54 protein-coding genes (1 of these 54 running past the window's edge) are annotated in these 57,671 nt (G+C 42.4%); 48 read left to right on the top strand and 6 right to left on the bottom strand.

Annotated features, from left to right (window positions below):
- Nucleotides 1-178: 178 nt before the first annotated feature.
- A complete protein-coding gene (gene glmS, locus Q1X33_RS06585; RefSeq protein WP_005225960.1) occupies nucleotides 179-1,990 on the bottom strand; it encodes a glutamine--fructose-6-phosphate transaminase (isomerizing) in 1,812 nt (603 codons plus the stop codon).
- A 445-nt stretch (nucleotides 1,991-2,435) separates the two neighbouring features.
- Between glmS and Q1X33_RS06590 the strand changes: the two genes are divergently transcribed.
- From Q1X33_RS06590 to Q1X33_RS06625, 8 genes are all read left to right on the top strand, one after another.
- Entirely contained in the window at nucleotides 2,436-2,726 is a 291-nt protein-coding gene (locus tag Q1X33_RS06590; protein WP_005225961.1) for a hypothetical protein, read from the top strand.
- Nucleotides 2,727-2,757: 31 nt separating this feature from the next.
- Nucleotides 2,758-3,789, top strand: coding sequence for a signal peptide peptidase SppA (gene sppA / locus Q1X33_RS06595; protein WP_005225962.1), 1,032 nt, complete (start codon nucleotides 2,758-2,760; stop codon nucleotides 3,787-3,789).
- Nucleotides 3,790-3,791: 2 nt separating this feature from the next.
- Complete coding sequence (locus Q1X33_RS06600; RefSeq protein WP_005231319.1) at nucleotides 3,792-4,622, top strand: RDD family protein; 831 nt, start codon at nucleotides 3,792-3,794, stop codon at nucleotides 4,620-4,622.
- A gap of 37 nt (nucleotides 4,623-4,659) precedes the next feature.
- Nucleotides 4,660-5,607, top strand: a complete 948-nt coding sequence (locus Q1X33_RS06605) for a hypothetical protein (RefSeq protein ID WP_301969592.1) — start codon at nucleotides 4,660-4,662, stop codon at nucleotides 5,605-5,607.
- 119 nt (nucleotides 5,608-5,726) lie between these two features.
- On the top strand, nucleotides 5,727-7,010 hold the full coding sequence (gene tig / locus Q1X33_RS06610) for a trigger factor (RefSeq protein ID WP_005225965.1): 1,284 nt from the start codon (nucleotides 5,727-5,729) through the stop codon (nucleotides 7,008-7,010).
- Nucleotides 7,011-7,236: 226 nt separating this feature from the next.
- Complete coding sequence (gene clpX, locus Q1X33_RS06615) at nucleotides 7,237-8,481, top strand: ATP-dependent Clp protease ATP-binding subunit ClpX (RefSeq protein WP_301969593.1); 1,245 nt, start codon at nucleotides 7,237-7,239, stop codon at nucleotides 8,479-8,481.
- 69 nt (nucleotides 8,482-8,550) lie between these two features.
- A complete protein-coding gene (yihA, locus tag Q1X33_RS06620) occupies nucleotides 8,551-9,135 on the top strand; it encodes a ribosome biogenesis GTP-binding protein YihA/YsxC (protein WP_005225967.1) in 585 nt (194 codons plus the stop codon).
- 171 nt (nucleotides 9,136-9,306) lie between these two features.
- Complete coding sequence (locus Q1X33_RS06625; RefSeq protein ID WP_301969594.1) at nucleotides 9,307-10,188, top strand: helix-turn-helix transcriptional regulator; 882 nt, start codon at nucleotides 9,307-9,309, stop codon at nucleotides 10,186-10,188.
- Between the two features lie 112 nt (nucleotides 10,189-10,300).
- Here Q1X33_RS06625 and Q1X33_RS06630 read toward each other — a convergent pair whose 3' ends face one another.
- A complete protein-coding gene (locus tag Q1X33_RS06630; RefSeq protein WP_171805159.1) occupies nucleotides 10,301-10,477 on the bottom strand; it encodes an SPJ_0845 family protein in 177 nt (58 codons plus the stop codon).
- A gap of 129 nt (nucleotides 10,478-10,606) precedes the next feature.
- Between Q1X33_RS06630 and Q1X33_RS06635 the strand changes: the two genes are divergently transcribed.
- Nucleotides 10,607-11,938 (top strand): hypothetical protein, encoded by a 1,332-nt coding sequence (locus Q1X33_RS06635; protein WP_005225970.1) that lies wholly within the window; start codon nucleotides 10,607-10,609, stop codon nucleotides 11,936-11,938.
- A gap of 42 nt (nucleotides 11,939-11,980) precedes the next feature.
- Here Q1X33_RS06635 and Q1X33_RS06640 read toward each other — a convergent pair whose 3' ends face one another.
- From Q1X33_RS06640 to Q1X33_RS06650, 3 genes are read right to left on the bottom strand one after another with little or no spacing between them, the layout of a single operon-like run.
- Nucleotides 11,981-13,906: a fructose-specific PTS transporter subunit EIIC gene (locus Q1X33_RS06640; protein ID WP_010748178.1), complete on the bottom strand. Its 1,926-nt coding sequence runs from the start codon at nucleotides 13,904-13,906 to the stop codon at nucleotides 11,981-11,983.
- Between the two features lie 13 nt (nucleotides 13,907-13,919).
- A complete protein-coding gene (gene pfkB, locus Q1X33_RS06645; RefSeq protein ID WP_005225972.1) occupies nucleotides 13,920-14,837 on the bottom strand; it encodes a 1-phosphofructokinase in 918 nt (305 codons plus the stop codon).
- On the bottom strand, nucleotides 14,834-15,589 hold the full coding sequence (locus Q1X33_RS06650; RefSeq protein ID WP_005225973.1) for a DeoR/GlpR family DNA-binding transcription regulator: 756 nt from the start codon (nucleotides 15,587-15,589) through the stop codon (nucleotides 14,834-14,836). The genes pfkB and Q1X33_RS06650 overlap by 4 nt, the downstream gene beginning before the upstream one ends.
- A 205-nt stretch (nucleotides 15,590-15,794) precedes the next feature.
- Here Q1X33_RS06650 and Q1X33_RS06655 point away from each other — a divergent pair, with 205 nt between their 5' ends.
- The 27 genes from Q1X33_RS06655 to coaE all read left to right on the top strand — a co-directional run bounded on the left by Q1X33_RS06655 (nucleotide 15,795) and on the right by coaE (nucleotide 47,150).
- Nucleotides 15,795-17,261 (top strand): alpha-amylase, encoded by a 1,467-nt coding sequence (locus Q1X33_RS06655; RefSeq protein ID WP_301969595.1) that lies wholly within the window; start codon nucleotides 15,795-15,797, stop codon nucleotides 17,259-17,261.
- A 211-nt stretch (nucleotides 17,262-17,472) separates the two neighbouring features.
- Nucleotides 17,473-19,716 (top strand): DNA helicase PcrA, encoded by a 2,244-nt coding sequence (pcrA, locus tag Q1X33_RS06660; protein ID WP_005225975.1) that lies wholly within the window; start codon nucleotides 17,473-17,475, stop codon nucleotides 19,714-19,716.
- Nucleotides 19,717-19,729: 13 nt separating this feature from the next.
- Complete coding sequence (ligA, locus tag Q1X33_RS06665; protein WP_081117063.1) at nucleotides 19,730-21,760, top strand: NAD-dependent DNA ligase LigA; 2,031 nt, start codon at nucleotides 19,730-19,732, stop codon at nucleotides 21,758-21,760.
- Between the two features lie 215 nt (nucleotides 21,761-21,975).
- Nucleotides 21,976-22,281 (top strand): Asp-tRNA(Asn)/Glu-tRNA(Gln) amidotransferase subunit GatC, encoded by a 306-nt coding sequence (gene gatC, locus Q1X33_RS06670; RefSeq protein ID WP_005225977.1) that lies wholly within the window; start codon nucleotides 21,976-21,978, stop codon nucleotides 22,279-22,281.
- Nucleotides 22,281-23,753, top strand: a complete 1,473-nt coding sequence (gene gatA / locus Q1X33_RS06675; protein ID WP_005225978.1) for an Asp-tRNA(Asn)/Glu-tRNA(Gln) amidotransferase subunit GatA — start codon at nucleotides 22,281-22,283, stop codon at nucleotides 23,751-23,753. Before gatC ends, gatA begins: the two co-directional genes overlap by 1 nt.
- On the top strand, nucleotides 23,750-25,180 hold the full coding sequence (gene gatB, locus Q1X33_RS06680; RefSeq protein ID WP_005225979.1) for an Asp-tRNA(Asn)/Glu-tRNA(Gln) amidotransferase subunit GatB: 1,431 nt from the start codon (nucleotides 23,750-23,752) through the stop codon (nucleotides 25,178-25,180). The genes gatA and gatB overlap by 4 nt, the downstream gene beginning before the upstream one ends.
- Before the next feature lie 10 nt (nucleotides 25,181-25,190).
- On the top strand, nucleotides 25,191-26,225 hold the full coding sequence (locus Q1X33_RS06685; RefSeq protein ID WP_005225980.1) for a diacylglycerol kinase: 1,035 nt from the start codon (nucleotides 25,191-25,193) through the stop codon (nucleotides 26,223-26,225).
- A 370-nt stretch (nucleotides 26,226-26,595) separates the two neighbouring features.
- Nucleotides 26,596-26,895: a YlaN family protein gene (locus Q1X33_RS06690; protein WP_005225981.1), complete on the top strand. Its 300-nt coding sequence runs from the start codon at nucleotides 26,596-26,598 to the stop codon at nucleotides 26,893-26,895.
- 2 nt (nucleotides 26,896-26,897) lie between these two features.
- Entirely contained in the window at nucleotides 26,898-28,061 is a 1,164-nt protein-coding gene (locus Q1X33_RS06695; RefSeq protein WP_005225982.1) for an FtsW/RodA/SpoVE family cell cycle protein, read from the top strand.
- 22 nt (nucleotides 28,062-28,083) lie between these two features.
- On the top strand, nucleotides 28,084-31,512 hold the full coding sequence (locus Q1X33_RS06700) for a pyruvate carboxylase (RefSeq protein ID WP_005225983.1): 3,429 nt from the start codon (nucleotides 28,084-28,086) through the stop codon (nucleotides 31,510-31,512).
- Nucleotides 31,513-31,527: 15 nt separating this feature from the next.
- Nucleotides 31,528-32,658 carry a CAP-associated domain-containing protein gene (locus tag Q1X33_RS06705; RefSeq protein ID WP_005225984.1) on the top strand — a complete coding sequence of 377 codons (1,131 nt, stop codon included), beginning with the start codon at nucleotides 31,528-31,530 and terminating at the stop codon, nucleotides 32,656-32,658.
- A complete protein-coding gene (locus Q1X33_RS06710; RefSeq protein WP_005225985.1) occupies nucleotides 32,645-33,073 on the top strand; it encodes a YlbF family regulator in 429 nt (142 codons plus the stop codon). The genes Q1X33_RS06705 and Q1X33_RS06710 overlap by 14 nt, the downstream gene beginning before the upstream one ends.
- The gene (locus Q1X33_RS06715) at nucleotides 33,060-33,404 is read left to right on the top strand and encodes a YlbG family protein (protein WP_005225986.1); all 345 of its coding nucleotides are present in this window, start codon (nucleotides 33,060-33,062) and stop codon (nucleotides 33,402-33,404) included. The genes Q1X33_RS06710 and Q1X33_RS06715 overlap by 14 nt, the downstream gene beginning before the upstream one ends.
- A 100-nt stretch (nucleotides 33,405-33,504) precedes the next feature.
- A complete protein-coding gene (gene rsmD, locus Q1X33_RS06720; RefSeq protein ID WP_005225987.1) occupies nucleotides 33,505-34,059 on the top strand; it encodes a 16S rRNA (guanine(966)-N(2))-methyltransferase RsmD in 555 nt (184 codons plus the stop codon).
- A gap of 1 nt (nucleotide 34,060) precedes the next feature.
- Entirely contained in the window at nucleotides 34,061-34,555 is a 495-nt protein-coding gene (gene coaD / locus Q1X33_RS06725) for a pantetheine-phosphate adenylyltransferase (RefSeq protein WP_005231326.1), read from the top strand.
- On the top strand, nucleotides 34,545-35,597 hold the full coding sequence (locus tag Q1X33_RS06730; protein WP_270787878.1) for a SepM family pheromone-processing serine protease: 1,053 nt from the start codon (nucleotides 34,545-34,547) through the stop codon (nucleotides 35,595-35,597). The genes coaD and Q1X33_RS06730 overlap by 11 nt, the downstream gene beginning before the upstream one ends.
- A gap of 92 nt (nucleotides 35,598-35,689) precedes the next feature.
- Entirely contained in the window at nucleotides 35,690-36,103 is a 414-nt protein-coding gene (locus tag Q1X33_RS06735; RefSeq protein WP_005225990.1) for a DUF1149 family protein, read from the top strand.
- 22 nt (nucleotides 36,104-36,125) lie between these two features.
- Complete coding sequence (locus Q1X33_RS06740; RefSeq protein WP_005225991.1) at nucleotides 36,126-36,497, top strand: VOC family protein; 372 nt, start codon at nucleotides 36,126-36,128, stop codon at nucleotides 36,495-36,497.
- Nucleotides 36,498-36,662: 165 nt separating this feature from the next.
- Nucleotides 36,663-37,397, top strand: coding sequence for a metallophosphoesterase family protein (locus tag Q1X33_RS06745; protein ID WP_005231330.1), 735 nt, complete (start codon nucleotides 36,663-36,665; stop codon nucleotides 37,395-37,397).
- A 137-nt stretch (nucleotides 37,398-37,534) separates the two neighbouring features.
- Nucleotides 37,535-39,721 (top strand): Tex family protein, encoded by a 2,187-nt coding sequence (locus Q1X33_RS06750; RefSeq protein WP_005225993.1) that lies wholly within the window; start codon nucleotides 37,535-37,537, stop codon nucleotides 39,719-39,721.
- The gene (locus Q1X33_RS06755; RefSeq protein WP_005225994.1) at nucleotides 39,718-40,182 is read left to right on the top strand and encodes a SprT family protein; all 465 of its coding nucleotides are present in this window, start codon (nucleotides 39,718-39,720) and stop codon (nucleotides 40,180-40,182) included. Before Q1X33_RS06750 ends, Q1X33_RS06755 begins: the two co-directional genes overlap by 4 nt.
- Nucleotides 40,183-40,296: 114 nt before the next feature.
- Entirely contained in the window at nucleotides 40,297-41,631 is a 1,335-nt protein-coding gene (gene murC, locus Q1X33_RS06760) for a UDP-N-acetylmuramate--L-alanine ligase (protein WP_005225995.1), read from the top strand.
- 141 nt (nucleotides 41,632-41,772) lie between these two features.
- Nucleotides 41,773-42,246: a MaoC/PaaZ C-terminal domain-containing protein gene (locus Q1X33_RS06765; RefSeq protein WP_005225996.1), complete on the top strand. Its 474-nt coding sequence runs from the start codon at nucleotides 41,773-41,775 to the stop codon at nucleotides 42,244-42,246.
- Nucleotides 42,239-42,931, top strand: a complete 693-nt coding sequence (locus Q1X33_RS06770; protein WP_301969596.1) for a Bax inhibitor-1/YccA family protein — start codon at nucleotides 42,239-42,241, stop codon at nucleotides 42,929-42,931. Before Q1X33_RS06765 ends, Q1X33_RS06770 begins: the two co-directional genes overlap by 8 nt.
- A gap of 125 nt (nucleotides 42,932-43,056) precedes the next feature.
- Nucleotides 43,057-45,702 (top strand): DNA polymerase I, encoded by a 2,646-nt coding sequence (gene polA / locus Q1X33_RS06775; RefSeq protein ID WP_005225998.1) that lies wholly within the window; start codon nucleotides 43,057-43,059, stop codon nucleotides 45,700-45,702.
- A 15-nt stretch (nucleotides 45,703-45,717) separates the two neighbouring features.
- A complete protein-coding gene (mutM, locus tag Q1X33_RS06780; protein WP_005225999.1) occupies nucleotides 45,718-46,560 on the top strand; it encodes a DNA-formamidopyrimidine glycosylase in 843 nt (280 codons plus the stop codon).
- Complete coding sequence (gene coaE, locus Q1X33_RS06785; RefSeq protein ID WP_005226000.1) at nucleotides 46,557-47,150, top strand: dephospho-CoA kinase; 594 nt, start codon at nucleotides 46,557-46,559, stop codon at nucleotides 47,148-47,150. The genes mutM and coaE overlap by 4 nt, the downstream gene beginning before the upstream one ends.
- 173 nt (nucleotides 47,151-47,323) lie before the next feature.
- Here coaE and Q1X33_RS06790 read toward each other — a convergent pair whose 3' ends face one another.
- Complete coding sequence (locus Q1X33_RS06790) at nucleotides 47,324-48,103, bottom strand: ABC transporter ATP-binding protein (protein WP_005226001.1); 780 nt, start codon at nucleotides 48,101-48,103, stop codon at nucleotides 47,324-47,326.
- Between the two features lie 168 nt (nucleotides 48,104-48,271).
- Here Q1X33_RS06790 and Q1X33_RS06795 point away from each other — a divergent pair, with 168 nt between their 5' ends.
- The 12 genes from Q1X33_RS06795 to Q1X33_RS06850 all read left to right on the top strand — a co-directional run.
- Nucleotides 48,272-48,610: a hypothetical protein gene (locus Q1X33_RS06795; protein WP_016609515.1), complete on the top strand. Its 339-nt coding sequence runs from the start codon at nucleotides 48,272-48,274 to the stop codon at nucleotides 48,608-48,610.
- Between the two features lie 248 nt (nucleotides 48,611-48,858).
- The gene (locus Q1X33_RS06800) at nucleotides 48,859-49,500 is read left to right on the top strand and encodes a FusB/FusC family EF-G-binding protein (RefSeq protein ID WP_005226003.1); all 642 of its coding nucleotides are present in this window, start codon (nucleotides 48,859-48,861) and stop codon (nucleotides 49,498-49,500) included.
- Between the two features lie 203 nt (nucleotides 49,501-49,703).
- A complete protein-coding gene (gene nrdR, locus Q1X33_RS06805) occupies nucleotides 49,704-50,174 on the top strand; it encodes a transcriptional regulator NrdR (protein ID WP_005226004.1) in 471 nt (156 codons plus the stop codon).
- 13 nt (nucleotides 50,175-50,187) lie between these two features.
- Complete coding sequence (locus Q1X33_RS06810) at nucleotides 50,188-51,564, top strand: replication initiation and membrane attachment family protein (protein WP_005226005.1); 1,377 nt, start codon at nucleotides 50,188-50,190, stop codon at nucleotides 51,562-51,564.
- Complete coding sequence (gene dnaI, locus Q1X33_RS06815; protein ID WP_005226006.1) at nucleotides 51,564-52,493, top strand: primosomal protein DnaI; 930 nt, start codon at nucleotides 51,564-51,566, stop codon at nucleotides 52,491-52,493. Before Q1X33_RS06810 ends, dnaI begins: the two co-directional genes overlap by 1 nt.
- Nucleotides 52,494-52,517: 24 nt before the next feature.
- The gene (locus Q1X33_RS06820; RefSeq protein ID WP_005226007.1) at nucleotides 52,518-52,979 is read left to right on the top strand and encodes a hypothetical protein; all 462 of its coding nucleotides are present in this window, start codon (nucleotides 52,518-52,520) and stop codon (nucleotides 52,977-52,979) included.
- Nucleotides 52,980-53,074: 95 nt separating this feature from the next.
- Nucleotides 53,075-53,770 carry a tRNA (adenine(22)-N(1))-methyltransferase TrmK gene (locus tag Q1X33_RS06825; RefSeq protein ID WP_005226008.1) on the top strand — a complete coding sequence of 232 codons (696 nt, stop codon included), beginning with the start codon at nucleotides 53,075-53,077 and terminating at the stop codon, nucleotides 53,768-53,770.
- On the top strand, nucleotides 53,767-54,885 hold the full coding sequence (locus Q1X33_RS06830) for a Nif3-like dinuclear metal center hexameric protein (RefSeq protein ID WP_005226009.1): 1,119 nt from the start codon (nucleotides 53,767-53,769) through the stop codon (nucleotides 54,883-54,885). The genes Q1X33_RS06825 and Q1X33_RS06830 overlap by 4 nt, the downstream gene beginning before the upstream one ends.
- A gap of 11 nt (nucleotides 54,886-54,896) precedes the next feature.
- Nucleotides 54,897-56,129 (top strand): peptidase T, encoded by a 1,233-nt coding sequence (pepT, locus tag Q1X33_RS06835; RefSeq protein WP_005226010.1) that lies wholly within the window; start codon nucleotides 54,897-54,899, stop codon nucleotides 56,127-56,129.
- 99 nt (nucleotides 56,130-56,228) lie between these two features.
- Nucleotides 56,229-57,137, top strand: coding sequence for a diacylglycerol kinase family protein (locus Q1X33_RS06840; protein WP_301969597.1), 909 nt, complete (start codon nucleotides 56,229-56,231; stop codon nucleotides 57,135-57,137).
- A gap of 33 nt (nucleotides 57,138-57,170) precedes the next feature.
- Nucleotides 57,171-57,443, top strand: coding sequence for a DUF1294 domain-containing protein (locus tag Q1X33_RS06845; protein WP_005226012.1), 273 nt, complete (start codon nucleotides 57,171-57,173; stop codon nucleotides 57,441-57,443).
- 27 nt (nucleotides 57,444-57,470) lie between these two features.
- A protein-coding gene (locus Q1X33_RS06850) for a lysylphosphatidylglycerol synthase transmembrane domain-containing protein (protein ID WP_005231344.1) crosses the window boundary here: on the top strand, nucleotides 57,471-57,671 show its 5' portion. 831 nt of this gene lie beyond the right edge of the window; the window shows 201 of its 1,032 coding nt (coding positions 1-201); the start codon lies at nucleotides 57,471-57,473; its stop codon lies beyond the right edge, outside the window.

The raw sequence follows: 57,671 nt of genomic DNA on the forward strand, positions 1-57,671 counted from the left end.
AGATTTGATTTTACACAACTCATCAGTCCTTATTGACAAAGAGCCTTTAAAAGTCTTTTCGGATTTGTTGTGCAGTAGACAAGAAAAAAAGAACTCCTATGAACGATCGAGTCATCGAACGAGGAGTTCTTTTTATTATACAGAAGATAACCAATTCGGTTTCAATCTTTTAAAAAACTTATTCAACGGTAACGGATTTTGCTAAGTTTCTTGGTTTATCAACATCGAATCCGCGCTGTAAAGTGGCAAAGTAAGCCAGCAGCTGTGTTGGAACGACTGCCACTAAGCTGGTTACCAATGGGTGAACGTTTGGTAAAATGATTTGATCAGTCGCTTTTGCTAATTCTTGGCTAACGATCACAAGGGTATGAGCCCCACGAGATTCGACTTCTTTCAAATTGCCTCGCGTATGAGAGCCGGTCACTTCTTCCGTGATCACACCGATCACTGGTGTACCTTCTTCGATCAACGCGATGGTGCCGTGTTTTAATTCACCAGCCGCAAAGCCTTCCGCTTGGATATAAGAAATTTCTTTTAATTTCAATGCCGCTTCCATCGATACATAGTAATCATTTCCACGTCCAATGTAAAACGCATTACGGGTTTCGGAAAGGAAATCCTCAGCAAATTGACTGATAACAGCTTTTTCATCCACTAAAGCCTCCATTGCAGAAGCAACGATGCTTAGTTCATGGAAAACATCAAAGTCCAATGCTTCAGGAACAGCTTTTTCATCACCAATGGCTTTTGCTAATAACGTCATCACTGCGATCTGTGCAGTATACGCCTTTGTAGAGGCAACAGCGATTTCTGGACCAGCATGAAGCAATAAGGTATGGTTCGCTTCTCGAGAAAGAGTAGAACCAGCAACGTTGGTAATCGTCAGACTAGGAAGACCTAACTGGTTGATCGTCACTAATACTTGACGGCTATCTGCCGTTTCACCACTTTGTGATAAGAACAAGAAGAAGGGGTTTGCTGACAACAATGGCATGTTGTAGCCAAACTCACTAGATAAATGAACCTCAACAGGAATCTGTGTTAGTTTTTCTAAAATGGCTTTTGCTGCCCAGCCAGCATGATTGCTGGTACCACAAGCAATGATGTAGATCCGATCGCTAGCTAAAAGTTCGCTTTTTAACGCTGGATCGATCACTACTTCACCAGATTCTCCTTGATATTCTTGAATCAAGCGGCGCATCACAGTTGGTTGATCATCGATTTCTTTTAACATGTAGTAAGGGTATGTTCCTTTTTCGATGTCAGTCAGATCTAGTTGTGCTTCATAAGATTCACGGTACACAAGGTTTCCTTTTGGATCTTCGATTTCGATCGCATCGGCTGTTACGGTCACCATTTCGCCATCTTCGATCTCAACAAAATGAGTCGTTTGATCGAGCATTGCTAAGGCATCGCTGCAGATGACATTGAACCCATCTCCCAAACCGATCAATAAAGGACTTTTGTTTTTGGCAACATAAATGGTTTTTGGATCATTTTTTTCTACTAAGGCAAAGGCATAAGAGCCGCGAATCAAGGACAAAGCTTTTTTAAAGGCTGCTTTGGTCGTGCTGTTGTCTTGCTCCTTCAATGCTTCAATCAAATGAACAACGATTTCCGTATCTGTTTGACCTTCAAATTGGTGGTTGCTTAAATATTCTTGATGAAGCTCTTCAAAGTTTTCGATCACACCGTTATGAACCAACACGAGTGCTTGGTTTGCTGAAGTATGAGGATGAGCGTTCATTTCTGATGGCTTGCCGTGGGTCGCCCAACGGGTATGTCCGATACCGATCGTTCCTGTTACTTCAGAAGTCACTTTTTCTTCCAAGTTTTTGATTCTTCCTTGGGCTTTGATTAAGTGATCCGAAGTCCGATCAGCGACATAAAGACCTGCTGAGTCATAGCCGCGATACTCTAAGCGTTCCAATCCGTTCAAAATAATTCGTTCTGCATTTGATTTTCCTACGATTCCTACAATTCCACACATAATGATAATCCTACTTTCAAAAAATTTAGTTTGGCATTATGTATTTCTATCTGCGTAGCAAGTCTTTGTCATCACCTTACGATGAGATTTGTTCTTGCCTGTAGAGTGCAGTCCCTAGAGTCATCCGCCGAATGTTTCGATAAACTCTTTCCTCGTCATCTGTTTCCAGATCAGGCGCTATCCTTATTGGTCTATCTATCCTCCTTGTGAGATATTTTATAGAAATACAAGCAATATCATAATATTTATTCCTGTTTCTGTCAACTCAAAGTTATATAAAAATAATTGGTATAGTTATTGGTAAGGTTGATTTGAACCTGTTTAAAGGAAATCAAAACAGCTGACATAGCTTTGTCGAATAAGATTCCCAAGAAATTTCCTCATAAAGCTATGCTTTTTTTTTTAAGTTCGCTACAATAAAAAAGTAAGAAAGTGAGGGAATGAAATGCCAGAATTTGTAAATTGTATGACTTTTTCAGAGCTAAAGAAAATGGTAGCTGCGATAGAAAAAGATCCTAATGTCACAGATGAAACAAAGGTCATGTTGGATACGGGCTGGGACAGCTTGCAAGAAATTTTGCCTGGATCAGTCACCGTGGAAACCGCGCAAACATTCGAAGTCCAGGATGAACTGACAAAGGAATTTTTTGGTGGCTACGTCTTAGCTGAAAAAAGTGAGAAATTTGATGCGGTTGGAGACGAAGAAGCAGTGATCGTCATCAAAAATCTATACTAAAAATGGGAAAGGTGAAAAGTTAGGTGGGAAAATGAATAAAAGAAGATGGATCGCAGCGGCGATCGCAGCAGGGTTATTTATCTGCTCGGGGGTTTTTTCAGTAATCACAAATCGTCCAGAGCAAGAGGAAACTCAGACGCTACAAGGGTTAAATGCTTTGTTCTATGGAAGTAATGCGATCGAAGAGACAACGTTAGTTGCCGGAGATCAAGACAATCGTATTGTTCGCTTATCTTTAGAAGGAACCATCGCCAGCAGCTCCAGTGGTGGCTTATTCACAACAGAATCTTATGATCATCAGCGATTTTTAGAAGAACTACGGATGATCCAAGAAGATCCAACTATTGGGGGCATCTTGATGGAAGTCAATACCCCAGGAGGCGGCGTCTATGAAAGTGCGGAGATCGCTCGTGAGTTAGCAAAAATCAAAGAGTTAGGGATTCCAATGTATGTCAGTATGAAAAACATGGCAGCCAGTGGCGGTTATTATATCTCGGCAGGTGCTGATAAAATTTTTGCAACGGATGAAACCATTACTGGTTCAATCGGGGTGATCATGTCAGGGCTAAACTATGCTGGCTTATTCGAAAAGCTAGGGATCGAAGACAATACGTATAAAAGTGGCGCACTAAAAGATGTAGGTTCATCAACGAGAGAACCCACAGAAGCCGACAAGGAAGTCTTGCAGACCTATGTCGACAATGCCTATGGTCGGTTCGTAAAAATCGTAGCAGAAGGACGTGGCATGACAGAAGAAGCCGTTAGAAAGATCGCTGATGGCCGCATCTATGATGGGCAGCAAGCAGTGTCTGTTGGTTTAGTGGATGAAATCGGTTTTCCTGAAGATACATTAGCAGCAATGCAAGCAGATCTAGGCTTGGAAGATGCCGAGATTTTCAGCTATGATGTTTCCTCTACTGGATTTGCTTCTACTTGGTTAGGTTCAAGTTTAGCCGAACTGCAAGGGTTAAAAGAATCAAACACAGAGCGAGTGATCCAATTGATGGAAAGCCTTGGAACCAGCGATGCTCCGAAACCTCTTTATTACTATGGAGGTGAATGACTATGACAGAGAAAAACAAGTATTCCGCTGGCACATCGTCAACGGATGACAATCACACAAGTACGTCAATCGATCAAAGGGAACAGCGGGAAACCTCGACACCGTCAACCAATCATACGGATGTGCAAACTGAAGCGCAGGTTTCAGAAACAACCGAACCAGTAACTGCCAACAAAGCGATGAGGAACGCACAAGTAAATCATCCCGATGATTTTTACCAACAAGTCTTGACGTCTTTTAAGGAAGAAGAGTATACCCAAAGCGAGATCGAGGAAAAACAACAAGCCTGGCAACGGTATGAAGAACCTGAAAAACAGGCAGAAGACAAACGGTTCTTCAATGATTTTCCTAGCTACTTTTTTGCTGGGTTTTGGATTCGTTTCTTTGCTTATCTCGTTGATGTGTTGGTGATCCGAGCGATTACCCAAATAACGATCGGTAGTATCTACAATCTAGCGAATTTAACGGCAACCAATCAGCGGTTTGGCCTTTACAACATCTGTGCCTTAGCAATCTATCTAGGCTATTTTGTTCTAATGACAAAGCTAAATCATGGTCAAACGATTGGAAAAATGCTTTTTGGCATTCGAGTGGTTTCTTTTGTAGAGGAAGAACTCAGCTGGCAAACTGTGTTGATTCGCGAGCTTTGCGGACGCTACGTATTACAATTCAATCTTTTCTTTTATCTTGGTTATTTACCGATCGCCTTTAATAAAAATAAGCAGCAGGCTTCGGATTATTTTGCAGAAACCAGTGTGGTGACCATTAATCTGATCAAAGCTTTCAATAAACAAGTGGATGCCAATCACGTAATGATTGGCGCACAAAACTAACTAGCAGATCAAGCAAGTAGTAAAGGAGGGATCGAGAATGGGTGAGACGATTGCTTTCCCAGGACCAAATGAACGGCTTCGGCTGGCGGCAGAAAAAGCCTACCAGTCAAAGGAGTTTTTGCAAGCTTTTCGCCTGTACAATGAACTCTATCAAAAAAATGCCAGTTTTGAGATCAATCAATGGCTTGTTGAATGTCTGCAGCAGTTGAATGATTTTGCCAAAGCGTTAGATCTGGCGGAAGACTATTTGGATGATTATCTAAAAGAAACCGACGGGTATTTACAAATTGGTCATCTGCTGATCTTGGATGGTCAGTATTTAAAAGCTCGGCGCTGGCTTACATTAGGTAAAAAAACAAAAATTGCAAGCCGCTATCAGGAACAGTTAGCAAGTGAATTAGCAAAAGTAGAAGAAGTGCAGCAAATTTTAGGACTGGAAGATTTTCATGGGAAACGCAAGCATTTACGTGCATTAGATGAAGCCAATCAACCGGTGAGTGCAACAGAATGGCACGTTTTTACCCAAGCCATTACCAAACCACAATTTGTCACGCTGATGCATGAAACGTTAGCTTCCATCAAAAATCCATATTTACTGCCCAAATTAGTGGATGAGCTCGTGCGTCTTGAAGTGGACGAACCTTTTGAACTGATCGATTACCTTGGGAATATGCAGCAAATCGTTCCGAAAGAGTTAAAACTTTTGCAAGAAGATGCCGCTGTTAAAGCGATCCAGAAAGAGATTGACGAAACGATCGCCCAAGAAGATCCGCTTTTAGCAGAAAGCGTCTCAGCAGAGATCAATGATCATTTAGCCATCAGCTACCCATTTTTACCTGCAGAAGAGGAGGCAAAAGCATGGGTGGCAAGCTACATTGAAGATTATCGTGGGTTATTTGAAGAAAAAGAACAGCCAAAAGCAGCGAATGAAATAGAAGAACGCAAACGACACCTACGCAATATCCTACGATTGAGCATTCGCTGAAAGAAAAATTCGCAACTTTCATGGTAAAATGTTTACAATTAAACAACGTTAGTGTACTATTTAAAGGTATGCATGAAGCTATTTCATATGTAAATCAATTAATATTCGGAGGGAAATAAATGACTGCAAAATGGGAAAAAACAGGCACCAATGATGGTGTTTTGACATTTACGATCGCTCAAGCAGAAATCCAAAAAGGCTTGACGACTGCATTCAATAAAGTGAAAGGCAATCTTAACGTACCTGGCTTCCGTAAAGGGAAAGTTTCACGCCAAGTATTTAACCGTATGTACGGCGAAGAAGCGTTGTATGAAGATGCATTGAACGCTGTTCTTCCAGAAGCTTATGAAGCTGCTGTAAAAGAAGCAGGGATCGATCCTGTTGCGCAACCAAAAATCGACGTTGACAGCATGGAAAAAGGCCAAGATTGGGTTATCAAAGCGGAAGTTACTGTAAAACCTGAAGTAAAACTTGGTGATTACAAAGAATTAACAGTTGAAAAACAAGACCGTGAAGTAACAGAAGAAGACGTGGATGCACGCATCAAACGTGAACAAGAAGCACAAGCTGAATTAGTTATCAAAGAAGACGAAGCAGCTGAAAATGGCGACACAGTCGTTATCGACTTTGAAGGCTTCTTAGGAGAAGAAACATTTGAAGGCGGCAAAGGTGAAAACTACTCACTTGAACTTGGCTCAAACTCATTCATCCCTGGTTTTGAAGAACAATTAGTAGGAACAAAAGCTGGTGATAGCAAAGACGTTACCGTTACTTTCCCAGAAGATTATCAAGCAGAAGATTTAGCTGGTAAAGAAGCAGTCTTCAAAGTAACTGTTCACGAAGTAAAAGCAAAAGAACTTCCTGAATTAGATGATGAATTCGCAAAAGACGTTGATGACAGCGTTGAATCATTAGCTGAATTAAAAGAAAAATACCGTGCTGAATTGACTGAAACAAAAGAAAAAGCAGCTGAAGATGCAAAAGATGAAGCGGCGATCCGTCAAGCAGTTGAAAACGCAGAAATCGTTGAATTACCACATTCAATGGTTCATGATGAAGTACACCGTTCAATGGATGAATTCTTGAACAACATGCAACGTCAAGGAATCTCACCAGAAATGTATTATCAATTAACTGGTTCAACTGAAGCAGATCTGCACACACAATTTGAAGGTGAAGCAGAAACCCGCGTGAAAACAAACCTTGTTATTGAAGCAATCGCTAAAGCAGAAGGTTTGGAAGCAACAGAAGAAGATATCGAAAACGAAATCAAAGAACTTTCTGAAGCTTACAACATGCCAGTGGATCAAATCAAACGCGTCTTAACAGAAGACATGTTGAAACATGATATCACGATGAAGAAAGCAGTTGAACTTGTCACAGGTACTGCAAAAGAAGCGTAAGCAAAATGCTTAAAAACGGCGAACATCTAGCGGTGTTTGCCGTTTTTTCTTGGGAGTAAGAGGGGCTAGTTTAACAATTACTAACAAATGATAAGAAAACGTTAGGCAACGTAAAAAGAACTTTTTCTTTCAAAAAAGTTATGATATGATTGTTTAAGACTGCAAAGTTAGTAAACAAAATTCCACTCCTTTAAATAGGTTGGAAAATTTTCAAGGGGTGAACAGTATGTACGATAATACAAACGGTAATGAAGCTGTTCGTTGTTCTTTTTGTGGCAAAACGCAAGAAGAGGTGAAAAAGATCGTTGCAGGTCCTGGGGTCTATATCTGTAATGAATGCATCGATTTGTGTAAAGAAATCATTGATGAAGAGTTTTACGAAGAAGCAATTCGTGAATTTACCGAAGTGCCGAAACCGCAAGAACTACTGAATGTTCTCAATGAATATGTGATTGGACAAGATCGTGCGAAACGGACATTGGCTGTAGCGGTTTACAATCACTACAAACGGGTCAATGTAGAAACGACAGCAGAAGATGTAGAATTACAAAAAAGCAATATTTGCTTGATCGGACCAACAGGTTCTGGGAAAACATTTTTAGCACAAACGTTAGCACGTTCACTAAACGTGCCTTTTGCAATCGCTGATGCAACCAGTTTGACAGAAGCCGGCTATGTCGGTGAAGATGTGGAAAACATTCTTTTGAAACTGTTACAAGCTTCTGATTATAACGTAGAAATGGCAGAAAAAGGAATCATTTATATTGATGAGATCGATAAAATCGCCCGTAAGAGTGAAAATGTATCGATTACTCGTGACGTATCCGGTGAAGGCGTGCAGCAAGCATTGCTGAAGATCCTAGAAGGAACGACTGCTAGTGTACCGCCACAAGGTGGACGGAAACATCCACATCAAGAGATGATCCAAATTGATACCACCAATATTCTCTTTATCGTTGGCGGGGCGTTTGACGGAATCGAAACCATCGTTAAAAACCGTTTAGGTGAAAAAACAATTGGTTTTGGCACGAACAATAAGCGTCTTGAAGAAGGCGAAAGTGTGATGCAGCAAATCATTCCTGAAGACTTGCTTAAATTCGGTTTGATTCCTGAATTTATTGGCCGCTTGCCAGTGATGGCTGCCCTAGAGAAATTAACAGTAGATGATTTAGTGCATATTTTGACTGAACCAAAAAATGCGCTGGTCAAACAATACCAAAAGTTAATGGCATTAGATGACACTGAGCTGGAATTTGAGCCAGAGGCTTTGCGTGCCATTGCTGCGCAAGCCATTGAGCGAAATACCGGTGCTCGTGGGTTGCGTTCGATCATCGAGAATATCATGATGGATGTCATGTTCAATGTCCCTTCTGATGAGTCGATCCAAAAAGTCACCATCACGGAAGAAGCGGCAAAAGGACTTGGTGAACCAAAAATTATTTACAATGAAGAGACCAAAAAAGCAGTCTAATCGAGACCAAGTCGGATAGTTTCATTGCTATCCGGCTTTCTTTTTGAAAAAATAGAAAGGAGCGATTTGATGAAAGTACATGATGCTGAAATCGTCATCAGTGCCGTTTCTCCAGCACAATATCCAGCTACACCTTTACCGGAGATTGCCTTAGCAGGCCGCTCAAATGTCGGAAAGTCATCCTTCATCAATACATTGATCAATCGTAAAAATTTAGCCCGTACCTCATCAAAACCTGGGAAGACGCAAACGCTGAACTTTTATTTGATTGAAAATACGCTGCATTTTGTCGATGTCCCCGGCTACGGCTATGCAAAAGTATCGAAAACAGAGCGAGCGAAATGGGGGAAAATGATTGAGACATATCTTGAACAAAGAGAGCAGCTGCGTGCAGTCGTATCTCTTGTTGATTTACGTCATGCCCCCTCACAAGAAGATATTCAAATGTATGAGTTTTTGAAATACTACGAGATTCCAGTGATCGTTGTCGCCACCAAAGCAGACAAAATCCCTCGCGGGAAATGGAACAAGCATGAAAGCATGATCAAAAAAGCATTATCCTTTGATCCAGCAGATACGTTTATCCTCTTTTCTTCCATTACCAAACAAGGAAAAGAAGAAGCGTGGAAAGCGATTGAAGCAGCAATAAAATAAGTATTATTTAGGAAACCGAAGCAAGAAAGTCCTTTGCTTCGGTTTTTCTCATTTTACAGTGGAAATCAGCTGATTTAAGCTATTCTACGCAGCGTAGAGTGCTGAATTTGCTCCATTTTAGCGAAAATCTCCTTGTTATTTGTTAAACTTGTAACAAGGAGGTGTGGTCGAATGCATGAATCATTAAGTAAAAAATTAAAAGAGTATCGATCAAGACATAATTTAACACAGAAGGAATTAGCTGCGAGGTTATTTGTTTCTGATAAGGCCATTTCAAAATGGGAACGAGGAAATGGGTTGCCAGACATCGAGACATTGGTCCGTCTAGCCGATTTATTAGGCACACCAGTGGAAGAGCTATTAAAAGAAAAGAAAGAAACCTACTATTATGAATACAAAAGTGAACGGACGGTTCTGCGGCTTCCGTTAATGCACATTTTGATTCCCAATTTATTCTTATTACTGAATCAAGTGACGAGTGTTCGAGCGTTTTTTGTGCTGATGAAAGAGCTACCAACTGCCAGCGGCTGGTTTATCCTTGGTGTCAAAGCCAAAGGGATTATTGCTTTGGGGGTTGTCAGTTTAGGCTTTTTATCGATTGGTTTATTGTCCTTCGGAATGTTGGGAATTGGGACAGTCAGTATCGGTGTCATTGCAATAGGGAATCTCTGCTTTGGCTTATTAGTTGGCATTGGCAATCTTGCGATCGGTTCGATCGTTGTCGGTAATCTTGGCGTTGGCTGGCTCGCTCTAGCAAATGTCGCAATTGCTTGGATTGGGGTCGCAAATTATGGTGTAGGGAGTTTTATGGCTGTTTTGCCATCAAATTCAACCACGGAAGATTTTAACCAAGCGATTCAACAACTCTTAGTCTCAGAGATCCCTGACTCGATCAAAACCACTATCTTTGAACCAATGATTCGTTTTACAAGCTCACCGATTTTTGTGGTGATCTTCGTGGTGACGAACTTAACAACCATCTTTTTTATTCTCTGCTTGTTGACCATTGGTTTGGTGCGATTACGTCAAAGCATGTTGTATGAAGAGCTATAAGAAAACCTCTAGATGATGATTCTGATCGTTGAACTTATGTAGCTTCAGTGGATCATTTTCTATTTTGGCAAGTAAAAAAGGCAAGGGACTGACGCGTCCTTTGCCTTTTTTATTAATCTGCTTTCTTACTATCTTTAGGATGTGTTTTTTTCTCTTCATCAGATTCGTTTTTCAAGAAACGCTCAATATCGTTTTCCTGCTTTTTCTTGTCTTTGTCGTTATCGGGAAGAAAGGCAAAATCATCAAACATTTTATCTAGCGAGTCTTCTCGTTGGAATTTTAAGCCCATAGGTTCACCTCCAAGCGCCTTAAGTTTACCACGAACGGTGGTAGATTTCATCAAAAAAAAGCGAAATAGTGTTCAATCGTTTCCCCCTTTACTATAATTAAAGAAAGGGGATAGAAAAGAGGGATAGCGATGATCAAAACTGAAAAAATCTATGGCTTTCTACAATCGACCCAAATGGAAGCAGCGCAGTTGCGTTTGTTGATTGAAAATTGGTTCGCTTTGGTTCGTCTTAGCTATCAGCCGACGGAATACTACTACAATCAGCAAGCAAAGAAACCTTATGATTTGGATGAGGTCAGTCAACTGCTGCATAGCGCCCCTGAAGAAATCAATACGGAATTGATTGTGACGGACGGCCAAAATGAGTCCAGTATCCATATCATTCAAGAGGCTGTTTTGCAACGGCACCTGTTTACGAAAGACGTATTTTCCACGCAAAAACCCGTGATTTTAAGTTACTTCGATGAAACGATGCAAAGAGATGGCTTGTTCGGCTATTTGCGTTCATATGATGAGTACTTGATGCATAACGTCGAGGGAATCGAGAAAAGGCAAAATTTTCAATCGATTGCTGAAATCAACGCGTTACCGAAGCGGAAAAATTTTGAACAAGAAATCGTCATCGACTGCAATCAGTTTTCTGGTTACGACGTCTTTTACAATGGCTATACACTGACTTCTTGCTGGCGCATGTACTTTTCGGCATTCTACGCGCATATCATTCCTCAGGTGATCATTACTGATGCGCAGCAGGTGGAGCAAGTGCAGGTAAGAGACCAAGGGGTTGTGATGGTGGAATTGTATCGAGATCCTTTCCAGTGGGATCACGAATTGAATCTATCCTACCAGCGATTGTTTCGCGATCAAACTGGAATCGATCAATTGACTTGGGATAACGGGGTCGGTATTTTGAGAGAACCATATATTGAATATGCCTTTGGCGATCACTTGATCCAAACCATTCAATACCAAAACGATCGACTGCAGCCAACAACAAAACGCAGCGCGACACATTTTGTCACCAGAAGCTTCGACCTCGTGAACGAAGAGTATCAAGAGCGGCGAGTGAAAGGGTATCTGAATGCCCAAGCGTATTTTCCTTGGGTGGATCAAGAGCGGTTGCGCATGATGGATTATATCGTATTAAAGCCAGAACTAACGATAGACGATGGTGTAGAGGCTTATTCATTCTATATTCGTAGCCATCTTGAGATTGAATATTCAGAGCATCGTTTTAAAGACTATACTGCTTGCCTGCAATTTTATTTGCCTGAGACTGCTTTGAAGCACTTACCGCTAGATGCTTTGAAAGCGGCCATGCCTGATGTTCATTTTGGCTATCTGCACCGCACGCGCAAATATACATGGGTCAATCTAAAGAAGGATGGGAAAAAACTACGAGTGTATTTTATGAACACCCAAAAGCTAGTCGAGCAGCAGCTTTTTACCAATCAAGAATGAAAAAGACCCGCAAGATCACGAGGATCTTGTGGGTCTTTTCAATTAGGCTGTTTGCTCAGGTGCTTTTTTCAACAAACCGAATACGACGCCAGAAACGATCGCACCGATCAAGATGAATAGCAAGAACAAAATTGGTTTAGATAATAATAGGACAACGAAGATCCCACCATGTGGCGCCATCAATTGGATATCAAAGGCACCGACAAGTGCACCAGTCAGGGCAGAACCGACGATAAAGCTTGGGATCGCTCGCAGTGGATCTGCTGCTGCAAATGGAATCGCACCTTCTGTGACGAAGGACAGCCCCATGACGATATTTGTCAAACCTGCTTCTTTTTGGTCTTTTGTAAATTTATTTTTGAACAATAACGTTGCGACAAAGATTGCTAATGGAGGAACCATTCCGCCCGCCATTACAGATGCCATCACGACGCTACCACCTTCAGCAACGGTCGTTGCCAATGTTGCAGTACCAAAAACATAAGCGGCTTTGTTGATTGGGCCGCCTAGATCGGCTGCCATCATCGCTGCTAACAAAGCGCCAAGTAAAGCTGCGTTGGTACCACTTAAGCCAGTCAAGAAGCTGTTCAAGCCGTCGTTGATAGCTTTCATTGGCACGTTGATCAGTAACATCAAGAAGCCAGTGATCAATAGGCCGAAAACAGGGTAGAAGAGGATCGTTTTGATTCCTTCTAATGATTTTGGTAAGCCTTTGAATAATGAACGTAAGAACTTGATGACGTAACCAGCTAAGAAACCGCCGATCAAGGCACCTAAGAAACCAGCACCACCTGTATTTGCTAACGCACCTGCTGCAAAACCGACGATCAATCCAGGTCGGTCACTGATACTTGAAGCGATAAATCCAGCTAAGACAGGTAGCATAAAACCAAATGCCGCGCTACCGATTTGATTGAACCAAGAAGCTGCTTGGTTGTAGTTTCCTAATTGACTCAAGGCATCTTGAGGGACACCCATGAACTGGTCCACCATGAAGGAAATAGCGATCATGATTCCACCGGCAATAACAAATGGCAGCATATGAGAAACACCATTCATCAAATCTTTATAGATTCGTTGACCGACTGAACCATCAGCAGAAGCGTCCTCTTTATCAGAAGCTTGGCCGCTACCATGAAAAACAGGAGCAGTACCGCTCATTGCTTCATTGATTAATTGCTCGGTTTTACGGATACCATCGCTGACAGGACGGTTTACTAAATGTTTGCCGTCAAAGCGATCCATTTCTACTTTTTTATCAGCAGCTACGATTACACCAGTAGCTCGGGCGATATCAGCTTCTGTTAGACGATTTTTGATTCCTTCTGAACCATTTGTTTCGACTTTGATGTCAACACCCAGCTCTTTGGCTTTCTTTTTCAAAGCATCTTCTGCCATGTAGGTATGGGCGATTCCTGTCGGGCAAGCTGTAACTGCGACGATATAGGGACGTTCGCTAGCAGGTGCTGCTTCTTGGTTTGCCGCTTCTTCTGCTAAAGCATCGGCTTCTTGCTGTGCCTCAGCTTCTGAGAAAAGTTGCTGTACTTGATCAGCAGTCGTCGCTGTTTTTAATTTAGCAACGAAATCTGGATCGATCAACAAGCGAGATAGCGCTGCTAATGCTTGTAAATGAGTATCATTTGCTCCTTCTGGTGCTGCGATCATAAAGAAGAGGTACGTTGGTTGTCCATCTAACGCCTCATAGTCAACACCCGCATTACTTTTTGCGAATAAGACCGTCGCTTCTTTGACCGCACTGTTTTTGGCATGAGGCATTGCGATGCCGTCACCTAGCCCTGTTGATGTTTGAGCTTCTCGGGCAAGAATTCCTTCTTTGTAGACCTCGATATCTGAAATTCGCCCGACAGCATATAATTTTGCTACCATTTCATCAATGGCACCTTTTTTGTCTGTTGCTTGTAAGTCCATGATCATGGCATCTTTCAGCATCAACTCATTGATTTTCATTTTTTCCATCCTCCTATAGATTCACTTGTTCAATTATGACTTCCGGTAGTAATTCTTCGATAAATGACGCCTCAGCTAAATCATCTGAAAACGCAGTGGCACTGCCACAAGCGACTCCCCATTTGAATGCTTCAACCACATCTTTGGTCTTTGCATAACGCCCAATGAATCCAGCAATCATGGAATCTCCAGCGCCGACTGAATTTTTCAAAGGTCGTTTCAACACATTGGATCGATAGATCTCATTGCCAGTAAAGAGCAGGGCGCCATCGCCACCTAGAGAGACAATGACATTTTTAGCGCCATCCTTTAGCATTCTTTGACCATAAGGCAAAATATCTTCGATTGTTGAAAAAGAAGTTTCATAAAGTTCGGCTAATTCATGATTATTTGGTTTGATCAGCAAAGGCTGATCGGATAAAGCGTCAAAAAGTTCCGCGCCGGTCGTATCAATGACAAATTCCGCACCCGCTTCTTTAACGATTTTGATCAATTCTTTATAAAAGTCGGTTGGAAGACCAGCTGGTTTACTTCCTGATAGGATGACGATGTCTTCGGCAGAAAGAGTGGCTAATTGGTGTTTCAATTCAGCAATTTCTTGCTGGCGAATGATTGGACCAAGACCGTTGATTTCTGTTTCTTCGCCGGATTTTAGTTTGATATTGATTCGTGTGTCCGCAGCGACTTGGGTAAAGTTGCTGTTGATTTCCTCTTTGGTCAGCCACTCTTCAATAAAACGACCAGTAAATCCGCCAACGAAACCAAGGGCAGTCGAGGCGATGCCGATGCGCTTCAAAATCCGTGAGACATTGATTCCTTTGCCGCCAGGTAGTTTAAAGTCTTGTTTCATTCGATTAAGGGCGCCGATTTCCAAATGATCGACATGGACGATAAAGTCGATCGATGGATTGAGTGTTACTGTGTAAATCATTGTATTACCTCCATAATGGTTGTTTTTGCTCTGAATTTCGCTAAATAGTTTTTTGGGCAATAATCGGTGATGATCGTCGCACCTTCGATAAAGGCAACTTGAGCAAAAGTCGTTTGCTGAAATTTGGAATGGTCTAGCAAGACATAGGCTTGTTGACTGTGCTCTAAAGCGATCTGCTTGATCAGGGCTTCTTCTGGATCAGGTGTTGTGAATCCAGCCTCAGAATGAGCCCCGTTCATGCCCATAAAGCAACGATTAAAGCGTAGTTTTCGCAGTTGTTCACCCGCATTGATCCCTAACACAGCGTTCGTCGATATCTTAATGGTCCCCCCTAAAATCATGGTGTCGATCCCGTGATCGATCAATAGGGAAGCGTGTTTGACGGAGTTTGTGACCACCTTAAGGCCTGTGATAGCCGATAGGAAAGGAATCATTTCGAGGGTCGTTGTTCCAGCATCTAAGTAAATGACTTCACCATTTTTGATCGTCTGGGCAGCTGCTCTTGCTATCTTTTGCTTTTCCGTTTGAAACTTCGCCGTTTTTTCTGACATGTTTGGTTCGAAGCCTAATTGCTGACTTTTCTTGGCTCCACCGTGAATTCTGACTAAAAATCCTTTGTCTTCCAACTCTTGCAGGTCTCGACGGATCGTTGATTCTGAAGCATCTAACAGTTGAATCAGTTCACTGACCTTGACGATCTCTTCTTGTTCCAATCGTGCCAAAATCGCTTGATGACGCTCCTCTGTAAGCATTTTCATCACCTCTTCACCTGCCATGATACCACATGATTCATTCAAAATCAATCATAAACAGTAAAAAACATTCAAAATGAAAGCGTGAATAAATGGAATCGGTCATAAACGGTCATGATAACCTTCATTTTGATTTAATAGCTATCCTTATATTTGACAATTTTTACTATTATTTGGCTTAATTGAAGTAAGGGGGGATAAATAAATGAATAACAAAGTCATTTTACAAGGGTTCGAATGGGACCTGCCGGCAGATAGCCAGCACTGGAACAAATTGAAAGAAATGAGTAAAGAAATCAAAGAGTATGGATTTACCGCAATTTGGCTGCCGCCTGCCTATAAAGGGACAGCTGGGTCCGAAGACGTTGGGTATGGTGTCTATGATTATTATGATCTAGGCGAATTCGATCAAAAGGGGTCGGTGCCAACAAAATATGGGACAAAGGATGAATACCTAGAAGCCATCAAAGCACTGCAAGAACAAGGAATAGAGGTTTATGCCGACATCGTTTTCAATCACTTGATTGGTGCCGATGAAAAAGAAGTCGTTCCAGCGGTTAAATACAATACCGAAAACCGTAATGAACCGATCAGTGATGAGGAAGAAATCGAAGCTTGGACCAAGTTCACATTCCCAGGACGTCAGGGGACGTACAATGATTACGTTTGGACGTGGCATAATTTTTCTGGTGTCGATTATGATGACCGCAACAAAGACCACGGGATTTTTAACTTCGCTGACAAGGGCTGGGAAAACCAAGTGGATGATGAGATGGGCAATTACGACTACTTAATGGGTTGTGATTTGGACATGGAAAATCCCGAAACAGTGGAACAACTCAATAAATGGGGCCAATGGTACCAAGAACTGACCGGCGTTGACGGGTATCGACTAGATGCGGTCAAACACATTGAGTTCAACTATTACGCGGATTGGATCTTAAACCGACGCGAGGAAAAAGGCAAACCACTATTTGTTGTCGGAGAATATTGGTCAGGGGATCTGCCAAAATTAGAAGAGTATTTAGATTCTTCAGGAAATTTGATTTATTTATTTGATGTGCCATTGCACTACAATTTATATGAAGCATCTCACTCAAATGGCGAATACGATTTGAGCCAAATTTTTGCAGGTACGTTGACCGCCGCTCGCGAAGATTATGCAGTGACTTTTGTGGATAATCATGACACGCAGGTTGGGCAAAGTTTACAATCTTGGATAGACGGATGGTTCAAAGTCCATGCCTATTCATTGATCCTTTTACGTAAAGCTGGCGTACCAGTAGTTTTCTGGGGGGATTTATTTGGGATTCCCGCGCAAGAAATCGCCCCTGTCGGGGATGCGCTGGTCCATATGCTGAAACTTCGGGAGAAGCTTGCATTCGGGAATCAAGTCGATTATTTCGATGATCCTAATTGCATTGGCTGGGTATTAACTGGCGATTATGAACATGAGCTTTCTGGATTAGCGGTCGTGATGACCAATTCCCAAGGAGCGGAAAAAGAAATGACTATCAGTGCGATCCATGGTGGAGAGACATTCGTGGATATATTGAGAAATAATGAAGCGAAAGTTGTTTTAGATGATACCGGAAAAGGTGTTTTCCCGGTCAATGATGGGCAAGTCTCGATTTATGTAAATGAAAAACTAGTAGAGAAGTACTTTAGTTAACCAAAATCTTCAAACGAATAAAAAGGCTGGTAGGTTTACAGCCTTTTTATTATGTAAACAAACCAAGCCTGCTTTCTCTTGAAAAATCGCATGAATCGTAAGGGAAAAAATCAAAGCGCTTTTAATTAAAAGTTTTCAAAGCGTTCGGTTTTCCCCTTTCCCGGATAATGCTATAATTGAGAAGATTGAGAAAGAAAGGATGTTTAAAATCATGTCATCCAAAAGTGAATTACTTGAACGCATGAACCCACGGCAAAAAGAAGCCGTTATGCATACGGAAGGACCGTTGCTGCTGATGGCAGGTGCAGGAAGCGGGAAGACCCGTGTCCTAACCCACCGAATCGCCTATTTAATAGAAGAAAAAAATGTGAATCCATGGAATATTTTAGCCATCACATTTACCAATAAAGCGGCACGTGAAATGAAGGAACGGGTCAGTCAACTATTAGGATCGGGTGGAGAAGACGTTTGGGTTTCAACCTTCCACTCGATGTGTGTCAGAATCTTGCGCAGGGACGTTGATCGTATTGGCTATTCGAAGAATTTTACCATCATTGACTCTTCTGAGCAAAATACACTGATGAAACGGGTATTAAAAGAATTGAATATCGATCCCAAAAAATATGATCCTCGTTCTATTTTGGGAACGATCTCTCATGCAAAGAACGAGCTGTTGACACCTGAAGCTTACCAAGCCATGGAAGGTAGTCTATTTGAGCAGATCGTAGGTCGTTGCTATGAAAAATATCAAAAAGAGCTGCGAAACAATCAATGCATGGACTTCGATGATTTAATCATGAATACGATCCGCCTCTTCCAAGACAATGAAGATGCGCTGCAATTTTATCAACGGAAATTCCACTATATCCATGTCGATGAATACCAAGATACCAACCACGCCCAATACACGCTGGTCAATTTATTGGCCGCTCGTTTTCGAAATCTTTGTGTTGTTGGGGATGCGGACCAAAGTATTTACGGTTGGCGTGGTGCCAACATGCAAAATATTTTAGACTTTGAAAAGGACTATCCAGATGCCGCAACGATTTTGTTAGAGCAAAACTATCGTTCAACGCAAACGATTTTAAATGCGGCAAACCAAGTAATCAAAAATAACCGCAACCGTCCAGATAAAAATCTATGGACAGAAAATCATGATGGGGAAAAGATCACTTATTATCGCGGGGATAGTGAACGAGATGAAGCGCGATTTATCGTCAGTGAAATGCAAAAACAAATTGCAGAAAAGAACCGTAAATTCGGTGATTTTGCGATACTGTATCGGACCAATGCCCAGTCACGGATCATTGAAGAAATGCTTTTAAAAGCCAACGTTCCTTATACGATGGTCGGCGGCAGAAAATTCTATGACCGCAAAGAAATCCGTGATATTTTGGCCTATTTATCGGCGATCGCCAATCCGCGAGATTCCATCAGCTTAGAGCGTATCATCAATGTACCGAAACGTGGGATCGGTGCGACATCCGTCGAGAAACTACGAGCGTTTGCGAATCTTCATGAATGGTCATTGTTAGAAGCAGCCATGAATGTCGAGTTAGCGAATATTTCTGGAAAGGCTGGCAAAGAATTAGGGAGCTTTGGGATGATGATGGATGGCTTCGCCCAGATGGTTCCTTACCTATCAGTAACCGAACTGACGAAAGAAATATTAGAAAAAACGGGTTATCGTCAAGAGTTAGTCAACCAGAATAATTTAGAAGCACAAGCTAGACTTGAAAACTTGGAAGAATTTTTATCGGTTACCCAAGAATTCGACAAACGATTTGAGGCGCAAAACGAAGACGATGCAGATGCACCAGATGAGAAGTTGAGTGTTTTCTTAAATGACTTAGCTTTATTGTCAGACGTCGATAGTTATGAAGAAGAAAGTAGTCAAGTGACTTTGATGACCTTGCATGCTGCAAAAGGACTAGAGTTTCCAGTGGTATTTTTGATTGGGTTGGAAGAAAATATCTTCCCGCTTTCTCGTGCCTTAATGGAAGAAAGCGAGCTCGAAGAAGAACGGCGCCTTGCTTACGTGGGAATCACTCGTGCCGAGGAAGAGCTCTTTATGACCAACGCTTTTTCCAGAACATTATACGGTCGGACCCAATACAATCGTCCGTCTCGGTTTATCGAAGAGATCGAACAAGATCTGCTGCAATCATTAGGCGAGCGTTCACAGCCGAAAGCTGCTGCACCGTTTCAACCAAAAGTGTTCAAACCGAGCTATACACAACCGCGTCAAACGACCGTCGCTTCTAAACAACAGACTTCTGCAGCTGGTAATACTTGGCAAGTAGGCGAGAAAGTTCAACATAAAAAATGGGGAATCGGTACCGTCGTTCGGACGACTGGCAGCGCGCAAGATGTTGAATTAGATGTGGCGTTCCCACAACAAGGCGTCAAACGATTGTTGGCGGCCTTTGCGCCGATTGAAAAAGTTGAAAAATAAGGAGGATATTAGGATGGATGTCCCTTCAAAAGAAATCCAATCACGAGCAGAAGAGCTGCGCACACAATTAAATCAGTATGCTTACGAATACTATGTAAAAGATCAGCCTTCCGTGGAAGATTATCTCTATGATCAGCTATATGCAGAACTGGTTGAAATTGAAACCAATTATCCGCAGCTAGTAACCGAAGACTCACCCACCCAACGAGTAGGCGGTATCATTTTACCTGGCTTTGAAAAGGTCACGCATGATATTCCGCTGTATAGCCTGAACGATGTCTTTGACAAAGAAGGAATCGTGGCTTTTGATGCCCGTGTTCAAAAAGCACTGGGGAAAGCGGTAGATTATGTCTGCGAGTTAAAGATCGATGGATTGTCAATTTCCTTGAAATATGAAGAAGGGCGCTTTGTTCGTGGAGCAACTCGAGGAGATGGTACGGTAGGTGAAAACATTACAGAAAACCTAAAGACCGTCAAATCGATTCCACTGAAATTAAAAGAACCGATCTCGTTGGAAGTTCGTGGCGAATGCTATATGCCAAAGGCTTCGTTTTTGAAATTGAATCAACAGCGAGAAGAAGAAGGGGCGGAAGTTTTTGCCAATCCTAGAAACGCAGCGGCTGGAAGCTTGCGACAATTAGACACACGGATCGCAGCCCAAAGAAACTTAAGCACCTTCTTGTACACACTAGCTGACTTTGGACCAATTGAAGCCAATGATCAATTTTCAGCATTGAATGAACTGGATCAATTAGGCTTTCGTACAAATCACGAACGCAGAGTGTGTCACACCATCGATGAGGTTTGGGCATATATCGAAGAGTTTCATGACAAGCGCAGTGAGCTTCCCTATGAGATTGACGGCGTAGTCATCAAAGTCAATAATTTCAAAGATCAAGATGCGCTAGGCTTTACCGTAAAAGCACCCCGATGGGCGGCAGCATATAAGTTTCCACCGGAAGAAGCGGAAACAGTGATCGAAACGATCGAATGGACCGTGGGACGGACGGGTGTTGTGACACCGACCGCTGTTATGACCCCTGTTCGTGTTGCTGGAACGACGGTCAGCCGTGCCAGTCTCCATAATGTAGATTTCATTAAAATGAAAGACATCCGGATTGGCGATTCGGTCATCATCTATAAGGCGGGGGACATTATTCCAGAGGTTGCGAAAGTCTTGGAAGAAAAACGAACAGAAGCAAGTCAACCCTTTGAATCGCCTACACATTGTCCCGAATGTGGGAGTGAGCTGATCCATTTAGATGAAGAAGTTGCCTTGCGTTGTATCAATCCAAAGTGTCCAGCACAGATCAAAGAAGGACTCAGCCATTTCGTTTCACGGAATGCTATGAACATTGACGGTTTAGGGCCCCGTGTTTTAGAGCAAATGTTCGATAAATCCTTAGTTAAAGATGTGGCCGACTTGTACTTTTTAACAGAAGAACAATTGTTGACCCTTGATAAAATCAAAGAGAAATCAGCCAATAACCTGTTGCGGGCGATTCATCAAAGTAAAGGAAATTCGGTTGAACGTTTGATTTTTGGGCTAGGCATCCGTCATGTCGGTGCGAAAGCGGCTCGGATTTTAGCAGAACATTTCGGTGATCTGCGGGCGCTCAGCAAAGCCAAGGAAGAAGAAATCATTTCGCTAGAAGCTATCGGCGCAACGATTGCTGAAAGTGTCGTCACGTATTTTGACAATCAAGAAGTTCACGACCTGTTAGATGAACTTGAAAGAGCGGGTGTCAACTTTGCTTATTTGGGGCTTAGAAATGAACAGTTGGAAGACGTCGAATCACCATTTAAAGAGAAAACCGTCGTTTTAACAGGAAAATTAAGTCACTTCACTCGTGAAGAAGCCAAGGAACGAATTGAAAATCTCGGTGGGAAGGTAACAGGCAGTGTATCGAAAAAGACCGATATCGTTGTTGCTGGGGAAGAGGCAGGCAGCAAACTGACCAAAGCACAATCCCTAGGTGTCACCGTTTGGGATGAAGCTCAAATGGTGGCTGCGATCGAAGGCAGTCATTCGGCAGATCAATAACCTTTAAGCATTGTCACAGACGAGAAGCAGTTGTTTTTTCTTGTCTAATTGAAATCATTTCTTCCCTGCACTACGAGGAAAGAAATGATTTCTGCTTTTATTTGCAATTATATTTGATAATTTTCAAATTCTATTTCATGATTTGTTAAAAAAATGATACAATACATTGGAAAAACGTAAACGTAGATTACGGATACGAGAAAGAGGAGGATTTTATGGCGATCAGCGAAGAACAAGTCAAACACGTTGCCAAACTAGCAAAACTTTCATTCTCAGACGATGAATTACATGAGTTTACCTCTCAGCTAGGGAAAATTATTGATATGGTTGAAACACTTGAAGAAGTGGACACCACAGGAGTACCATTCACATCGAATGTCGCAGAAACGATTAACGTGATGCGTGAAGATGTAACGACCGGCGGCTGGGACCGTGATGAATTAATGAAAAATGTTCCAGAATCCGAAGAAGGCTTTATCAAAGTGCCTGCAATCATTGATAATGGGGAGGCGGGTGCCTAATGACTGAATTATATAAAAAAAGCTTAGAAGAATTACACAGCTTATTAGTGTCAAAGGAAATTACTGCAACAGACTTAACGAGCGAAACCTTTGCTCGCATTAAAGAAACAGAGCCGAAAGTCGATGCGTTTCTAGCGTTGAATGAAGAAAAAGCGCAGGAATTGGCACAAGCCATCGATCAAAAAGGCATCACTGAAAGCAATGTGTTGGCGGGAATTCCAATCGGAATCAAAGACAACATCGTTACCAAAGATTTGCGGACAACAGCTGCTTCAAAAATCTTAGGTAATTTTGATCCAATTTACGATGCGACCGTTATGGACAAAGTTTATCAAGCAGACATGATTCCAGTTGGTAAGTTAAATATGGATGAATTTGCCATGGGCGCAAGTACCGAAACATCGTTCTTTAAGAAAACGAAAAACGCTTGGGACGAAACAAAAGTACCTGGTGGTTCATCAGGTGGCTCGGCGGCTGCCGTTGCAGCTGGACAAGTCCCCCTATCATTAGGTAGCGATACGGGTGGTTCGATTCGTCAACCAGCAGCTTTCAATGGAATCGTCGGGATGAAGCCAACTTACGGACGGGTTTCTCGTTTTGGTCTGATCGCGTTTGCATCATCTTTAGATCAAATTGGACCGATGACGCGTGGTGTGAAAGACAATGCCTTTGCATTAAATGCCATCAGTGGGTTTGATGCGAAAGATAGTACATCAGCAGGCGCTGCTGTCCCTGATTTTACAGCAGGTTTGACGGGTGATATCAAAGGTATGAAAGTCGCTTTGCCAAAAGAATACTTAGGTGAAGGGATCCAAGCAGGCGTTCGAGAAGCAATCTTAAAAGCAGCGGACACTTTCCGTGCGTTAGGAGCGACTGTGGAAGAAGTCAGCTTGCCACACTCAAAATACGGGGTAGCCGTTTACTATATCATCGCTTCTTCTGAAGCAAGTTCTAATTTGCAACGTTTTGACGGTATTCGTTATGGTTTCCGTTCAGAAAATGTCAACAATCTAGAAGATGTCTATGTCAATTCTCGCAGTGAAGGATTCGGGGAAGAAGTAAAACGCCGGATCATGTTAGGTACGTTTTCACTAAGTGCTGGCTACTACGATGCCTACTTCAAAAAAGCCGGTCAAGTACGGACGTTGATCAAACAAGATTTCGATAAGGTCTTCAGCCAATACGACTTGATCATTGGCCCAGCTTCCCCAACGGTAGCATTTGGTATTGGAGAAAACATCAATGATCCGATCACCATGTACTTGAATGATATTTTAACCATTCCTGTGAACTTAGCAGGACTGCCAGGGATGTCGATCCCAGCAGGTTTTTCTGAAGGACTGCCAGTCGGCTTGCAGATCATTGGGAAACATTTTGATGAAGCAACCATGTATAAAGCGGCTTATGCCTTTGAACAAGCAACTGATTTCCACACGAAAAAACCAGTGATTTTAGGAGGGGATAAGGCATGAACTTCGAAACAGTCATTGGGCTTGAAGTCCACGTAGAATTAAAAACAGAATCAAAGATTTTTTCTCCAGCACCTGCTCACTTTGGCGCTGAACCAAATAGCAACACGAATGTGATCGACTGGGGCTATCCAGGTGTTTTACCAGTAATGAACAAAGCGGCTATCGAATTTGGGATGAAAGCTGCGCTTGCGCTGAATTGTGAAATCTCAAAAGAAACGCATTTCGACCGCAAAAACTATTTCTATCCCGACAATCCAAAAGCGTATCAAATTTCGCAATTCGATCAACCGATCGGTCATGATGGGTGGATCGAGATCGAAGTGGAAGGCAAAAAGAAAAAGATTCGCATCGAGCGAGTTCATTTGGAAGAAGATGCTGGGAAAAACATGCACGGCAAAGGCGGTTATTCTTATGTTGATCTAAATCGTCAAGGAACCCCTTTGATCGAGATCGTTTCCGAAGCGGATATGCGTTCACCAGAAGAAGCATATGCGTATCTAGAAGCGTTGCGTTCAATCATCTTGTTCACAGAAGTATCCGATGTGAAGATGGAAGAAGGTTCCATGCGTTGTGATGCGAATATTTCGTTGCGACCTTACGGCCAAGAACAATTCGGAACAAAAACAGAACTGAAAAACTTAAACTCTATGTCCTTCGTGAAAAAAGGGTTGGCATTTGAAGAAAAACGCCAAGCCAAAGTATTGCTTTCTGGAGGCGAGATCCAACAAGAAACTCGACGTTTTGATGAAGCAACCAGCAAAACCTTATTGATGCGTGTCAAAGAAGGTTCTTCTGATTATCGTTACTTCCCAGAACCAGATATCCCACGGTTTGTGATCGATGATGAATGGATCGAACGTGTACGTCAAAGCTTGCCAGAAATGCCGCAAAAACGTCGTGCCCGTTACATCTCTGAATTGGGCTTACCAGAATATGATGCAATGGTCTTGACTTTATCAAAAGAAATGTCCGATTTCTTTGAAAAAACCATCGATGCTGGTGCTGATCCTAAACAAGCTTCTAACTGGTTGATGGGTGAAGTTTCAGCGTATCTGAACAGCGAGAAATTGGAACTGCCAGAAACGAAATTAACCCCAGACAATTTAGCGGGGATGATTCGTTTGATCGCCGATGGCACGATCAGTTCGAAGATTGCGAAAAAAGTCTTCAAAGAATTGATCACAAACGGCGGCGACGCTGAAGAAGTCGTAAAAGCCAAAGGATTGATCCAATTATCAGATCCTGCGCAATTACTACCAATGATCAATGAAGTATTAGATAACAACCAACAATCCGTCGATGACTTCAAAAACGGAAAAGACCGCGCAGTCGGTTTCTTAGTTGGTCAAATCATGAAAGCAACCAAAGGACAAGCGAATCCAGGCGTTGTGAACAAGCTGTTGCAAGAAGAACTAGCAAAGCGATAAGAGGCAAGCGATGAAAAGAGCAAGAGTAATCTACAACCCAACATCTGGGAAAGAATTGATTCGAAAAAACTTAGCAGATATTTTAGATGTTTTGGAAACTGGCGGTTATGAGGCGAGTGCATTTGCCACGACCGCTGCGCCATTTTCCGCTCGTGATGAAGCAAGAAGAGCCGGCGAAGCTGGTTTTGATTTGGTGGTAGCTGCCGGTGGGGATGGCACGATCAATGAAGTCGTCAATGGGATCGCTCCTTTAGAAAAGCGACCAAAAATGGCGATCATTCCTGGAGGCACGACCAATGACTACGCACGAGCATTAAAGATTCCCCGTACGGATATCAAAGCAGCTGCGGAAGTGATTTTGAAGCAGCAGACAGTGAAAATGGATGTCGGAAAAACACCCAACATGTATTTTATCAACATTGCTGCTGGTGGGCACTTAACGGAATTGACCTACGATGTTCCTTCTGAACTGAAAAGTGTTTTTGGCTACTTAGCTTATCTAGCAAAAGGAGCGGAATTACTCCCTCGTGTCAAACCAATCAAAATGCATCTAAAGTATGAAGACGGAGAATACATTGGCGGAGCGTCGATGTTCTTTTTAGGGCTGACGAATTCAGTGGGGGGCTTTGAACAGATTGCGCCTGATGCAAAGCTTGACGATGGGAAATTTTCGTTGATCATTGTCAAAACGGCCAATATTTTTGAGATCGTCCACTTAGTTGCTTTAATGATGAATGGTGGAAAACACATCAACGATCGTCGTCTGATTTATACGAAAACATCTTTTCTTGAAGTAGACGCACCAGAACAGGTCAATCGTTTAATGATCAACCTTGATGGCGAATACGGCGGAGATGCTCCTATGCGCTTTGAAAACCTACACAATCATATTGAGTTTTTTGCAAATGTCGATCAAATCCCTGACGATGCGGTCGTTGGTGAGCAAAATTATCAAGAGATGAGCGAAGGGTTTATTAAAGAAGTCGAACGTCTTTCCGATGAGGACATCAATGGGGATGGCAAGATCGGCGACGAAACAAAGTAAACGATTTTTCTTTTCATGCGAGCTGAAAGAACAGGGACTTTTGGACCTGTTCTTTTTTTAAAACGTAATTGTGGAAAAGCAGGCACCGATTTTTTTTCGAATACTTGATAGAATAGCTTTTCTTAAATTTTAGTAAAGGTCGTTTTTTATAAAGTGTTTCACGATTCGTCTTTGTTTCACGTAGTCAGGCGCGGATCATATAAATAAAACGAATAAAATTTCCAAAACACGAATGATAATCGTCAAAAAGCGAACTTTTCGAATATATGCTCATTAAAGTTCGTTATTTCCGCATTTCTATCCAATCTATGGATGCAAAAGCGAATAAGAATATGCTATAATGGTGAAACGAAGAAATGGGGGGACCGGAATGGAGCAAATCGATTCTACAAAAGCGCTTGATCTGCTGAGAGATGACGCAGAACGAATCAAAAAGCTGATCCGAAACCAAGAAAATAGTTTATGTATCGCACAATGCAAAGCATTTGAAGAAGTGGTTGATACCCAGATGTATGGTCTATCACGACAAGTGGCATTTGCGATCCGCTTGGGGATCGTTGATAATCAAACAGGGCAGCAATTGATGGCGGATCTTGAAAAAGATTTGAACCAATTGTATAGCGAGGTCTACGAGGACCAGCGGATACCTGACATCGGCAAGGAGGCATAAACTTGCCAGAGAAAGTAAAGAAAAGACATTTATTAGATTATAGTATTTTATTACCATATATTGTTATGTGTGTCACGGGCTTGATGATGGTTTATAGTTCCACATCTTACGTTGCGATGACCGCCACACAACCGACCACAGCTGCTTCTTACGTCATCAATCAAACATTATTTTGGTTGGTGAGCCTAATAGCGATCACTGTCATGTATAAAATGAAAACGGATGTTTTTCGGAACAAAAAATTTGTCCAGATCGCCATGATCGTCATCTTGTTCTTATTGATCGCTGCCTTCTTTTTCCCAAGAAGAAATGGGGCACTCGGTTGGTTATCGATTGCTGGCTTTTCCATTCAACCAGCAGAGTATTTAAAGTTTATTGTGATTTGGTTTTTATCGGTGACGCTATCTTATCGTCAAAAAGGTATCCAACAAGAATTTTGGAAAACGGTTTGGCGTCCAATCGGAATCGTTTTTGTCTACACCGGGATCATGGCACTTTATCCCGACTTAGGGAATGCTGTAATCGTTATGTTGCTGGCATTTGTCGTGTTATTGTCTAGCGGATTGAATTACCTGTATACCTTAATATTAGGTGTGGCAGGTATTATCGGTAGTATGTTGATCGTCTTGTTTGTGAATCTAACTGGTGGTAAGCTTTTACCCGACTATGTCTATAGTCGCTTTTCATCCTTTTTGAACCCGTTTGCTGATGAATACAATACAGGTCATCAAATGGTTAATGGGTATTACGCAATGTTCAACGGTGGGCTGTTCGGGCGCGGGCTTGGAAATAGTATCCAAAAACGTGGCTTCTTAAACGAAGCGCACACCGATTATATATTTTCGATCGTTATGGAAGAATTAGGGCTGATCCCATCGATCATCATTTTAGGTGTTTTATTTTATATGGTGGGACGGATCTTTCTTGTCGGTATCCGTTCAAGAGATCCCTTTAATTCCATGATGTGTATAGGGATAGGGACATTATTTATGTCTCAGATTTTTATCAACTTAGGTGGAATCACTGGTTTGATCCCATTGACGGGAATCACTTTCCCATTTCTAAGTCAAGGTGGATCAAGCTTGCTGATGCTATCGATTTGTATCGGTTTTGTGTTAAATATCAGTGCCGAAGAAAAGAGGAAACAGGTTTATTTGAATTATTGATCAATTGAATGGAGTGGATTAGATGAAGAAAATTCTTGTTGCCAATCGTGGAGAAATCGCGATCCGTGTCTTCCGCGCATGTGCGGAACTTGGGATCAAAACTGTCGGAATTTATGCTGCGGAGGATGAATACTCCGTCCATCGCTTTAAAGCAGACGAAGCGTATTTAGTAGGGAAAGGCAAACGTCCGATCGATGCGTATTTAGACATTGAAGATATCATTCGCACGGCGAAAAAGGCCGGTGCCGAAGGAATCCATCCTGGATACGGCTTTTTATCAGAAAATCTGGGATTTGCTCAACGCTGTGAAGAAGAAGGTTTGATTTTCATCGGACCATCCACCCATCATTTAGATATTTTTGGCGACAAGATCAAAGCAAAAGCAGCAGCGATCGAGGCCGGGATTCAATCAATTCCTGGCTCTGACGGTCCAGTTGCATCGATCGATGACGTTTTAGCTTTTGCAAACGAACATGATTATCCAATCATGATCAAAGCAGCCCTTGGGGGCGGTGGGCGAGGCATGCGTGTCGCTCATGATGAAAAAGAAGCAAGAGACGGCTACGAACGTGCCAAAAGTGAAGCCAAAGCGGCATTTGGTAGCGATGAAGTCTACGTTGAAAAATACATTAGTAATCCAAAACATATTGAAGTCCAAATTTTAGGAGATACGCACGGAAACGTCGTTCACTTATTTGAACGTGATTGCTCGGTTCAGCGCCGCCACCAAAAAGTAGTCGAGGTGGCACCTTGTGTGTCAATGACTGATGAACAACGGGAAAAAATATGCCAAGCAGCCGTTCAACTAATGAAGCATGTCGGGTATATCAATGCTGGAACCGTGGAATTTTTAGTAGAGGGCGACAAATTCTACTTTATCGAAGTAAACCCACGGGTTCAAGTGGAACATACGATCACTGAAATGATCACCAATTTAGACATCGTGACGACACAAATTTTGATTGCACAAGGCAAAGACTTGCATAAAGAAATCGGAATTCCTGAACAAAAAGACATTCGCTTTGAGGGTGTTGCGATCCAATGTCGCGTGACGACAGAAGATCCAGCGAATAATTTTATGCCAGATACTGGTAAGATCGATACCTACCGCTCTCCAGGTGGGTTTGGGGTTCGTTTAGATGTCGGAAATGCTTATGCCGGTGCAGTGGTAACCCCTTATTTCGACTCGCTACTTGTAAAAGTCTGTACGCATGCTGCTTCGTTCGACCAAGCAATTCAAAAAATGATGCGCTGTCTGAAAGAATTCCGAGTACGTGGTGTAAAAACAAACATTCTCTTTATGCGTAATGTTGTTTCTCATCCAGCCTTTCGTTCAGGGGAAGCCAAAACCACCTTTATCGACAATACGCCAGAACTATTCAATTTCCCTCGGATTCGTGACCGTGGAAACAAAACCATGAAGTATATCGGTGAAATCACGATTAATGGATTCCCGGGAATCGAAAAACAAAAGAAACCTTTCTACAATGAACCACGGATGCCACAACACATCCAAGCAACGCCTGATTTTGTCAGCGCCAAAAATATCTTAGATACGAAAGGTGCCGAGGGTGTCGTTGAATGGATCGGTCAACAAAAGAATGTCTTACTGACGGATACAACCTTCCGAGATGCCCATCAAAGTTTGTTGGCAACTCGTGTAAGAACCCATGACTTTAAGAAAATTGCCGCGATGACGGAAGCTGGTCTACCACAATTGTTCTCAAGTGAAATGTGGGGTGGGGCAACCTTTGACGTTGCGTACCGTTTCTTAACAGAAGATCCATGGGAAAGATTGCGGATGTTCAGGAAAAAAATGCCGAATACACTCTTACAAATGTTGTTTAGAGGCTCCAACGCTGTCGGGTATTCCAATTATCCAGACAATGTGTTGGAAGAATTCATCAAAGAATCTGCGGCACAAGGAATCGATGTATTCCGAATCTTTGATAGTTTGAACTGGGTCCCACAAATGGAGAAAAGTATCCAAGCCGTTCGCGATACGGGGAAAATTGCAGAAGCGACGATTTGTTATACAGGGGATATCAATGATCCATCCCGCCAAAAATATTCGGTACAATATTACAAAGACATGGCAAAAGAACTGCAAAATCTTGGTGCCCATATTATTGCGATCAAGGATATGGCTGGATTATTAAAACCGCAAGCGGCTTATCGTTTGATCAGTGAGTTAAAAGATACGATCGATGTACCGATCCATCTGCACACGCATGATACCAGCGGGAATGGGATTATCACTTACTCAGCAGCTACCAAAGCTGGCGTTGATATCGTGGATGTCGCTATGTCAGCTATCAGTGGCGCAACGAGTCAGCCAAGTATGAGTAGTTTGTATTATGCTCTTTTAAACGGCGAGCGTTGCCCAGAGATCAATGTGGATAATATCCAACAATTGAATCACTATTGGGAAGATGTCCGTATGTACTACCATTCCTTTGAAAATGGCTTGAACGCCCCTCAAACGGAAGTGTACAAGCATGAGATGCCAGGAGGACAATATACCAATCTCCAGCAGCAAGCCAAAGCCGTTGGTTTAGGCGAAAAATGGGATGAAATCAAAGAAATGTATCATGAAGTCAATATGATGTTTGGAGACATCGTGAAAGTGACACCTTCTTCGAAAGTCGTGGGCGATATGGCGCTCTTCATGGTACAAAATGGCTTGTCAGAAAAAGATATTTTTGAAAAAGGCGATACATTGAGTTTCCCAGAATCAGTGATCACCTTCTTCCAAGGCGAGTTAGGTCAGCCAGTCGGTGGTTTCCCGAAAGAATTGCAACGCATTATCTTAAAAGGACGCCCAGCCTTTACGGAACGTCCAGGAACCTTTGCCAAACCAGTTGATTTTGCCGAAGTGAAACAAGAACTAGCTGAAAAAATCGGCTATGAACCAAAACACGAAGAAGTCTTGAGCTACTTGATGTATCCGCAAGTCTTCCTTGATTATCGAAAAGCGTATGAGCAGTTTGCCGATGTAAAAGTCCTTGATACACCAACCTTCTTTAATGGTATGCGCTTAGGTGAAACGATCAATGTCGAATTAGAAAAAGGCAAAATCTTGATCATTCGTCTCGATGAAATCGGTGAACCAGATATCGAAGGCAATCGGACCCTCTTCTTTAACTTGAACGGTCAACGACGAGAAATTGTTGTGAAAGATAGTTCGATCATCAGTTCTGTTCAAACAAAACGCAAAGCAGAGCCAACGAACAAAGAACAAATCGGTGCCTCCATGAGTGGTTCAGTTTTAGAAGTATTAGTCAAAAAAGGTGACCGAGTGGCACGTGGACAGACGTTGATGGTCACTGAAGCGATGAAGATGGAAACTTCCGTCGAAGCTCGCTTCTCTGGTGTAGTTGAGCATGTTTACGTAACCGATGGTGAACCAATCCAGTCAGGAGACCTTCTGATTGAAGTCAAAGAAAAATAAGGAGTCGATCAGCAGATGAAGCGAAGGGGATTATTATTTTGCGGCTTATTTTTCCTAGCCCTGATAATCGTGTATTTGCAGCCAGTATTCATGCAAAACGCTTCAGATTCAAGAATGACGATCGAAAACCCAATCAAAGCACCAACGACCATGAATTATGAACCAATCGCAGCCCAAGGATTAGCTGAATTGATTGGGGAGCCTGTTTCTGATTTTGAAGAAATCTACGGGCTTCCAGTTCAAACGTATCGCTCGGGCTACGAGTTTGAAATTCGGGTCTACAATCAATTAGACGATCAGCAATATGTTGAGATCAATACTGATGGTGAGAGTGTGCAGGCAATCAAAGTGATCGGCGCCGGGGGATCTTCCCTAGCGCCCTTTGCAATGGGCATGACCTTGACTGACTTGACTGAGCTGACCATGATTTATCCAAATTTCACCTTGACACAAAATGATCGCACCATCAGTTTTGAATTGATGGAAGAAGATATGAACTACCGACCCTTAGTAGCGTTTGATAATGGGACATTTGCTGTTTTATTCTTTGATCAAGAGACGGCTCAACTGCAGGCGATCACTTACTTGGATCAGACGACCCTGCTTAAGTTAGCGCCCTATCCCTTGACAGAAGGAGAACGACCGCTGTTTCAAGTTTCGCAAACGATTGACCAAGCACAAGCTGATCTTGAAAAAGAGACGTTAGCTTTTGTCATTATTGATAAGCTTCGTAATCAAATCGGTTTGGAAAGCTTTGTACAAGATACCCAGACACATCAAGATGCGGTCGGACTTTTAGCGGATTTGACGAATAATCTATCGGATCATTTGACCTCTCAACGCATCCATTCCTATCAACGTGCTCTTTCTTCGGAAAAAACGAGCAATTTTGTTTTGACGAACGATGAGTGGCAGGAGTTATTAGCAGCGAAGGAGTTAGAGGCTTCTGCTTCGATTTTTGAAGCGCCTGTCTATGATCCAACCTTTACTATTTTATCTTGGTTCAGTAACCCAAGATTTACTGAACGTTTGACCCATGAACAATCAGAAAAGATAGGAATTGCTTTTTCTGAAGCAAATATGGTAGTCTTAGTGCAAGAAGATGTAGAAGGGACCGAGGATAGTACATCAGATGATTTACGATGAAGCCTTTTTCGAGATTGAAGATCAAATCGATTCACTTGTAACGGCAATCAAAGCGAGTGAAACGTGTAGAAACTATCAAATAGCGAAACAAACCATGCATCAAGATCCTGTTGCTCAGGAATTGATGCGAACGTTTTTAGAAAAAAAGCTGGATTTTGAAAGAATTGAAGCGTACGGCGCATATGCCCCTGATTTCAAAGAGAAAAAGCGTGCGATGCGCACAGCTAAGCGACAGCTGGATCTCAATGAGCAAGTGAGCGAGTACCGCTGGAGTGAAACGCAGCTGCAGCGTTTGCTGGATGAACTGACCGTAGCGATTTCTACGTGTTTTTCACCAACTGTCAAAGTGGATGCTGGAAGTCCTTTTTTTCAATCAAAATCAAGTTGTGGAGGAAATTGTCATGCACGAGGATAAAACGCCTTTTACGATGCAGAAGCGTCGAGGATTGATCGTATGGGTCTACAGCCTACGTCAACTAAAAAATTTGCGTCGTTTTGGCTTCGTTCATTATGTGTCACGTAAAATGAAATACGTGGTCATGTATTTGAACGAAGAAGAATACGAAAGCAAAAAAACAAAAATCGAGCAGTTTCACTTTGTTCGACAAGTTGAAGCTTCCTATCGACCAGATGTAGAAATGGATTTTGCTGAAAAAATTGGTACATCAGCAGCCTATCCAGTGAAAGATGAAGGGTTTGATATCGAAGAAAAAAATACGATGATTCGATTGGCAGAAAACGTGTAATAGAAAAGTGGGGGTGCCTTGAGTCACCGCCATTTTTTTATTGCTATTTATAGAAACAGTGCTATATTTGTATTTACGAAGATCTTGGAGGGAAAAACGCATGCGTGTAGTAGCCGGAGAATATGGTGGCCGCAGATTAAAAAGTCTTGCTGGAGATAACACTCGCCCCACGACAGACAAAGTAAAAGGGGCGATCTTTAACATGTTAGGGCAATATTTAGATGGAGGAGTTGTACTGGATCTGTTTAGTGGGAGCGGGGGCTTAGCGATCGAAGCGGTCTCTCGTGGTGCGGAGCATGCCGTTTGTGTCGACCGTAGTTTTCCAGCTATCAAAGTGATCCGTGAAAATATTGCAATAACCAAAGAACCAGAAAAGTTCACGGTACTAAAAATGGATGCCAATCAAGCCTTACGCCAGTTTGCAGCTGAGGGACAAAGCTTTGACTATCTATTTTTAGATCCACCTTACGCAAAGCAAGAGATCCTGCAACAGCTAGAAGCTATGCTTAAGGATGAATTGATTCGTCCGTTTGCTTATGTGGTTTGCGAAACAGATAAGTCTATCGTCTTGCCAGAAAAGATTGGTTCTTTGCATTTGATGCGCGCCCAAACCTATGGCATATCTGCGGTGACGATCTATAGAAATGAGGGATAACATGAAAAAGATTGCTTTATTTCCAGGAAGTTTTGATCCGCTGACGTCAGGTCATGTGGATCTGATTGAGCGAGGCGCAACGCTTTTTGATGAACTGATCGTGGGTGTTTTTACAAATACCAATAAAAAAAGTTTTTTTACAAGTGAAGAAAAAGTTCATCTAATTGAAGAAGCCCTCGCTCATATTCCAAACGTCAAGATTCTGGCGCAAGAAACGGAGCTGACGGTCACGATCGCGAAAAAACTAGGCGCACAGTTTCTGCTTAGAGGCATTCGCAGTGTGAAAGATTATGAGTATGAGCGGGACATCATGGAAATGAATCATCACTTAGAACCTTCCCTAGAGACCGTCTTTCTTTTAGCAGATGCAAAGCATAGTTTCATCAGCTCCAGTTTGTTGAAAGAAATCTTAACCTTTAACGGCGATGTTGCGGAATATTTACCACAAAATATCTACGATGCTATAGTAAAGAAGCGTGATACCAATGAATCTTAAATCAACGATCAAATATGTTCTCTTGTTTGTTTTAGCACTGATCATCGCAGCCTGTGCCTTTTTGCCGATTCCTTATTATATCGAGCAACCTGGTGCAACGATCGATTTAAAAGAATTGATTACCGTCAATCAAAAAGAAGACACCTCAGCCGGCTCCTTTTCTTTAACCAGTGTCGGGATTCGACAGGCTACTGTGTTTACGGCGATTGGAACGAAATTCAATGAATTTCAAGACTTGATCAGTAAGGAAGAACTTTTAGGCGGTGCGACAGATGAGGAGTACAATCGCATCCAGCGCTACTATATGGAATCCTCGCAAAATAGTGCGATTGAGCAAGCATTAAAGCTGGCAGACTTGCCTTATGAAATGACCTATAAAGGGGTCTATGTCATGGGGATCGATCCAAATTCCAGTTTTGCGGGGAAAATATCCGTGGGAGATACCGTCACCGCTGTCAATGGCAAAGAATTTAAAAGTAGCCAAGACTTTATCGACTATGTACAAAGTCAAACCATTGGTGATGAGATCACCGTAACTTACTTGCAAGATGGTGAAGAAAAAGAAGCAACAGGCAAATTAATTGAACTGGAAAGCAATCAAAAAGCAGGTATCGGTATCTCACTCGTCGATCATACAGAGATCACTTCTGATGAAGAGATCGTGATCGATTCTGGCAATATCGGTGGGCCTTCAGCTGGGTTGATGTTCACCCTTGAAATCTATGAACAGCTAACTGGAGATAACTTGCGTAAAGGCCATAATATTGCTGGAACCGGAACGATCTCAGCTGATGGGACGGTTGGTCGAATCGGTGGGATTGACAAAAAAGTAGCGAGTGCCAGCGAAAGTGGAGCAGAAATCTTTTTTGCTCCGGACGATGAAATCACTGATGAAGAGCGTGAAATAGATCCTTCCATTAAAACGAATTACGAAGAGGCAGTGGCCGCAGCGAAGAAGTTAGACACAGACATGAAAATCGTTCCGATCGCCAATGTCCAAGATGCATTGGACTACCTAGCAACACTAAAAGAAGCAAATTAAAACGGCACTTGCCGTTTTTTTTATTGTCTAAAGAATACAGTAGGCTCAAAGAAAAGGTTATGCTATACTTTTAGATAAGGAGTGTGAATCTAGTGGAATTAAAAAGACAACAACCGATCGTTGAAGCATATCATTTTGATATGAAACCGAAAGACAAAGAAATGGAAACAAAATTGAATGTCGGCTTTGCGCCGTTAAAAGTCAAAGATGAAGAATATATGGAAAAAAACAGTATTATTGGTGCCCGCTTAGAATTCCAATTGGTGTTCCCTGATTACGTTTTGTCAGGACGTGTCGGACAAGTCAATCATATTTTGAATCGCAAAGTCAATTCTGGAGAGGATTTGACGAAAGCCGAAACTGATCGCTTGGTTGAGCCCTTGTTTGATATCGTCAAACGCTTGACTTATGAAGTGACAGAGATCGTGACCGACAAACCAGGTTTACAATTGAACTTTAATACCAATTCGAACGCTGCGCAAGAAGCGAAGGAAGCAGACGAATAACGAGAAATAGGAGGGATGCCCATTGTTTTCCAATCAAATGCAAGTGATGCTATACGTTGACGATGTGACAAAAGCAGTTGAGTTTTGGCAAGAACTAGGGTTTGTGATCATTGAACAACAAACCGTTGATGGAACATCCGTCGTTGAAATCGCGCCATCAAAAGAGGCGGAGGCACATTTTGTCTTATATGACCGTGAGTTTATCGAAACACATTCACCTGAAGTCGCTTTGAATTCCCCATCGATCATGTTTTTTGCAGAAGATATTACGACACTTTATAAGAAGCTTTTAGAGATGGAAGCAGAAGTGGGTGAATTGATTCAGATGGAAGAACAACTGGTTTTCAATTTTGCCGATCCGGATGGCAATTATTTTGCTGTTTCAGGAAAATAGCTTTTGTCGATCGTAACCAATCATTCGTCCTTTTGAACCCGACTTTATGTTGTCGTACTGTTCAGGACAAATGGTTGGTTTTTTCGTTTTATTGCAAGACATTTTACAGGCAAAGGTCTAAAATTGATAACAAGAGAATCAATTGCCTTTAAGGAGGAAATGACTATGCAAAACTATCTATATGCAATCAGTGATATTCATGGAATGGCCGATCTGTTTAAAAAACTTCTTACCGATTATGACCCTAAGCTCCATCAGCTGCTTTTGATTGGAGACTTAAATGATCGGGGGCCGAAGTCAAAAGAGTGTTTTTTTCTGGGAAAAAAGTTAGTCGAAGAATACCAAGCGATTTATTTACGCGGCAATCACGAGGAGTATTTTCTGCAATTTCTAAATGCCCCTGAGGATTGGTTTGCCGCTTACGTACGCAATGGCGGCAAAGAAACGATTGAAAGTCTTTTGCATACAGGCGCTACTGAGGAGTATTCGCCGACGGAAATCGCCTTAATGATCCGCAGTAGCTATCGAGACTTAATAGAGTTTTTGATGGAGCGACCGCTTTATTACGAATGGGGAAAGTATCTCTTTGTTCATGCGGGCGTGGATTTAAGTAAAAAAGATTGGCGTAAGACCGCAGACCATGATTTTATCTGGATTCGCGAGCCGTTTCATAAAGGAAAAAACCGTACAGGAAAAACGATCGTTTTTGGCCATACCATCACGCCCATGCTGCATGGAGATATGCAGACGACGGATCTATGGCAACAAGACGACAAAATCGGCATCGATGGCGGGGCAGTATTTGGTGGATCGGTGCATGGCGTGATTTTTGATGACAAAGGGATCGTTCAGGACATTGAATACCAAAATTTAGCAGGTCCTTGGCAACCAGACTTTTAAAAGTCTTTTTGAGAAAAGACAAAAGCAGCCATAACAAGAGTCGCGAAAGCAACATTGTTTTCGTGCAATCTTGTTCGCTCAATGGCTGTCTTTTTTATGTTAAAATAGCAAAAGCAACAAAGGAAAGGTGAGAACAAATGGCAGAAATGAATCAAGAGGTACTTGATTTAGTAAAACAAGAATTAACCGCTTTTACCCAAAAACAAATCAGTACGGTGTTGCAGTTATTGCAAGAAGGAAATACCGTCCCCTTTATTGCCCGCTACCGTAAAGAAATGACGAATGGACTTGACGAAGTTCAGATTCGAGAAATTGAAGAGCGATACCAGTACTTAGAAAACTTAGAGAAACGCAAGCAAGAGGTTTTGCGTTTGATAGAAGAACAAGAAAAGCTAACGCCTGAACTATCACATGCGATTTTAGCTGCGACAAAAATGCAGGCCGTCGAAGACCTGTATCGTCCTTATAAACAAAAACGACGCACCAAAGCGACGATCGCCAAAGAGAACGGCTTGGAACCATTTGCTCAGTGGCTGTTAAGCTTCCCAAAAGCAGGGGACGTTCAAGAAAAAGCGGCCGAATTTATCAGTGATGCTGTTCCTACTGTAGAAGATGCCTTAGCAGGCGCGCACGAGATCATTGCAGAAGGCGTTGGTGATACTGCAGAGTTTCGTAGTTGGATCCGCAGCTATTACACAAACAAAGGACTGTATCAAAGCACGGTCAAAAATGCTGAAAAAGATGAAAAAGGCGTTTATGAAATGTATTACGATTTCCGGCATCCTATCAATAAGATGGTATCCCACCGAATTTTAGCCACTAATCGTGGGGAACAAGAAGACATCTTGAAGGTCGCCCTTGTGGCAGATGAAGAAAAAATCATGGATTACCTACGCCGCAAATTGATCACGAATAGGGATTCACCCGCAGCCAGTTTTGTTGAAGCTGCAGCTGCTGATGCGCTGAAACGGTTTATTTCACCAGCCATCGAACGAGAGATCCGCAATGAATTGACAGAAAAAGCTGACGAACAAGCAATTGCGATTTTTGGAGAAAATCTTCGCAATCTGTTGCTGCAGCCGCCATTGAAGGGCAAAGTCGTTTTAGGTTTTGATCCCGCGTATCGTACAGGCTGTAAACTAGCCGTCATCGATGAGACTGGAAAAGTACTAGCGATCGAAGTGATCTATCCTCATAAACCAGCCCCTATGAATAAGCGAGAAGCGGCCGGACCAGCGTTTCGTCGCTTATTGCAAACCTATAAAGTCGAGATGGTCGCAATCGGTAATGGGACTGCGAGTCGGGAATCAGAGCAATTCGTCGCTGAACAATTAAAATTGATCGATCAAGAAGTATATTATGTGATCGTGAATGAGGCAGGCGCTTCTGTTTATTCTGCCAGTCCGATCGCTCGTCAAGAATTCCCTGATCTGCAAGTGGAAGAACGCAGCGCCATCAGTATTGGTCGCCGTCTGCAAGATCCCTTGGCAGAATTAGTCAAAATTGATCCGCAATCCGTGGGCGTCGGACAATACCAGCATGACGTTTCGCAAAAACGCCTCGCTGAACAATTGGATTTTGTTGTTGAAACTGTTGTCAACCAAGTTGGCGTTGACGTCAATACCGCAAGTGCGGCACTCTTGCAGCATGTAGCTGGATTAAATAAAACCACTGCTCAAAATATCGTGACTTATCGAGAAGAAAATGGCGTATTCACGCAACGAAATCAACTGAAAAAAGTCCCTCGCTTAGGACCAAAAGCTTATGAACAGGCGATCGGCTTTATGCGGATACCTGGCGGAAAAGTCATTTTGGACAATACCGGGATCCATCCAGAAAGTTATGACACTGCCAAAGAAATTTTGGCGATCGCGGGTATTTCTTTAGCGGAGCTAGGGAAAGAGCAAATGGAAGAAAATAAAGCGAAACTTGCCCAACTACGCCCAGCAGAGCTTTCCGCAAAATTGTCAGTCGGCAAAGAAACCATCACGGATATCCTAAAGGCGTTAATGCAGCCTGGACGCGATATGCGTGATGAAATGCCAGCCCCATTATTGCGTAAAGATGTGTTGAGTATGGAGGATCTAAAACCGGGAATGGAACTGAAGGGAACGGTTCGAAATGTGATCGACTTTGGTGCTTTCGTCGATATCGGTGTCAAACAAGATGGACTGGTGCATTTGTCGAAGCTGAGCCGTTCGTTTGTAAAGCATCCGAAAGACGTTGTTTCCGTCGGTGATGTCGTAACCGTTTGGATCGAGCAAGTAGATGTCAAAAAAGGCCGTATCAGTTTAACCATGGTCGATCCGGGAAATGCAAAATGACCCAACAAGAACTGCAGCATTTGGTGGAAGAGCTGTCGCTGTCTGTTTTCAACAAACCATTCACGCATCGAGCGGTGTTTAATTCTCGCTTAAAAACAACCGGTGGCCGCTACCATCTAAGTGATCACCACTTGGATTTCAATCCAACCATGCTCACAGAACACGGGATGGAGGTTTTTATCGGCATTATCAAGCATGAATTGTGTCACTATCATTTGCACTTAGCAGGTCTTGGTCACCGTCACCAAGATCCTGCTTTTAAAGCATTGCTGGCAAGAACGGGAGGCTTGCGTTATGCACCTCCTGCCAAAAGGACAGCCAAACATCGCTATCGATGCCAAAATTGCGGCTGCGAGATTCGGCGGCAGCGACGGGTGGATATCAAAAAATATGTTTGTGGAAAATGTCGTGGACGTTTGCTAGAAATAGGAAATGATGAGAAAAGTCAAGTCGAAAAATAAAACTCGTTGCTATTTTTTTCATTTTGTATGATAATGTAGGTCGTGTGACAACCTGATATTTGTCAATACACGCGTTTTTTTACGACGCGGATTTGAGAAAAGAGGATTATAATAATGGAAAATCAAAACAAAATACATCATTTTGTTGGAATCAAAGGTTCCGGTATGAGTTCATTGGCTTTGATTCTGCACGAAAAAGGCTACCAAGTACAAGGCTCTGATGTGGAAGAATATTTCTTCACTCAACGTGATCTAGAAAAAGCAGCGATCAAATTGTTGCCTTTCGATAAAGCAAACATTCAACCAGAAATGGTCATTATCCAAGGGAATGCTTTCCCTGACACCCACGAAGAAATCGTACGGGCAAAAGAACTTGGTTTAGAAGTTACTCGTTATCATGACTTTATTGGCCAATTCATTCAGCCCTATACGAGCATTGCGGTGACCGGTTCTCACGGGAAAACCAGTACGACAGGATTGCTTTCTCATGTCTTAAGCGGCATCCGTCCAACAAGTTTCTTGATTGGCGATGGGACTGGTCATGGGGAACCTGATGCGGAATTCTTTTCATTTGAAGCCTGTGAATACCGTCGTCATTTCTTAGCGTATTCACCGGATTATGCAATCATGACCAACATCGATTTTGATCACCCAGACTACTTCCACTCGATCGAGGATGTCTTCTCAGCCTTTCAATCGATGGCAAGTCAAGTGAAAAAAGGCATCTTTGCTTTTGGTGATGATGAATACTTGCGTAAACTTGAAGCCGATGTCCCAATCTACTATTACGGCGTCAACGATAACGACGATGTCCAAGCAAAAAATATTGAACGCACCACCCAAGGTTCAGAGTTCGACGTCTTTATCCATGGTGAAAATATTGGCCATTTTGTCTTGCCAGCGTTTGGTCAGCACAACATCAACAACGCATTAAGTGTGATCGCTGTGGCTTACAAAGAAGGATTGGATATGAAAGAAGTTGCTGCTGAGATGATTTCATTTCCTGGAGTGAAACGCCGCTTTAGCGAAAAAATCGTGGCGGATATGACGATCGTGGACGACTACGCCCACCATCCTGCAGAAATCAAAGCAACGATCGATGGCGCTCGTCAAAAATATCCAGAGAAAGAAATTATTGCTGTCTTCCAGCCACATACCTTTACCCGCACGATCGCTTTGATGGATGAATTTGCGGAAGCATTGGATCTTGCAGACCATGTCTATCTATGTGACATTTTTGGATCTGCTCGTGAATCACGAGGAGATGTTAAAATTGAAGATCTAGGCAAGAAAATCCAAAAAGGCGGAACTGTGATCAAAGAAGAGAACGTATCTCCGCTATTGGATCATCAAAATGCTGTCGTGATTTTCATGGGAGCAGGCGATGTGCAAAAATTTGAGACAGCCTATGAAAAACTATTAAGCAATACAACTCGTAACGTATTGTGATCAAAGACTCTTGTGGCGTGTTTGCTGCAAGAGTTTTTTACATCTGAAGTTTTTGCAAAAGCAGCACCGCGAACTTGCACTTTTGTCGGCATCTGATAGAATATACTCAGATGAAACTATTCTTTTTGGAGGAATTAAATTTTGAATATAGGGAAACCGCGAAAAATAGGAAAAAGTATTGAAGATATCGAGGAAGGCGATTCGTTATCCTTAACAGAATCGATCGAAGACAATCAACTGTTGTTATATTTAGGGCTGACTAATGATGCCAATCCTTTGTATATACAACATGACTACACGCAAAAAACTGAGTACCAGCGTCCCATCGTACCATCCATTATGTTGATGGGGATCATCACCAGTGCCGTATCGAAACATTTGCCTGGTCCTGGCTCTCATGTAGTCAATTTTTCGGTAAACTTTATTGAACCTGTATATCATTATGAAACGTTGACCTTTGAATTCGAAGTGATCAAAGTGGATAAAATGAAAGACGTGGTAACTATTTCGGTTGAAGCGATCAACACAGAAGATCATCGTATTTTAGATGCTGTGGTCATGGTCCAGCCACCAAAAGCAGTAGCAGAAAATGAGGAGGAACAACAAGATGAATAATTTAAATAATGAAACCGTCCAAGCCCAAGGCTTAAATCGCTTTTATTCAAAAGTGTATTTATTCTTCGGCGTTGGGCTTGCGATCAGTGCGATCTCAGCCTATATATTTGGGGAAGTCTTTCAAGCGCAAACCCTACAATTTATCAGCAACTTTCCGCTAGGATTTACTGGTCTTTGGATCTTACAGATCATTCTAGTTATTGTATTAGGGGTGAAGGCGCAGAAAAATCCGTCCTTGACCGTTGCTGGCTTTTTAGTCTATTCGCTCTTGAATGGATTGACCTTGTCTGTGACACTGATGATCTATGACTTTGGATCGATCGTGGGAGCATTTGTTTCAGCAGCTGTCACTTTTGGTGTCATGTCAGCATTTGGGATCATGACCAAACGTGATCTAAGTGTAGTTGGTCGTATCAGCTATGGTCTGTTGCTCGGGATCATCATCTCGACGCTCTTGAATGTATTTATTTTACGCAGTCAACCGGTTGACTTTTTCTTATCGATCGTGACCGTCTTTGTCTTTATGGGGATCACCGCTTATGACAATCAGCAAATCCGCAATGTATACTTCGCAACGAATGGTGGCGCAAATACAGGAGTGGCCGTTTTCATGGCATTACAACTGTATTTGGACTTTATCAACTTATTCCTTGCGTTATTGCGAATCTTTGGAAAAAACAACTAAAAAAAGTGCGAGGAAACTCGCCTTTTTTTTTGTATAAAATGAGAGAGAAAACAAAGCAATTCATCGCTTTTGTGCCCGTTCTTTGATAGAATAAAGAGGAACTTTTTGAGAAAAGGAGTAATCAAATGCCAAAAAATAAATTACTACTCGTTGATGGAAATAGTGTGGCTTTTCGCGCGTTTTTTGCGTTGCATAATTCATTAGAACGGTTTAAAAATGCCAATGGGCTGCACACAAATGCCATCTATGCGTTTCATACTATGTTTGAAAATGTGATGGCAAAAGAACAGCCAACACATGTTTTAGTGGCTTTTGATGCTGGAAAAACCACCTTCAGGACAGCGATGTATGAAGACTATAAAGGCGGACGTTCAAAAACCCCTGGGGAATTTAAAGAACAAATGCCTTACATTCGCGAATTGATCAACGCGTTAGGTGTTCAATATTACGAATTAGATAATTACGAAGCCGATGATATTATTGGTACATTGGCGAATAAAGTCGACAAGGAGCTATTTGATGTCGTCGTTTTATCTGGCGATCGCGATTTGACCCAGCTGGCAACGGAGCACGTGAAAGTTGACATTACGGTCAAAGGAGTTAGCGAGATTGAAAGTTATACACCCGCTCATGTGGCTGAAAAATATGACGGCCTAACGCCCTTACAAATCATCGACATGAAAGGACTAGCTGGTGATGCTTCCGATAATATTCCTGGTGTCACCAAAATTGGTGAGAAGACAGCCATCAAGCTATTGAAGGAATATGGCTCCGTTGAGGGGATCTATGAACACATCGATGAAATGAAAAAAAGCAAGATGAAAGAAAACTTGATCAATGACCGTGAGATCGCCTTTCTTTCAAAACAGTTAGCAACCATCGATGTGGATGCGCCCATTGAGGTCGATGTCGACAAACTGAAATATGAAGGCAAAGACTTAGAGAAATTGGTGCCATTCTACCAAGAAATGAACTTTAATAGCTTCTTAGAGAAGTTGCAGATTACAGCTGAACCAGTTGAGATGGAAGACATTTTATTTTCGGTCGTTGAAGAAGTTACAGAAGATATGTTCCAAGGAGACACAGCATTGTATGTCGAGATGATGGGGGATAACTATCATTTGGAAGACATCGTCGGTGTTGCTTGGGGCAATCAAGAAAAAATTTATGTCAGCAATCGTGAAGAATTGTTTGAAAGTCCAGTCTTTACCAATTGGTTAAAAGACGAGGAACGTAAAAAATTCGTCTATGATGCCAAACGCACGTATGTGGCATTAAACCGATACACGACAGCACCAAAAGGAATCGCTTTTGATGTTTTATTGGCAGCTTATCTTTTAGACACGAATGATACGAATAATGACATCGCAGGTGTTGCCGCTCACTATGGCTATGATGCGATCCAATCGGATGAAGCGATTTATGGAAAAGGTGCGAAAAAAGGTCTGCCAGCGGATGAGGAAGACTTCTTTGCTCATTTAGCCCGTAAAGTAGCAGCGATTACGAACCTAACACCAAAGCTTACGGAAGAATTGGCAGCGAAGAATCAAACAGCGCTATTTGAAGAAATGGAATTGCCTTTATCAATGATTTTAGCTGATATGGAGATTACTGGAATCAAAGTTGATGCGTCTCGCTTGCATCAGATGAAGGGCGAATTTGCGCAACGGTTGCATGAAATTGAAGAAAAAATCTACGCCGAAGCTGGTGAAACCTTCAACTTAAACTCACCGAAACAACTGGGTGTGATCTTATTTGAAAAAATGGGCTTACCAGTCATCAAAAAAACCAAGACTGGCTATTCGACAGCCGTCGATGTGTTAGAACAACTAAAAGAGCAAGCACCGATCGTTGAAGACATTTTGACTTATCGTCAAATCGCTAAGATCCAGTCAACCTATGTAGAAGGCTTATTAAAAGTGATCCAAGGGGATGGCAAAGTCCATACACGATATGTACAAACCTTGACCCAAACTGGTCGTTTAAGTTCTGTCGATCCGAACCTGCAAAACATTCCGATTCGTTTAGAAGAAGGTCGAAAGATCCGTGAAGCCTTTGTGCCGCGAGAAGCTGATTGGGTGATCTATTCTTCTGACTACTCTCAAATCGAATTACGAGTGTTGGCACATATCTCAGATGATACCCATTTGAAAGAAGCCTTTATCGAAGGTCAAGATATCCACTCAAGCACAGCGATGCGAGTCTTTGGTATCGAAAAAGCAGAAGATGTGACACCAAATATGCGTCGTCAAGCCAAAGCGGTCAACTTTGGTATCGTTTATGGTATTTCCGATTATGGCTTATCCCAGAATCTAGGGATCACCAGAAAAGCCGCCCAACAATACATTGATACGTATTTTGAAAAATATCCTGGTGTGAAAACGTATATGGAGGATGTGGTTCGTGAGGCGAAGGACAAAGGGTACGTTGAAACCTTGTATCATCGCCGTCGTTACCTACCTGATATCAATTCGCGCAATTTTAATATTCGGACTTTTGCTGAAAGAACCGCCATCAATACACCGATCCAAGGCAGTGCGGCGGATATCTTAAAGATTGCCATGATCGATTTGGCGAAACGTTTGAAAGAAGAAAAATTAGCAGCAACGATGCTGCTGCAAGTACACGATGAACTAGTCTTTGAAGTACCTGAATCTGAATTGCCTCGTCTTGACGCTTTAGTGAAAGAAGTGATGGAGCAAGCCGTTGCATTGCATGTCCCTTTACTGACAGACAGCAATTGGGGCAAAACATGGTACGATGCAAAATAAATGAGGTGAACAGAGGTGCCTGAATTACCAGAAGTTGAAACGGTCCGCAAAGGACTTGAAAAACTTGTTTTAAATAAAACGATCGAATCGGTCGAGATCCTTTGGCCGCGAATCATCGAAAGTCCTGAAGTGCCGATCTTTTCGGCACTGTTGAAAGGGCAACGGTTTGAAAAATTTGAACGACGTGGAAAATTTTTGATTTTTAAATTGACAGATTATGATCTGATCTCTCATCTACGAATGGAAGGTAAGTACGAGTATTTTGAGTCAGACCCGATTGTCGATAAACATACACATGTCATTTTCCATTTTACGGATGGCAGTCAGTTAAATTACCATGATGTAAGAAAATTTGGTCGTATGACTTTAGTGGATAAAGACCAAAGCGCAGCCTATAAAGGCATCATGCAATTAGGTCCTGAGCCTAAGCCTGAATTGTTTTTATTAGAAGCATTTGAGCAAGGATTGAAGCGGTCTAAAAAAGCCATCAAACCCCTTTTGTTAGATCAAAAACTTGTGACTGGTTTGGGCAATATTTATGTAGATGAGGCGCTATGGCAAGCGGAGATCCATCCTGAACAACCAGCAGATTCGCTCACCCCAGCAGAAGCCAACGTGTTGCATCAAGCGATCATCGATGTCTTGGAACGCGCCGTTGAAGCAGGGGGGACAACCATTCGGACCTATCTCAATGCATTGGGCGAAGCAGGGAAATTCCAAATGTCATTAAATGTCTATGGCCAGACGGGCAATCCTTGCGGGCGATGCGGGACACCAATCGTCAAGACCAAGGTTGCCCAACGGGGGACGCACTTTTGTCCTCAGTGCCAAAAATTGCATGTGAGGTCCAGCAAATGAGTTTTGTCTTAGGGGTCACTGGCGGGATCGCCACTGGGAAAAGTACCGCAGTCGCGCATTTTCGCTCACTGGGCTTACCGATTATTGATGCCGATATCATCGCCAGAGAAGTCGTTGAACCGAATACGGAGGGCTTGCAGGCGGTGACACAAGCCTTTGGTCCGCAGATTTTGACCGATGACGGGCACCTGGATCGGCAAACCCTCGGTGCCCTGATATTTAATGACCCAGAAAAACGTCGCTTGCTGAATCAGACGCTGTCGCCATTTATTCGACAAGAGATTTTGTCTCAGATCGAAGAAAAAAGGCAGCAGGTGCCCTTGTTGATCGTTGACATTCCTTTGCTTTATGAAGCCGACTACGACCAATACATGGATCAAACCGCAGTCGTCTATGTGCCAGAAGCGCTTCAAAAAGAGCGGTTGATGGCACGTAATCAACTGAGTGAGCAAGAAGCGCAACAACGAATCGACAGTCAGCTTTCAATTGAGAAAAAGAAACAACGAGCCGATATTGTCTTTGATAATCAAGGAACGATCGCTCAACTCAATCAGCAGATCGATGAATGGTTAACATCCTTAAACAAATAGATAAGACAGCAGGTTCCCTTCAGTAAAAGGGAACCTGCTATTTGTCTTTCAATAGCAAACCTAGCCCTATCATTTCCAAAAACAACTGGCGCTGAAACATGTCGGAAACTGTTTGGTTTGGAAAGTAAGACGATCGTGTATGAATGGTTAAATATCAAAGTACCAGCCCTGATTTATTTTGGGGTCACGATCACACGATTGTTGGAAAAGGGGTGAAGAACGATCGGCTGATCATAAAAAGAGGTGAGAACCTCCTCAGTAAAAATCGTCTCTCGTTGACCAGCGGCGTGGACTTCGCCGTTTTTTAACATCAACAAATGAGTGAAAATCGGTAGTAGCTCTTCTGTATGATGGGTAACGTAAAGAAGAGTCGGCGTATTCGGCAGCTGTGAAAAAGCCTCCAGACGGGTTAGCAGTTCTTCTCGCGCAAATAGATCAAGGCCCGTACAAGGTTCGTCCAAAATGAGGATCTTTGGTTGTGCCATCATGGACCGTGCGATCATGACAAATTGTTTTTCCCCTTGCGAAAGGACGTGATAGGATCGATGGATCAAATGCGACAAACCTAAGTCAGTCAAAAGCGCTTTTGCTTGGATCAGCTGCTCTTCTTCATAGGACTCATAAAGACCAATACTGGAATAAAGTCCGGAAAGAACGATCTCTTCGGCGAGATCGCGACCATAAAACTTGCTTTGCAGCGCTGAACTGACCCAACCAATGCGCCGTTGAAGATCGGGCACAGATGTTTTTCCGTAACGCTCACCCAAGACCGTTCGTTGACCAGAAGAAGGCCATAAACTTCCCGTGATCATTTGGAGTAATAAACTTTTGCCAGCACCATTCAGACCTAAAATCGCCCAATGCTCATTTTTTTTCACTTGCCAATTGATCGCTTTTAATAAATAGTTCTTGTCGCGAACGAAAGAAACCTGTTGGAAATCGAGGATTGTCATCTATTGTCGAACCTTAAACAGGTTCTTCACCTCCAGTTGTATGAATATTCAGAAAATAATCGCTCATATTATAGCATAAAGAAAAATATTTTGCTGGCTGTTTGGTATCGCATTCATATCTTTTGTCAGAAACCAGAATGCTTGTTATGATGAAACTATACAGGAGGGATGATAACTATGGGTACTTTTAAAGATGAAAAAGATGTGATCGTTGGCAAAGCCAAAGAAAAAATCGGTGAGTGGACCAACAATGAAGAACTTGCCCACTCTGGAAAAGAACAAGCACAAGAAGGTCAAATCAAGAAAGAGCACGATCAAAAACGAGTCAATGAACTAGATGATCAAAATGATGAGCGTGATGCCCGCAATGATCGAACCACCCCTGAAAATGTCAGCAGCGAAGAACTATTGCGAGCTGAAAATCCCGATGCAAATAAAATTTCTTCGAATGATCGACGGGATGCAGACCAGCTGAAGCATTACACAGGAATTGAAGATAAATTATAAACGACCATGGATGTCTTCGTCTGCTAGACGAGGCATTTTTTGTTAATGAGACCAAAGAGAGGTTGAAAGACAACCACCTGCACAGTTGACAATTTCTCAACCTCTCATTATAATCCATTAAGATCGCATGGAAAGCAGCAAAGAAATTGGGAGGTGGTCATCAAATGCTTATTTATGCATTGTGTACGACTGTCAAGAAAGTAGAACAGCCGCAATAGGAAACGGAAAATTAGAAAGAAGGCTTTTTTATGATCGAACCTTATCAATTTCATTCAATTAAACATCAAGTATACCAATTAGTACGAACGTATCAATCGGTCAATGATCCTCGAACGATCAAAACGGTTGAAACGATGACAAAAGACGCCATAGAACAATTTTTTCCTGAAGAAGAAACAGCACCACGAGAAATTTTAGCTGCTTTCTTTCAACCGGGGATGACGATCAGTCGCAGCAATGAGCTGTTAACAGAGCTCAAAGAGTACGTCCGACCCTTTCAGGTACCGACAACAAAACAAATTGAAAAAATGTTTCGGAAAGTAAAAAAACTGAAAATACCTGATTTTGCTTCCGTTGATTTAAAAGAGACCACCTATCTTTCTTGGGATGATATCGGTAGTCAAAGCAAGTTTATGATCATTGCCACTGAAGAAGGGTTTACAGGACTTCACGGTCATGTCTCAACCGAGGTCAAGAAAGGAATCTGTCCCTTGTGTCAGCATGAAGGGAATGTCTCGATGTTTCTTTCTTTGACAAAAAGCAATGGCGATGGAACGTATACCAAACGGGGGAACTATATTTGCCGGGATAGCCAACGGTGCAATCAGCAGATGGAACAGCCAGCAAATTTGCATGACTTTGTTTCTTTGCTGCAAATGAAAGATAAATAACGAAATGAAACGGCAGAAAAATTTCTGCCGTTTTTTCAAATTCAAAAAAACAGTAGTTATAACATTATTTAAATTTTGTAATAAATGAACAGAATAAACCACTTTGGCTATTGTACCAACGGATTTCATGTTATAATTAATCATAGAAACCGATGACTTTACGTAAATACGTAAGCGCATAAGAGAGAAAATGAGGTGGAACTATGCAATGTCCAAAATGTCATCATAACAATTCTAGGGTAGTTGATAGTCGACAAGCCGATGATGGACGTGTGATTCGCCGCCGTCGTGAATGCGAAAATTGCGGCTATCGCTTTACAACATTTGAACGTATCGAAGAGGCACCCCTACTTGTCATTAAGAAAAATGGTGCCCGTGAAGAATTCAATCGCGAAAAAATCCTACGGGGCTTGATTCGTTCTGCTGAAAAACGTCCAGTGACAATGGATCAGATGGAAACGATCGTCGATCATGTGGAAAGTCGTGTTCGTGCTCTTGGTGAAAATGAAATTTCTACAACACAGATTGGTGAGTATGTGATGGAAGATTTAGTTGATTTAGACGAGATCGCTTATATCCGTTTTGCCAGTGTCTATCGCCAGTTTAAAGACATGTCAGTTTTCTTAAAAGAACTACAAGACATCGTCGAAAAAGCGAAAGAACCACAAGAATAGAGGGGGACAACAAGTGGGCAATAGTTTACCGAATCAATCGTACAAAGTGTTCAAAAGCCGTCCACTTACAACGGAAGGGAAAGACGCCCTCATTTATTTGTATCAACCAATTATTGAAAGTGATGCTTTAGCGTTGTATTTGACACTCGCAAGCGATGTCCAAGCCCAAAGCTTTTCTGGCGAGGAGTCGATGACGACCGTGCATCTAGATATCTTGAATGCCATGAATGCGGGAATGCCTCGCTTCATAAAAGCCAAGCAAAACTTAGAGGGCATCGGCTTGCTAAAGTCTTATGAGAAAGCAGATGCTCAAAACGGAAGCTCGTATCTGTATTGGTTGCAAGAACCGGTCCATCCAGCAGCGTTTTTTCAAGATGAATTGTATGCTTATCTGTTGTTGGAAAGAGTCGGAGAGCGTAAATTTGATCAGCTGGTCAAGCTGTATCAACCAAAGCAGTGTTCCTTGACCGATTATCAGGAAGTGACCCAATCCTTCTCAGCCGCCTATGGGTTAAATACCGCACGTTTTGCTTCTCATGAAGAAACGTTACAGGCAGTCAGTGATTCTTTTCAGGAAACCAATGCGAACTTGGTGCTTGACGAAAACCAGTTGGATTGGGACTTTCTTTTATATGAAGCGCAGCGTCGGTATATCCGTGCTGCTAATTTCACGCCAAGTTTTCGACAAAAGTTAGTTCTATACCATTCTTTATATGGCTATGATGTGTTGGAATTGTTGGATTTGATGGCGGACAATGTTTCTTTGACAACAGGCGAGGTCGACCAGAAGAAGCTGGAACAAGCCATCATGAAGAAATCACGACAAACATTTACGAAAACATCAAAAAGAGAAGATCCCCAAGCGGAAAGTCAGTTGCGCCGCTTCAATACCTTAAAACAGAATGGTTTTTCAGAAAATGATGTCTTATTGATTCAAGAAAGTGAGAACAATGCACCGATCGCTTTTCTCAAGGCGATCAAAGCGGAGAAAAACAGTTTTATGACCGATTCAGAACAATGGCTGATCAAGAGCCTTGTCGAACGGTCACCATTGCCAAATAGTGTGATCAATGTTCTGGTTCATTATGTCTTGGTGGTCCAAAACAATGCCGCTTTGTCAGGGAATTATGTGAACAATATCGCTGCCCAGTGGTCAGAATTAAAAATTGGTACGGCAGAAGATGCCATCAAACATGTTCGGAGCCTTGTTCGAAGTGCCAAGGAAAAACGCAGCCGACCACAAACTAGCGGCAAAAAAATCATTCGCGAAGAAAAGTTGCCTTCTTGGGCTGAAAAACCAGTGGAAGAGACAGCCTTAACGCCAGAGCGACAAGCAGAATTAGATAAAAAACTGCAAAACTACTTGCATAAGAAAGCTGGTGACAAGTAATGGAAGATGTAGGGAAAAACTTAGGGAAATTATTGGATAAACGCAATTACCGTGATCAGTTTTCAGCAATGATGGCAGAGGTTTTACAAGATCCTGATGTCAAAGCGTTTATTGCCGAAAATGAAGAGGTATTGACCGAAGCAGATATTCAAAAAAGCTATGCGAAACTGTATGAGTTCGTCCAAGAAAAGCGGAAATTCCGCATCAATGATCCATCCATGATCGCACCGGGCTATGAGCCGCGCTTAGCGTTAAATTTTCATTTTATTGACGTCACCTATGTACCAACGAAAGAACTACTGGCATATCAGAAACAAGAAGAAATTCGCAGCCGCATCAAAGCGATGGATATGCCTAAAGATATACAAGAAGCAAGTTTTGCAGATTATCAGCAAACGCCTGGCCGAATGGAGGCCATCGCAGCTGCCGTTGATTTTATTAGTGAGTTGACAGCCAATCCACAGGAGTTTCATAAAGGACTATACTTTGTGGGGAGTTTTGGGATCGGAAAAACCTATCTGCTTGGCGCGATCGCCAGAGATTTAGCGGAGGCAGGCTACACGACGACATTGGTTCACTTCCCGACATTTGCAGTAGAGATGAAACAAGCAATCGGCAAAGATCAGGTGGGGGATAAGCTGAACGCAGTGAAAAAAGCCCCAATCTTAATGATGGACGATATCGGTGCGGATGCGATGAGCAGTTGGATTCGTGATGAAGTCTTCGGTGTGATTCTACAATACCGAATGCAAGAGCAACTCCCGACGTTCTTCACCTCGAATTTTACCATGCATGAGTTGGAGCAGCATCTTTCAGTAACGCAACGCGGCGAATCCGAACCATTGAAAGCCAAACGTATTATGGAACGTATTCGTTACTTGACACAAGAGATCCAAATGACGGGCAAAAATCGACGAAATGATGCCTAAAAAAACCATTACTGGAGGAAGAAGATGATGAAAAAACAAGTGATTCTAGGCTTGTCCTTAGCAGCAGTGTTGCTGTTAACGGCTTGTGGCAGTCCCGAAAACAACAATGCATCAAGTGGCGATAACACGCCTTCTGAATCAAGTGAGAATGCTAGTTCCGTTGCCAATAGTTCTTCAGAGAGCGAAACAGCGACGGTTTTTACTGGTATTATCCAAGAAGATGCCCGAGCAGGTTCGGATGATACCTTTCAATTATTTTTGAAAGACGTAGCGGCAGTTGAAGATGAGGATCAAGTCGTCCAAAGTTTTCAAAATGATGGGGTCATTCTCCATGTCCCTGTCGAGGCCTATTCAGGAGAGATCGAGGAGTTAGCTGAAGGAGACAAGGTCCAAGTGTCGCTGCAAGGCGTCCCGATCATGACGATGTCGATCCCACCGCAAATTCCCGGTAACTCGATTCAAAAGGTTGAATTAGTGAACGATTAATGCAATGTGCGCCTTGGCAATGGCACCACAGTCAAGACGCACATTTTTTTCTATTTATGGAAAGCGTGTTATACTACGAAAGAAGGAGTGACAATATGAACGAACATGCATTATCGGATCGTTTGGCTTGCGTGGGCGAACAAATTCCCGACCAAGCACGTATCGCCGACATCGGCTCCGACCATGCTTATTTACCTGTGGCATTAATGCTGCAGAACAAAATCACTTATGCTGTAGCTGGAGAAGTCGTTCAAGGACCTTATGATTCTGCCAGTAAACAAGTACGTAAAAACGGGCTAACAGAGAAGATCGTGGTGCGCTTAGCAGACGGATTGGACGCTATTCAGCCAGCAGATAAGATCGACACGGTTGTTGTTGCTGGAATGGGGGGAACTTTGATTCGCTCGATTTTAGAAGAAGGCAGCAGAAAAAATCGCTTAGCGGGGGTCAAACATTTGGTCTTACAACCGAATGTTGGCGAAAGGACCTTGCGGGAATGGCTCGTTGATCACAATTTTACGATCACTCATGAAGTGCTGTTAGAAGAAAATGACAAAAATTATGAAATCATCGTTGCGGAAACTGGAAAAGCGACGTACACGACCCAGCAATTATTTTTTGGTCCCTTTTTATTAAAAGAAAAAAATCCAGTTTTTTATAAAAAATGGCAGCATGAATTGAAGCAGCGTCAACGAGTGGTCAAAGAGTTAGAGAAAGCCAAAGAACCACCTGCTGAGAAAATGAATGAATTGAAAGAACAAATCGAATGGATCAAGGAGGTACTGGCATGATTTCTGGTCAAGAATTTATCAAACGCTTTGAAGCATACTGCCCGTTATGGTTGGCAGAAGAAGGCGATCCTGTTGGTCTGCATGTTGGTACATTAAACAAACCCCTCGAGCGAGTCATGATGACCCTTGATGTACGTCCAGAAGTGGTAACCGAAGCCATCGAGAAAAAGATCGACTTGATCATCGCGAAACATCCACCGATCTTTCGCCCTTTGAACCGCTTGCTGACCGATGATCCGCAACAAAAGATGTTGATGGATCTCGTCAAGCATGATATCGCCGTTTACGCCGCCCACACCAATATGGATATTATTGAAGACGGTTTGAACGATTGGTTTTGTGAACTGCTAGAAGTTGAACCAGATACGTACTTGAAGCAAACCCATCAAGTAAAAATGAAGAAACTAGCTGTATTTACACCTGTTGAATCGGCACCAGCATTGCGAAAGGCATTAGGAAAAGCTGGTGCTGGTCAGCAAGGCAATTACCAAAACACCAGCTATTCATTGATTGGTACCGGTCGCTTTACACCACAACAAGCGGCGCATCCAGCCATCGGTGAGATTGGGAAAGAAGAACAGGTGCAAGAAGCGAAAATCGAAGTCATTTTTCCAGAAACGATCGAGAAAAAGGTCCTTGCGGCAATGATCGCTGCTCATCCTTACGAAGAGCCAGCTTATGATCTGTATGCCTTAGACAATTTGCCGAAGACCTATGGAATCGGACGGGTTGGCAACCTCGCTGAGCCTCTTTCCATTGATCAGTTTGTCGCACGTGTCAAAGAGCGGTTTGGTTTGACTGCTTTACGGGTTGTCAGTTTTCCTAATGCACCTGAAAAAATTCAGCGAATCGCCATTTGTGGCGGCAGTGGTCAATCGTTTTATTCCGATGCCTTACGCCATCAAGCGGATGTGTACATCACTGGCGATATCAGTTACCATTTCGCCCATGACATGCAAGCCAATGGGTTGATCGCGATCGATCCAGGGCACAACATCGAAAAGGAATGTATTCCTCGGTTTATTGAGAAATTCAATCAGTGGAAAGCAGAAGAGAACTGGGCTGTGACCTTTGTTCCTTCCACCACTTCAACAAATCCATTTGACTATAGATAGGAGAATCTTTTATGTACGAAAATTTATTGCCTCGCTTTTTAAAATATGTCAAAACAGAAACTCGCTCAGATGCGACAAGCACCACAACACCTTCCACCCAAACACAAGTCGCGTTTGCTAAAGAACTGCAAAAAGAACTTGAAGAACTAGGGTTAAGCGATGTTCATTACAATGAATCCAATGGTTTCGTGATCGCAACATTACCAAGTAACGTCGATCATGACGTGCGCTCCATCGGTTTTATCGCCCATATGGATACCGCCGATTTTAATGCAGAAAATGTTGATCCGCAGATCATCGAAAATTACGATGGCGAATCGACCATTAAATTAGATAAAGAAGGAAAATACACATTAAACACAAAAGATTTTCCGAATTTAAAAAATTATGCTGGTGAAACCTTGATCACTACTGATGGTACCACTTTATTAGGTTCTGATGATAAGTCAGGTATTGCAGAAATCATGACAGCCATGGAAATTTTACTGAAAAACCCAACGATCAAGCATGGGGAAATCAAAGTCGCATTTGGACCTGATGAAGAAATTGGTGTTGGTGCCGATAAATTCGATGTTGAAGATTTCAATGTTGATTTTGCCTATACAATGGATGGCGGTCCAGTAGGAGAATTGCAATACGAAACCTTCAATGCGGCGCAAGCTGAAATTACGATCCAAGGAAAGAATGTCCACCCTGGAACTGCTAAAGACACCATGATCAACGCCTTGCAACTAGCAGTCGATTTTCAAAATGCGCTACCTGCTGATGAAGTTCCTGAGAAAACCGAAGGGACAGAAGGGTTCTTCCATTTGATGAGCCTTAGTGGTTCAGTAGAAGAAGCGAAAATGGCATACATTATTCGAGATCATGACCGGAGTCGTTTCGAAGAAAGAAAAGCACAATTATTAGCGGTTCAAGAAAGCTTGAATGCCCGCTTTGATGAACCACGAGTGCACGTACATCTATATGATCAATACTACAACATGAAAGAAATCATCGAAAAAGATATGAGCATCATTGATTTAGCGAAAGATGCGATGAAAGCAGTTGGAATCACACCGATGACAGAACCTGTCCGTGGTGGTACGGATGGCTCGAAAATCTCCTATCTAGGGATTCCAACCCCGAATATCTTTGCTGGTGGAGAAAATATGCATGGACGTTATGAGTTCGTCTCACTACAATCAATGATGAAAGCGACCGATGTGATCGTGAAAATCGCCGAACTGAATGCGCAAGCATAGCAGCAGCTTCTTCATTGAAAGAAAAGAATAACTTTAGGGCTGGGAACTCTTCACGCAGGTCTTGCGTAAGGCCCGGCCTTTTATTAGGATGTGAATAGGATGAAAATTCTCGTATTATACAACGATACAGCGGGGAAAAGTGAAGCAAAAGAAACAGCAGAAAAATTCCAAGCCTATGTGAACGAACAAGGCGATGAGCATCAAGCGTTCTTGCAGGCCTCAAATCCAGACGTGGATCCAAAAGACGTTCGAGAGGCTGCCAAAAAACACGCAGTCGATACGATTGTGATCATCGGCGGAGATGGCACGATCCATCATGGGCTGCAAACCTTCAAAGAAAAGCTGGATGAGCTGAAGATCGGGATCATTCCTGGAGGAACGGTAAATAACTTCGCTCGAATGTTGGGTATACCAGTCAAGCCAGAAGAAGCGTTTGAGAATATTTTAACAGGGGTTGAACGTCCGATCGATTATGGGATGGTCAATGATCAAGTAATGATCTCGACGATGACCATTGGTCTTTTAGCAGATACTGCAGCAGCAACTTCCCAAGAAGAAAAACAACAGTACGGTCCGTTGACGTTTATGAAACGGTTCATTCATCTGTTGATCAAAAAGAAACAATACAAATTGGAAATCATTGCTGACGAACGGAAATGGCAGGGGAAAAGTCAATTACTGACGATCGTTATGTCGAATTCAGCAGGTGGGTTTAAGATTTTTGATGAAGAAGCAAAACCTGACGATGGCTTGTTCCATGTTATTCTTTTGCCAAAATTGAACATTTTACGGTTTATTTTGTATTTGCCAAGAATTATTCGGGGTAGAATTGCCAAAGTACCAAGTGTTGAATACTTCACTGCCGCAAAGGTCTCGATCAAAGCGAAAGAAAAAACGGTTCATACTCGGACCGACGGCGATCCAACGGATGATCTGCCAATCGAGATGAAAGTCATCAAGCACGGGTTGACGATGTTGGTACCTGAAGAAGCACAAGAATCAAAATAATGGTCCCTACGATCAATCATATGGAGGAAATGGATGGATGCACTGATTTACAATCCATTGTGGTTTTATTTAATTGCAGTCAATCTTTATCTTTTCTGTCTGATGGGTTATGATAAATATCAGGCAGTAAAACAAGGTTGGCGGGTTCCCGAAGCAAATCTCCTTTTTATGGGGGCGATTGGCGGCGGATTAGGCGGTTTGATCGCGCAACGCGTGTTTCGCCATAAAACAAGAAAGAAGAAGTTTTATTTCTTGTTTGCTTTCGGCACCGTTTTTGCTATCCTGCTGATGGTCTTTTTTGCATAAATTCGGTTTAACAAGCAAGGAGTTAATATGAAAACTAAAGTGAAGTTCGCCCTTAATTTACTTTTACTAGTAGGCATTCTGGGTGTGATGTATTTTTTTGTCCGTAACTCGATGATGGAAATTTTAGCGGGGCTAAGAGAGACCAGCTTTCTCGTCGTCTTACTGGTTATGGGGCTTGGCACATTGTACCTAGTGATTGAAGGACGAACAGTTAAAGAGATCGCAGTG

The sequence above is a fragment of the Enterococcus sp. B2E4 genome (genome assembly GCF_030499455.1).
Classification (GTDB): domain Bacteria; phylum Bacillota; class Bacilli; order Lactobacillales; family Enterococcaceae; genus Enterococcus_D; species Enterococcus_D casseliflavus.

Excerpts from the sequence above, each read along its gene's own strand:
- glmS (WP_005225960.1), bottom strand. The coding sequence starts at position 1,990 with ATGTGTGGAATTGTAGGAATCGTAGGAAAATCAAATGCAGAACGAATT.
- Q1X33_RS06590 (WP_005225961.1), top strand. The coding sequence starts at position 2,436 with ATGCCAGAATTTGTAAATTGTATGACTTTTTCAGAGCTAAAGAAAATG.
- sppA (WP_005225962.1), top strand. The coding sequence starts at position 2,758 with ATGAATAAAAGAAGATGGATCGCAGCGGCGATCGCAGCAGGGTTATTT.
- Q1X33_RS06600 (WP_005231319.1), top strand. The coding sequence starts at position 3,792 with ATGACAGAGAAAAACAAGTATTCCGCTGGCACATCGTCAACGGATGAC.
- Q1X33_RS06605 (WP_301969592.1), top strand. The coding sequence starts at position 4,660 with ATGGGTGAGACGATTGCTTTCCCAGGACCAAATGAACGGCTTCGGCTG.
- tig (WP_005225965.1), top strand. The coding sequence starts at position 5,727 with ATGACTGCAAAATGGGAAAAAACAGGCACCAATGATGGTGTTTTGACA.
- clpX (WP_301969593.1), top strand. The coding sequence starts at position 7,237 with ATGTACGATAATACAAACGGTAATGAAGCTGTTCGTTGTTCTTTTTGT.
- yihA (WP_005225967.1), top strand. The coding sequence starts at position 8,551 with ATGAAAGTACATGATGCTGAAATCGTCATCAGTGCCGTTTCTCCAGCA.
- Q1X33_RS06625 (WP_301969594.1), top strand. The coding sequence starts at position 9,307 with ATGCATGAATCATTAAGTAAAAAATTAAAAGAGTATCGATCAAGACAT.
- Q1X33_RS06630 (WP_171805159.1), bottom strand. The coding sequence starts at position 10,477 with ATGGGCTTAAAATTCCAACGAGAAGACTCGCTAGATAAAATGTTTGAT.
- Q1X33_RS06635 (WP_005225970.1), top strand. The coding sequence starts at position 10,607 with ATGATCAAAACTGAAAAAATCTATGGCTTTCTACAATCGACCCAAATG.
- Q1X33_RS06640 (WP_010748178.1), bottom strand. The coding sequence starts at position 13,906 with ATGAAAATCAATGAGTTGATGCTGAAAGATGCCATGATCATGGACTTA.
- pfkB (WP_005225972.1), bottom strand. The coding sequence starts at position 14,837 with ATGATTTACACAGTAACACTCAATCCATCGATCGACTTTATCGTCCAT.
- Q1X33_RS06650 (WP_005225973.1), bottom strand. The coding sequence starts at position 15,589 with ATGCTTACAGAGGAGCGTCATCAAGCGATTTTGGCACGATTGGAACAA.
- Q1X33_RS06655 (WP_301969595.1), top strand. The coding sequence starts at position 15,795 with ATGAATAACAAAGTCATTTTACAAGGGTTCGAATGGGACCTGCCGGCA.
- pcrA (WP_005225975.1), top strand. The coding sequence starts at position 17,473 with ATGTCATCCAAAAGTGAATTACTTGAACGCATGAACCCACGGCAAAAA.
- ligA (WP_081117063.1), top strand. The coding sequence starts at position 19,730 with ATGGATGTCCCTTCAAAAGAAATCCAATCACGAGCAGAAGAGCTGCGC.
- gatC (WP_005225977.1), top strand. The coding sequence starts at position 21,976 with ATGGCGATCAGCGAAGAACAAGTCAAACACGTTGCCAAACTAGCAAAA.
- gatA (WP_005225978.1), top strand. The coding sequence starts at position 22,281 with ATGACTGAATTATATAAAAAAAGCTTAGAAGAATTACACAGCTTATTA.
- gatB (WP_005225979.1), top strand. The coding sequence starts at position 23,750 with ATGAACTTCGAAACAGTCATTGGGCTTGAAGTCCACGTAGAATTAAAA.
- Q1X33_RS06685 (WP_005225980.1), top strand. The coding sequence starts at position 25,191 with ATGAAAAGAGCAAGAGTAATCTACAACCCAACATCTGGGAAAGAATTG.
- Q1X33_RS06690 (WP_005225981.1), top strand. The coding sequence starts at position 26,596 with ATGGAGCAAATCGATTCTACAAAAGCGCTTGATCTGCTGAGAGATGAC.
- Q1X33_RS06700 (WP_005225983.1), top strand. The coding sequence starts at position 28,084 with ATGAAGAAAATTCTTGTTGCCAATCGTGGAGAAATCGCGATCCGTGTC.
- Q1X33_RS06705 (WP_005225984.1), top strand. The coding sequence starts at position 31,528 with ATGAAGCGAAGGGGATTATTATTTTGCGGCTTATTTTTCCTAGCCCTG.
- Q1X33_RS06710 (WP_005225985.1), top strand. The coding sequence starts at position 32,645 with ATGATTTACGATGAAGCCTTTTTCGAGATTGAAGATCAAATCGATTCA.
- Q1X33_RS06715 (WP_005225986.1), top strand. The coding sequence starts at position 33,060 with ATGCACGAGGATAAAACGCCTTTTACGATGCAGAAGCGTCGAGGATTG.
- rsmD (WP_005225987.1), top strand. The coding sequence starts at position 33,505 with ATGCGTGTAGTAGCCGGAGAATATGGTGGCCGCAGATTAAAAAGTCTT.
- coaD (WP_005231326.1), top strand. The coding sequence starts at position 34,061 with ATGAAAAAGATTGCTTTATTTCCAGGAAGTTTTGATCCGCTGACGTCA.
- Q1X33_RS06730 (WP_270787878.1), top strand. The coding sequence starts at position 34,545 with ATGAATCTTAAATCAACGATCAAATATGTTCTCTTGTTTGTTTTAGCA.
- Q1X33_RS06745 (WP_005231330.1), top strand. The coding sequence starts at position 36,663 with ATGCAAAACTATCTATATGCAATCAGTGATATTCATGGAATGGCCGAT.
- Q1X33_RS06750 (WP_005225993.1), top strand. The coding sequence starts at position 37,535 with ATGGCAGAAATGAATCAAGAGGTACTTGATTTAGTAAAACAAGAATTA.
- Q1X33_RS06755 (WP_005225994.1), top strand. The coding sequence starts at position 39,718 with ATGACCCAACAAGAACTGCAGCATTTGGTGGAAGAGCTGTCGCTGTCT.
- murC (WP_005225995.1), top strand. The coding sequence starts at position 40,297 with ATGGAAAATCAAAACAAAATACATCATTTTGTTGGAATCAAAGGTTCC.
- Q1X33_RS06770 (WP_301969596.1), top strand. The coding sequence starts at position 42,239 with ATGAATAATTTAAATAATGAAACCGTCCAAGCCCAAGGCTTAAATCGC.
- polA (WP_005225998.1), top strand. The coding sequence starts at position 43,057 with ATGCCAAAAAATAAATTACTACTCGTTGATGGAAATAGTGTGGCTTTT.
- coaE (WP_005226000.1), top strand. The coding sequence starts at position 46,557 with ATGAGTTTTGTCTTAGGGGTCACTGGCGGGATCGCCACTGGGAAAAGT.
- Q1X33_RS06790 (WP_005226001.1), bottom strand. The coding sequence starts at position 48,103 with ATGACAATCCTCGATTTCCAACAGGTTTCTTTCGTTCGCGACAAGAAC.
- Q1X33_RS06795 (WP_016609515.1), top strand. The coding sequence starts at position 48,272 with ATGATAACTATGGGTACTTTTAAAGATGAAAAAGATGTGATCGTTGGC.
- Q1X33_RS06800 (WP_005226003.1), top strand. The coding sequence starts at position 48,859 with ATGATCGAACCTTATCAATTTCATTCAATTAAACATCAAGTATACCAA.
- nrdR (WP_005226004.1), top strand. The coding sequence starts at position 49,704 with ATGCAATGTCCAAAATGTCATCATAACAATTCTAGGGTAGTTGATAGT.
- dnaI (WP_005226006.1), top strand. The coding sequence starts at position 51,564 with ATGGAAGATGTAGGGAAAAACTTAGGGAAATTATTGGATAAACGCAAT.
- Q1X33_RS06820 (WP_005226007.1), top strand. The coding sequence starts at position 52,518 with ATGATGAAAAAACAAGTGATTCTAGGCTTGTCCTTAGCAGCAGTGTTG.
- Q1X33_RS06825 (WP_005226008.1), top strand. The coding sequence starts at position 53,075 with ATGAACGAACATGCATTATCGGATCGTTTGGCTTGCGTGGGCGAACAA.
- Q1X33_RS06830 (WP_005226009.1), top strand. The coding sequence starts at position 53,767 with ATGATTTCTGGTCAAGAATTTATCAAACGCTTTGAAGCATACTGCCCG.
- pepT (WP_005226010.1), top strand. The coding sequence starts at position 54,897 with ATGTACGAAAATTTATTGCCTCGCTTTTTAAAATATGTCAAAACAGAA.
- Q1X33_RS06840 (WP_301969597.1), top strand. The coding sequence starts at position 56,229 with ATGAAAATTCTCGTATTATACAACGATACAGCGGGGAAAAGTGAAGCA.
- Q1X33_RS06845 (WP_005226012.1), top strand. The coding sequence starts at position 57,171 with ATGGATGCACTGATTTACAATCCATTGTGGTTTTATTTAATTGCAGTC.